Consider the following 57,671-nt stretch of genomic DNA (forward strand, 5'->3'; position numbering starts at 1 on the left):
CTTCTGTCACACATGGCAGAAGTTCGTTTCAGCAAGGGAGAACTCATTATCAGCGAAGGGGAAAGGAACAGCAACTTCTATCTTTTGAAGAAAGGTATCTGGCGCGCCTACTACCTGACAGACGGCACGGAAAACTCCCTTTGGTTCGCCGCACCGGGCGACACAGCTTTCTCATCGTGGGGATATGTGGACAGCGAGGTTTCCCTCATCAACATCGAATCGGTGAATGAAAGCATCGCCTATTGTATCAGTAAGCCTGAGCTGGAAGCCCTTTTTTCGCATTCCATAGACATGGCCAACTTCGGCAGAAGAATCTTTGAGCGGGAAATTCTGTCGGTAGACAGTTCCACAGTAGCCTACGGCACCCCTCCCACTGCCAAAGAAAGGTACATGACGCTGATGGAAGAGAATCCGGAACTGCTGCAGGATGTACCGCTCAAGTATCTGGCTTCTTATCTCTACATCACTCCGCAATCCCTGAGCCGGATACGCGCAGGATTAAAGAAAAAGTAAAAGACCTTTTTATGTCAAGATGCAAAAAAGGCTCTTAGCAGATTATTTCTGTAAGAGCCTTTTTTATTTCAACCTATCTTGTCAGTTCTTCACCAACACCATCACCAGGTTATTGTCAGCATCGTACAGCCCGATGCCTCCGCCTGCCAGCTTGCCAAAAGACTGAACGGAATTCAAGGCTTTCAGCACACGGCCTTCCACCTCCATATCAGGGCATGCCATCATGGTACTGATAACTTGCGGGAAAGAGATTGCCGACGGGTTTTCATCATCAACCTGGAAAGCGCCGTTAATCAGATTGCAACCCGCATTGCCGTGCAAGCGCTTTTCTGCAATATTAAATTCAATGAACGGCTGCTTCTCCATTCCGTCGGGAATAGCCTCGCCCGCAGCCTCACTAATTATCCACTTTCCTTCCAAATCAGACAACTTGGAAACGGATTCTTTCTTCTGCAACACGACTATGGGACGATTGGAAGCACCGCATAAAGCTATATTTTCCTTTCCCAGCTTCTTATACTTTTTCACTTTGTTCAAAGCCGACAATACATTATTTTCCACAGTCATATCCGGACAAGCCATACGGGTACTTGCCAAAGCGCCAAGGTCAATCGTACCGGGTTTGGCATTCACGTCAAACGAACCCATCATACGGTTGCAACCACTGTTGCCAAATACTTTTCCAGTCTTTGTGTCAAAACCGATATAGGGAAATTCCTGACCCGGAGCAGGGACTACGGCAGTACCATTCACTTCAATAATATTCCACTCACCGCTGATGGAAGAAAGAGTTGCAGCATTTTTGGTTGATGCACAAGAAGACAAGCCCATCAACACGCTTGCCATGCATAGGGAAACAAATACTTTTTTCATTGTTATTCGTTGTTTAAGTTAATTTATTCAAGGGGCAAATATATAGAAAATAACCCAAATGCAAGTAATTTGTTTAATATTTGAAGCATTTACCTCAAAGTATTTAGCAGGATTTTAATGTTTATCTAAGAATTAACCCTTATATTTGCTCTCCGTATTTTTTATAAACCTAATATAATAATATAGTACAAAGAAATGGGTAAAGTTCTTATTATCGGTGCAGGCGGTGTAGGTACCGTTGTTGCGCACAAAGTGGCTCAAAATCCTGATGTGTTTACAGAAATCATGATAGCCAGCCGCACCAAGTCCAAATGTGACGCTGTTGTCAAGGCAATCGGTAACCCGAACATCAAAACCGCCCAGGTAGATGCCGACAGCGTGGACGAACTGGTAGCACTCTTCAATAGTTTCAAACCCGAAATCGTCATCAACGTAGCCCTCCCCTACCAAGACCTCACCATCATGGAGGCTTGTCTGCAAAGTGGAGTCAACTATCTGGATACCGCCAATTATGAGCCGAAAGATGTTGCCCACTTTGAATACAGTTGGCAATGGGCCTATAAGAAACGCTTCGAAGATGCCGGACTGACCGCCATCCTCGGTTGCGGTTTCGACCCGGGAGTGAGCGGCATCTATACTGCATACGCCGCCAAACATCATTTTGACGAAATACAATATCTGGACATCGTAGACTGCAATGCCGGAAATCATCATAAAGCATTCGCCACCAACTTCAATCCGGAAATCAATATCCGTGAGATTACACAGAACGGCCGCTATTATGAAAACGGAGAATGGGTGACAACCAAGCCGCTGGAAATCCACAAAGACCTGACTTATCCGAACATCGGTCCGCGCGACTCCTACCTGCTTTATCACGAAGAACTGGAGTCTCTGGTGAAGAATTTCCCCACCATCAAGCGTGCACGCTTCTGGATGACGTTTGGACAAGAGTATCTAACCCACCTGCGCGTTATCCAGAACATCGGCATGGCACGCATAGACGAAGTGGAATATAACGGCATGAAGATTGTTCCGCTGCAATTCCTGAAAGCCGTCCTCCCCAACCCGCAAGACCTGGGCGAAAACTACGAAGGCGAAACATCCATCGGCTGCCGCATTCGCGGACTAAAGGATGGCAAAGAGCGTACCTACTATGTATATAACAACTGCAGCCACCAGGAGGCCTACAAGGAAACCGGCATGCAGGGCGTAAGCTATACCACCGGTGTGCCCGCCATGATTGGTGCCATGATGTTCCTCAAGGGATTGTGGAAAAAGCCGGGGGTATGGAATGTCGAGGAATTCAATCCGGACCCGTTCATGGAACAGCTCAACAAACAAGGCCTGCCTTGGCATGAGATTATCGACGGAGACTTGGAAGTTTGAAATTAATGATTAAACATTAATCACTAATCATTATCCACTAATCATTAAACATTAACAAAGTGAATATAGGAGATAAAGCACCCGAAATATTGGGTATCAACGAAAAAGGTGAAGAAATCCGCTTGAGTGACTATAAAGGAAAGAAGATTGTACTTTACTTCTACCCCAAAGACATGACATCCGGCTGCACGGCACAAGCCTGCAACCTGCGGGATAATTATGCCGACCTGCGCAAAGCCGGTTATGAAGTCATCGGCGTCAGTGTGGACAGCGAAAAGTCACACCAGAAATTTATTGAGAAAAACAATCTGCCTTTTACCCTGATTGCAGACACCGACAAGAAGCTGGTAGAACAATTCGGAGTATGGGGCGAAAAAAGCATGTATGACCGCAAATATATGGGAACGTTCCGCACAACTTTCATCATTAATGAAGAAGGTATTGTAGAGCGCATCATCACTCCGAAAGAAGTGAAGACCAAAGACCATGCGGCACAAATTTTATAATCATTAAACATTAACAACGTGGCAAAAAAAGACGAACTGAATTTTGAAAATGGCAGCAATCTGGCATCGGGCGAAAAGCTGAAAGCCTTGCAGGCTGCCATGGACAAGATAGAAAAGAGCTTTGGTAAAGGCTCTATCATGAAAATGGGCGACGAAAGCGTCGAACAAGTAGAAGTTATTCCCACAGGTTCCATCGGCCTCAATGTGGCTCTTGGTGTGGGAGGATATCCCCGCGGACGTATCATCGAGATTTACGGCCCGGAATCTTCCGGTAAGACAACCCTTGCCATTCATGCCATCGCTGAAGCGCAAAAGGCAGGAGGCATTGCCGCATTCATTGATGCAGAACATGCTTTCGACCGCTTCTATGCAGCAAAACTGGGTGTGGATGTGGACAATCTGCTGATATCACAGCCGGACAATGGCGAACAAGCACTGGAAATCGCAGAGCAACTGATCCGTTCCTCCGCTATTGACATCATTGTAGTGGACTCTGTGGCTGCCTTAACCCCGAAAGCTGAAATTGAAGGCGATATGGGTGACAACAAAGTAGGTCTGCAAGCCCGGCTCATGTCACAAGCCTTGCGTAAACTGACGGCAGCTGTCAGCAAAACACGCACCACTTGTATCTTCATCAACCAGTTGCGCGAAAAAATCGGTGTCATGTTCGGCAATCCCGAAACAACTACCGGCGGTAATGCACTGAAGTTCTATGCCTCCGTACGTCTTGACATCCGTGGAAGCCAAGCCATCAAGAACGGCGATGAAGTAATCGGCAAGCAGACCAAAGTGAAAGTTGTGAAGAACAAGGTAGCTCCTCCTTTCCGTAGAGCGGAATTCGACATCATGTTCGGTGAAGGCATCTCCCGTGCAGGCGAAATCATTGACTTGGGTGCAGAGCTTGGCATCATCAAGAAAAGCGGTTCATGGTTCAGCTATAACGAGACGAAAATTGCCCAGGGACGCGACGCCGCCAAGCAGGTCATCCTTGACAATCCGGAACTGGCAGAAGAGCTGGAAGGGCTTATCTTTGCAGAATTGAGAAAAGACAAATAACAAAAAAACTTGCCAATAGAAAAACAAAACATTCTATTGGCAAGTTTCCCTAAAAAGGTTACCGCTTCCTATTCCATTTTTTCCAAACGTTCTTCCAAAGCCTCCATGCTTTTTTCAAAACGTTTCCATGTATCGGTATCCATTTGTTCTTTCAGATACTTGTTGTCTTTCAGTTTAGCTACATTTTCCAGCCCTTTCAATGCCAGTTCTTGCGAATGCTTCAATTCTCCAAGCCAATCGCGGTTCTTCAGCTTCTCTATCTCAGCCCAGTTTATATCCGGAAGCTGTATATTCACATTGTTACCATTCCAGCTGGTATTCTGATACATCATGATATTCTGTATATCCTTCAAAGTCATATCACCTTCCAGATAAACAAATTTCAAAGTGGCTGCACCATCTACAATCATAATCAGCTCCTTCACCTTTTCCCCTTTACGGCTCATGTAGAATTCAGAACTGGAGACTGTTCCCTTCTGCTTCATCAGCAATTCATATCTGGAAGACTGCACCAAAGAACGAAGATCCTTACGCATTTCTTTCTTTACATTATTATCCATTGTAGAAAGTACCTGCACAGAGTTCAACTGTCCGGACACTTTCCCAATATAAACATCTTTAGTAAACAAGTTGGGATTCGTTTCTATCATTGCCTTGGATATGTAGACGGACGACACGCCTTTCATATCTCCATACTTGTTGAATAGGTTCTTCTGTGCCTGGCAAAGCAAAGGCAACATCAGCAGTACACCTGCCAAAATCATTTTCATTGTTTTCATATCAGATTATTGTTGAATTTCTTTTCTTACTTCCTGGTTCACCTTCGTTACGTCTATCCGCGTTTCCTCTATCTGTTCAATTCCCTTGTTCAGATTCGCAGACACCTCGATTAAAGTGGCCTGCAATGCCTTATAAGCAGCTTCCGGATCAGAGAAAGTGTCCTGAGGTGTAGGAGGACGCATATCCTCTCCCATGTTCGTAATGCCATAACCTACACCTACAAGAACCAGAATGGTGGCAGCAATACCTCCTATCCAGCGCCAATTACGTTTGGCCTTGTTCCGGTGGAAAAAACGTTGTTCCTCTTCAGCCTTTTCATCAATCATCCGGCTCAGTTTATCCTCCAATCCGGCGGGAACATTATCCACCACTTCCCCGGGAAAAAAGCTGAGAAAGAGTTTCTTGTCCTTCTGCAAGTGCTCGGGCACTTCTTCGGTTCTGAAAGCTTCCTTCAACAACTCTTCTTCCTGCTCGTTGGTATTCCCTTCATAAAATTCGGCGAGCAGCCTTTCAATTTCCTCGACTTTCATAGTTACTCCATTTATTAAATTCCTCACGTATCTTTTTTCTTGCCCGGGACAACAGTACACGGACATTGGTAGCATTCAATCCCGTGACCTGCTCTATCTCTTCATAAGAACATCCCTTGACATCACGCAACGTTACTATTTTCTGCTGTTGCACCGGCAGACGGGCAATGATGTGCCTTACCTGCTGCGCTTCGTCCCGCACTTCAAAGTTATCTGCTTGAGACACATTATGCACTTCGGCCAACTCCACGCTCTGTCTGCTCAAAGTATACTTTCCTGAACGAAGCAAATCAAAGCACATATTTTTCACCAGAGTAACGCTGAATGCTTCTGGATTACTGATAATGGCCAGTCCTTCCCGCTTGTCCCACAACTTCAGATAAGCTTCCTGCACCAAATCTTCAGCATCGGCAGCATTCTCCAATAGCCTATAAGCTATGCAGTACAACTTGCGATGATATGGCAGAAACTCTTTTTTAAAACTTTCAGCGTCCATGGGCTATTTATCAATAGTAGATTTCTGTTTATACCCTTCAGACGTAGGGGGAAAGGATTTTGTTACACGACTAGGAAGAAAAAATGGGAAAAAATGAAAACACCAATAGCACCAGCCCAAGAGTGCGTTTATTTCAAGACATCAGCAATCCGCTTTTTAAGATTCAATTTCGCAATGTCTTCAGGCTTCAGCTCAAGCTCCACCAACACCTTCGCTGTGGAGAGCCTGTATTCCTGCTCTAACGTATCATAATTTATCTGTTCCTTATGAATGGAATACAACAAAGCAAAATCGTAGTTCAAGGCACGTGAGACATTATACAACGTATCCGTATCAATACTTTTTCTCGTAAGCATATAGTCTACACTTTGAGGCTTAACTTTCAGTCTTCGTGCAAGTTCCGCCTTGGTAACTTGCTGTTCAAGCATCACGTTCTTGATTATCTCTCCGATGTATATATTACTTTTTTCCATTTATATGAAGGTACAAATTAATCATTCATATTATAAGGAACACCAATACCAATTTGTCTGTATGTATCGTTCTTTTTATTCATAATTCGTTTGTTTTATCAAATATTTTATGATACTTTTGCAGCATATTCATATAAACAAACAAATAATATCTGCTATCATGAATTTACTGACATGTATTCTCATAGCCATCCCTATCGGCATTATTTTTATTATGCTATGGATATACAATGACTACCGGAAATATAAGAAGAAAAATAAGCTTGTCATTTTGCTGTTTCTCCTATTTCCAACCACTTTATCTGCACAATACGTTGATGCGGGATGCCAAGTATCCTTTAAATGGCTGGAGAACCAAAAAGGGAAATTAGAGTATACAAAAGATGGGGTTACTTATAAGTTTATTCCAAACGACTCCCAATGGGAAATTATAATTCGCAACAACTCTTCAGAAGATATCCGAATAAACTGGGAAAATATGCAATTCATTGTGGACGGAAGAACCTCAGAAGTCAAATACCCCATACTGGCAGAAGCGGAAACTCCCTTTGCAATAATAAAAAGCCAGGCAGAAACAAGCCAAAAGATTGGCGTGACAACTTATACGGCAAATAAAGCAAACTCTCGAATATACAACAAGAAAGAGATTCGGAAAGGAAGGAATTCCTCCATTACTATTATCCTTCCCATATCTATCGGTAAGCACCCTCAATTCTTCACCTCTTTCGACTTTATCATCAAAAAAGTAAACTAACTATGACTTCTCAAGATATAAAAAAACAGCTGAAAGAACCACATTTCTGGAACATTGTATTAACCGGTCAGCACACCGAACCGAGGACAAAAGCAATGCTGGAAGCAAAAGGTATCATAACCTGGCTTCCACTTGCTCCGGTCCGGCGTCAATGGGGAAGGATATTAAAAGAAATACACACCCCGGTCATCCCGAGATGTGTATTCGTCTATATATCCAATGAGGAAAGAAATACATTACAAAAATCCTACCGTCTTCTTCAACCGGAAGTTATACTTCAAGAACTGCCGGACCGATGTAATCAGAACAAGTAGATATATGCCAACGTGCTCACACTAATCACTATCCACAACAAGGTGCCTTGTATCAAGGGCTTGATGCCTACTGCCTTCAGTACATCACGTGACAGAGAGGCACCGATAAAGAACAGAGTGATAGTCAGCGTCTTGCGAGCCAAAGAATTGATTCCCTCCCCAATCATGGCACCCGTTTCGGTAGTGCCCAGCACATAAGTATTGAAAATCATAGCCAGCACAAAGAAGAAGATGAACCAGGGAATACTGATTTTCTGTCCCTTGCTCTTAAAGATGAACGAAGTTACCAAAGCCAAAGGAATAATCCATAAGGCACGTGTCAGCTTTATAGTCGTTGCCACCTTCAGGGCCTCCTCGCCATATGCGGCACCTGCTCCCACTACCGAACTCGTATCATGTATGGCAATGGCCGCCCATGTGCCGAACTCATGCTGGCTCATGTTCAAAGCGTGGCCTATCATCGGAAAAACAAACAATGCAATGGCATTCAATATAAAGATGGTGCCCAATGCCACAGACATCTCGCTATCCTTTGCCTTCAATACCGGACCCACAGCCGCAATGGCACTGCCTCCGCAGATAGCCGTACCGGAGCTGATAAGATAAGAAGTGTCACGGTCCACTTTCAGGAACTTACGTCCTATGAGCCAGCCTATGAGCAATGTCCCCACTACAGAAATAATCGTGAACTCCATTCCCTCCTTGCCCGAAGCCAGGGAAGCCTGCAGATTCATTCCAAATCCTAACCCTACAACAGAGTATTGCAATAGATACTTTGAAGTCTTCTTATTGAACTTCGGATGTGCCTGCCCACACAGCAACGCAAAGGCCAACCCCAAGAACAACGCCAACGGCGGAGTGACCCACGCCGAATAGGCATGCATACCGGGCACATAATCCAGCAGCAGAAAGAAGGAGAGGACAACCAGAAGAGATACATAAATAAATTTATTATTACTTTGAAGAAAAGGCATATTAATGCTTTTAGCCAAAACTCGATTTGAAGCCATACTGTTTACTTTACTATTATTACTAATGTTTATTCCTTAATTTTCCGGGTGCAAAGGTAGTTCTATTTTAGCACACCCGCCAATCGTTTCTACTTATAGACTATAACTTATTGTTATCGGGACATAAACATATAGTTCATAAAGGCTTGCGACAATCCTCCTTCCTGCCCTTGCAACTGGACAAAGCAGAAGTCGCGAAGCATGGGCATATCCTTTATCTCGACCACGCGGAAAGTGCCTGCCGCCAGTTCCTTGCAGATGGAACGGATAGACACGATTCCCATGCAATCGGAGTTTTCAAGAAAGAGCTTGATGCTTTCGGTACTACCCAGATACATCAGTACATGGAGTGAGGCAAGCTTGACGCCGTGCTTCTGGAGTGAGCGTTCTATCACGTCCAGCGTACCCGAACCGCGCTCACGGAGCACTAAAGGAATAGCGGGCAAATCCTGGGGAGTAATCTCTTCGGGCAACTGCAAACGGCTTTTGGAATGGACTACCGCTACCAGTTCATCCTCAAGAAAAGTAGTGTACTTCAGATTGGGAAGGCGGAAAACCCCTTCCACCAATCCCAAGTCAATGCGGTGTTCCTGCAAAGCGGCTTCTATTTCCCGGGAATTTCCATTGAGCAAGGACAAGTTAACCTGCGGAAACTTGCCGATAAAACTGCCCAGCAACGGAGGAAGCACATACTGCGCAATGGTAGTGCTGGCTCCCAACTTGAGTTCGCCAATATATTCGTTATGCAACAAGTGCATTTCATATTCCAGCCGTTTATAGTCCTCCAATATCCGTTCGCAATGCTCCAAAAGCAGCCGGCCTGACTCGGTCAAACTGATTTTACTTCCCTGCCGGTCGAAAAGCCTCGTCTGATAAGTGGCCTCCAGTTCCTGGATATGCTTGGTTATAGCCGGCTGACTTACAAACAACTCTTGCGAAGCCTTTGTAAAACTCAAGTTCTTAGCAACAGACTGAAACACTTTTAAACGGAAATCACTCATATACTTCTTATATCTTATAACTCGTCAGACTTGATGCCGAAAGCATGCGCCAAAGAATAAAACACCGGCTCCAGGCGGCAATACACCGGGCTCAGAGGTTCCTCCGTAATGAAGTACACAGCTTTGCCCCGTTCTTCCTCATTCTTGTCTTTGAAGAAACCCGCCAGCTTCTCCTCCACTCCATTACCATATACCTGATGGAAAGGCAACAACATCAAACACTTCACATCTGCAGAATCAAGCGCCAGGTTCATCAGGTCAAGAAACAGCTCTTCGGTAGAGACTAAACCGGAAGAGGTGACGGAAGAAAATGCAAATTCGCCCAACGGCGTACGGCATGCCTGGTGATTCAGTTTATTCACATCGGATGGTTCACAACACTTCAGCACGTCCGCTGCCGGAGTATGCACCAGCAACACTTCCACCTCATTTTCTTGTTCTCTCAAGCCGGCGTCCAATGCCAGATAGCTCAACCATGCCGGCAGGTCAACATCGGGTAGCTTCCGTCCCAACTTACCTTCCAAAAAGTTCTTTGCACCATATACCACTTCATTCAGAAATGCAACATCTATCAATATCACATTTGCCGGAAACTTTATCTTATCCTCCATTATCTTCTATTTTAATACGTAATTATACATAATGCTCCTCTGCAAGCGGAGCTCCAAAAACCTACCACACAGAAAGCACAAAACTTTGAAGCAGTAAAAGTACGACAAATTTATCAATAACTTGTATCATCCCAAACAATTAATCTATATCTCCGAAGCGGAAAGAGAATATCCTTCCTCCGCAACACGGGAACCTTGGAGCTGGAACACGAAGACTTAGCTACTAAAACATATAGGCCCTCACTACATGAGATGTGCATCTCGTACTACATGAGATGTACACCTCGTACTACATGAGATGCACATCTCATGCATGACATCCTTATTTGCCCTTCTCTTTAACCAATAGAGTTTAATACGAAAAGGAACTTTGCTCCAACTTCTTATCTAAAGAAGTAGAAAGAAACAAAACGACTGATTTACAGACAATTTGTCATTTTACATATTTTATATGCAGACAATTTGTCCGAAATGTGCCAATGGCAAATCTTTTGCGCCTTCCCAAGTGTTATGAAACTGATAAAATAGAAAGGAGAACAAAATATGAACTTTAACAACTTTACCATTAAAGCGCAAGAAGCAGTGCAGGAGGCTGTGAACCTGGTACAAAGCCGTGGACAGCAAGCCATCGAGCCCGTGCATGTGCTTCAAAGCGTGATGAAAGTAGGTGAAAATGTCACCAACTTCATCTTCCAGAAGCTGGGCATGAACGGTCAGCAGATAGCACTTGTACTGGACAAGCAAATTGATTCTCTGCCCAAGGTATCCGGCGGAGAGCCATACCTGAGCCGTGAAACGAACGAAGTGTTCCAGAAGGCCACCCAATATTCCAAGGAAATGGGTGATGAATTCGTCTCCCTGGAACCGGTACTGCTGGCTTTGCTGAATGTGAAAAGCACTGCATCCACCATTCTGAAAGATGCCGGGATGACGGAACGCGAACTGCGGGAAGCCATCAACGAACTGCGAAAAGGAGAAAAAGTAACTTCACAATCCAGCGAAGACACTTACCAGTCATTGGAAAAGTATGCCATCAATCTGAACGAAGCAGCCCGCAGCGGCAAACTGGATCCCGTCATCGGCCGTGACGAAGAGATACGGCGTGTCCTGCAGATTCTGAGTCGGCGTACCAAGAACAACCCGATTCTTATCGGTGAACCGGGTACCGGTAAAACGGCCATCGTAGAGGGACTTGCCCACCGTATCTTGCGTGGAGACGTCCCCGAGAACTTGAAGAACAAACAAGTCTACTCCCTGGATATGGGTGCACTGGTGGCGGGCGCCAAATACAAAGGCGAATTTGAAGAACGCCTGAAGGCCGTTATCAACGAAGTGAAGAAGTCGGAAGGAGACATCATCCTCTTCATTGATGAAATTCATACCCTGGTGGGTGCCGGCAAGGGCGAAGGCGCCATGGATGCCGCCAACATCTTGAAACCCGCCCTGGCACGCGGTGAACTGAGGAGCATCGGGGCCACTACCCTCGATGAATATCAGAAGTATTTCGAAAAAGACAAAGCGTTGGAACGCCGTTTCCAGATTGTCATGGTGAACGAACCGGACACGCTGAGTACCATTTCCATTCTGCGTGGTCTGAAGGAACGTTATGAGAACCATCACCATGTACGGATTAAAGACGATGCCATCATCGCCGCCGTAGAGTTGAGCAACCGCTACATCACCGACCGTTTCTTACCGGACAAGGCTATCGACTTGATGGACGAAGCCGCTGCCAAGCTACGTATGGAAGTCGATTCCGTTCCGGAAGAGCTGGACGAAATCTCGCGTAAGATAAAGCAGCTGGAGATTGAACGCGAGGCCATCAAGCGCGAAAACGACAAGCCCAAGCTGGAACAAATCGGCAAAGAACTTGCCGAGCTGAAGGAGCAGGAAAACTCGTACAAGGCGAAATGGCAAAGTGAAAAGACCCTTGTCAACAAAATCCAGCAGAATAAGGTGGAAATAGAGAACCTGAAGTTCGAGGCCGACAAGGCGGAACGGGAAGGCGACTATGGCCGGGTGGCCGAAATCCGTTACGGCAAATTGCAAGCGCTGAATCAGGAGATTGAAGAAACGCAGCAAAAACTGCACGAAATGCAGGGCGACAAGGCCATGATTAAAGAGGAAGTGGACGCTGAAGACATTGCCGACGTAGTATCCCGCTGGACCGGCATACCGGTAAGCAAGATGCTGCAAAGCGAAAAGGACAAACTGTTGCATCTGGAAGCGGAACTGCACCAGCGGGTTATCGGGCAGGACGAAGCCATCGAGGCCGTATCCGATGCCGTACGCCGCAGCCGTGCCGGACTGCAAGACCCGAAACGTCCTATCGGCTCATTCCTTTTCCTGGGAACCACCGGTGTAGGTAAGACGGAATTGGCAAAGGCACTGGCGGAGTTCCTCTTTGACGACGAGACGATGATGACCCGTATCGACATGAGCGAGTATCAGGAGAAACACAGCGTTTCCCGTCTGGTAGGAGCGCCTCCGGGATATGTGGGCTACGATGAAGGCGGACAACTGACAGAAGCCGTAAGGCGGAAACCGTATTCTGTCGTCCTGTTCGACGAAATCGAAAAAGCGCATCCGGACGTATTCAACATCTTGCTGCAAGTGCTGGATGACGGACGTCTGACAGACAATAAAGGACGTACGGTCAACTTCAAGAATACGATTATCATCATGACCTCCAACATGGGCAGCGGCTATATCCAAAGCCAGATGGAGAAGCTCAACAGTAGCAATAAGGAGCAAATCGTAGAGGAAACCAAGAAGGAAGTGATGAATATGCTGAAAAAGACCATCCGCCCGGAATTCTTGAACCGTATCGACGAAACCATCATGTTCTTGCCACTGACAGAGCCCGAAATCAAACAGATTGTAATGCTCCAAATCAAGAGTGTGCAGAAGATGCTTTCCGGTAACGGCGTGGAACTTGTTCTGACAAATGCCGCCATAGACTTCCTTGCCAATGCAGGGTATGACCCTGAATTCGGCGCCCGTCCGGTGAAACGTGCCATCCAGCACTATTTGCTGAACGACTTGTCGAAGAAGCTGCTGGCTCAGGAAGTAGACCGCAGCAAGCCTATTACAGTGGATGCCAATACCACTGACGACGGACTGGTTTTCAGAAATTAAAAGCAATCCGTATCCCCCAATAAAAGAGGCGATTCCCGACTATTGAGAATCGCCTCTTTTATTTTGTATTTCAATCCTTCTCCGATTACTCGGCCTTGCTTTCCTCCTTCGTTTCTGCCGCAGGAGTTTCTTCAAAATCCGTCATACCGCTTGCCACCAGCAAATTATACCAAACAATCAATTTCTTGATGTCGGACGGATATACGCGGTCGCGATCGAAGGTAGGCAATACCTCTGCCAGGTAAGCACGCAAGTCGTCAGCAGTAGCTTTCTTCAAATCCAGCACTACGGCAGCACCATTTTCCTTTTTCTTCATGGAAAGAAACACTTCCTTCAAAGGAACATCTTCCGTATCTGTATACATGGCGATATCGCCCAAAGAAATAATCTTCTCATTACCATAGGCAGGGAAACGCTTCTTGTCTGCAAGCGACTCTACAATCAACATATTTTTTCCCTGAGAAACAAGCTTATACAATCCCGGTTTACCGGAAATGGACAAAATAGTCTTCAACATAATATATTCTGTTTTGATGATTAGTAGTTATTTTTTTCGGGGGGCAAAGATAATGTAAGCCGAAGACAATACAAAATAAGCTTGCTTATTTTTATTGTTAAGGAGATGCCTATTTGCGTAACAGATAGTGCATTTTTTCAGATAGCGAACCGATTAGCTCTAAAACTTGCGGAATCAATGGGGTTTCGCCATCATTTACAATGACAAAATCTGCATATTTACGCTTTTCTTCGTCATTCATCTGGCTACGGATACGCTTTTCTATCAATTCGCGCGAGGAAGCATCCCGCCGGACGGCACGTAAAATGCGCACCTCTTCGGGCGCATAGACCATAACAATAGCATCCACTTCACCCGCAAACCCCGCTTCGACCAGAATGGCCGATTCTATACCGACAATGGGAAAAGCGGTGCGGCATTGTGTCCACCGCCTGAAATCCTCCTTTACACGAGGATGCACAATACAGTTGATTTCTTTGGCATGCTCCGGACTACCGAAAAGATAAGACGCCAACAAAGGCTTGTTCAGCGTGCCACCGGCATACACTTCCGCACCAAGCAAAGCTGACAATTCCTCGCGGATCAATGAATCGGATGCCATCAGCCTTTTCGTTTCCAAGTCCGAGATATAGACGGGAACACCCAGCACTTCCAACAGCCGGGATACCATACTCTTTCCACTACCGATACCACCGGTTATACCTATCTTAATCGCCATAATCAGGAGAAACTTGCTCTATCAGAAAATCCACTTGTGCCGGATTGAAGCGTACCTGGCTCACCCCTTTCGGCAGATTCTTAATCTTTACCGTATACTTGTCGGAACCCAGACGGAGCAGTTCCTCATAGGACACGTAAATATGAAAATCATCAGCGTTAATCTGCCTGAAATGACTCAGACCAACCTGAAACGTGACCTGCACCTTGGAAGGGAAAGCGCGCAGCACCTTGTCGGCAGGAAAGTTAACGCCACGCAACGGCACCTCCACTGTCTTTTCCGTATAAATATCCACCGGAAGCATCATCTCAATGGAAGAAGGCACAAACTTCACACCTTTCTGGATACGCAGGGGGACTTGCTGCCTCAAGGTATCCGATATATCTTCCAGCTTCACCGGTTGCGTATAGGCAACAGCAATCGTATCCAGCACGCCTTGCGGCGCATACACCAATACGGAATCGGGACTGAATATCGTATCCGAAAGATAATACTCACGTCCGGCACTCAGCGTGCCGCGCAGCTTCACCGGCACCAGTTTGGAGGCTCCCGTCGAATAGATGTACTCCAATGTATCCGGCTTCATGGAAAGCAGGCGGGTAGAGGCATTCAGCTGGTTCAGCACTTTCTTTTCAAACTGCGAGGGATATATCCTTACTTGATTATCCACGCCCTTATAATCGGCATAATCGAGAATAACGGGATAAAAGCTCTTTCCCAACATATAGTTGAGCAGTACCGTTCCCTTATCCTTTACCTTGATACGGAGTTCTGAAGCAGGTTCAGAGGTAATCACCACATTATTGGGCACTCCCTTCAGCCGCACCGGTATAGAAAAGTCCGCCTCATAGTCGTTGTTCAAGGTCTGCAAGAGCCAGAAGCCACCGGCTACAAAGAAAAAAAACAAAAAAATGAAGAACTCCCTGCTTTTATCGCTAAGCAGAAAGTCCTTCACTTCTCTTGATATCTTCAGATATGTACGTTGTATGTTCCTACGTTCAAACATAGGCTCACATTTCTATTATTTAGATGCCTGACTGCTGTTCGCATCAGCAGCTGCAGCAAAAATAGAATTCTTGTCTATACGAATCTTAACGTTAGAAGCGATTTCAAGCACCACATCATTGTCGTTGATTTCCTTGATAACACCATGGATACCACCAGCTGTGATTACTTTCTGATTCACTTGAAGCGACTTACGGAAGTTTGCTATTTCCTTTTGCTTCTTGTTTTGAGGACGAATCATAAAGAAATACATGATAACGAACATGGCTATCAGCATAATCCACATCATGCTACCACCACCGGCAGGGCCTGCAGCAGGAGCCTGCAGGAAGAATACAGTCATTAAGTTCATAAATACTCAGTTTTGGTTTCTATTATTAAACAAAGGTATTAGTTTTTCGTTAACTTACCTTCTTTTTTTAATTGATTAACTATTCCATCCAATGTACCGTTCACGAAGCTGCCACTTTTGGCCGTGCTGTAAACTTTGGCAATATCGACATATTCGTTCAACGAAACACTCACCGGAATGTTCGGGAAACTTAATATTTCGGCCAAGGCACACTGCATGATAACAACGTCCATAAAGGCTACACGGTCCAAGTCCCAATTACGCGTATTCTCGCTGATGAGGTGACGGTAATAGTCACAGTTCAAGATGGCACGGCGGAACAAACGGCGTGCAAATTCCTGGTCTTCCTCATCCTTGAACTCTGGTAGAAGTTCCTGATTGGCACCATTCTTCTCTTCAAAGCGCTTGATGGTTTTCAGTACGAAAGTATCCACAATCTCCTTGTCGTCATTCCAGTAGAGGCTCTGGTCTTCGAGCACATTGTCCAAGGCTTCGTTGTTGAAGACAAAAGTCTTATACAGCTTTCTCCACAATTCACGGTCGTATTCGTAAGAATTGTCCGAAGAAGCCATATATTCCTTATATATATCTGATTCCACAATTTTCTCATACAATCCCTTGACAAAGTCTTCATCATTGGCCCACGTGCGCTTTTGGTTGGCAATGAATTCCGTCAATTGTTTGTTCACTTCCAACTGGGCTATGAACTTGTTTTCCACAAATTTCATGTTGGGATACAGCTCCTCGGCAGTGGGAGCCAGCTTAGCTTTTGCCGCATCAATACGTTTTTGTGCGTAGTTCGTCAAAGCTATCATCAGCATCAGCAGGTAGTTGTAGAGGTCGTATGCCTTTGAAAGGCTAAAGAACAATTCTTTCTCCGCTGAGTCTAAATTTTTACTGCCATTCTGATAATAAGCATATACAATCTGTATAATCTTAAGACGAATAAGAACTCTGTTGATCATAATTCTAAAGTAAATACTAGTGTTTTAACAAGGCGCAAAAGTAGGCATTTTTAATGAGTTTACATAAATAAATCACATTTTTTAATGCAGATATTGATTATCCGGTCTTTTTCTTTTGACAGTTTAAAAAAAATCGTCAATTTTGAGCCCGATAAAGAGCTAAAAGCTACGAGATACAAGTTTTAAGGTGATAATATCAAAATTGAGACCTATTATAATATGGAAGACTTTAAGAAGAAAAACGCAGCGGACATGAACGACAAGGAGATTGTATTCTCCCAATCCATCAAAGCAGGTAAGCGCATCTACTATTTAGACGTCAAGAAAAACAGAAAAGACGAAATGTTTCTCGCCATCACGGAAAGCAAGAAGATTGTGATGGGCGAAGGAGACGACTCGCAGGTAAGTTTCGAAAAGCACAAAATCTTTCTATACAAAGAGGATTTTGAAAAGTTCATGAACGGACTTCAGCAAGCCATCGGCTTCATCCAGGAACAGCAAGGCTGCTATACAAGACATACCACTGACGAAGAGGCTGAAAGTCCCGAAACGGGAAAAGAAGAACTGCCGAAAGAGGAAAAAGCGTCTTCATTGGAAGGAGAAATCAAGATAGACATTGAATTTTAAGTTATAACCTTTTGATAATTCAAAAAGAAGCTGTACTTTTGCACCGCTTTTTTGCAACATCGTGTGGCAAGCCACATCGTGTGATGGTGAATTAAGCAAAAAATTTACTTAATTTAGAGTAACACAAAAATTTTTAAAATGAAATCAATTGAAGTAAAAGGAACTGCAAGAACTATTGCAGAACGTTCTTCGGAACAAGCAAGAGCTTTGAAAGCTATTCGTAAAAACAACGGTGTACCTTGCGTACTTTATGGTGCAGGTGAAAATGTTCACTTCACTGTACCTGCAGAGGGTCTGCGTAACTTGGTTTACACTCCGCACATCTACGTAGTTGACTTGGTGATTGATGGCAAGAAAGTAAACGCTATCATGAAAGATATCCAATTCCACCCCGTAAAGGATACTATCCTGCACGTTGACTTCTATCAAATTGACGAGGCTAAGCCTATCGTTATGGAAGTTCCGGTACAGATGGAAGGTTTGGCAGAAGGTGTTAAGGCCGGTGGTAAGCTGGTACTCCAGATGCGTAAGCTGAAAGTAAGAGCTTTGTATAACGTAATTCCTGAAAGACTGATTATCAACGTTGCCCACTTGGGACTTGGTAAGACTGTTAAAGTTGGCGAATTGCAATACGAAGGATTGGAATTGCTGAATGCCAAAGAAGCTGTTGTATGCGCCGTTAAGCTGACTCGTGCTGCAAGAGGTGCCGCTGCTGCTGCAGGCAACTAATCGATTCTTTTCAAGAAAGACTAAATATTCGGGAACGCGGATTAACGCAGCCAACGCAGATTTCATACTGATTTCCGCGGAAAGTTGCGATAATCCGCGTTCTTTTTACGGCTCACGAGAGTGTATAATTCACCACAGATTACACAGATTAACACAGAATGAATTTAATGTACCGATAATCAAAGATGTCTATCTGTGCAAATCTGTGTAATCTGTGGTGAATACTAGTTTTAACACCCTCATAAACAGGAAGCACAGACTATGAAATATTTAATTGTAGGATTGGGCAATATCGGCCCCGAATATCACGAAACCCGCCATAACATCGGATTCATGGCAGTAGATGCTCTGGCAAAAGCAGCGGGTGCCACTTTTACCGACGGACGTTATGGCTTCACCACAACGCTGTCAGTCAAGGGACGCCAACTGTTACTGCTGAAGCCTTCCACCTTTATGAATCTCAGCGGCAACGCCGTGCGCTACTGGATGCAAAAAGAAAACATTCCATTGGAGAATGTGTTGGTAGTGGTAGATGACCTGGCACTGCCTTTCGGCACACTGCGCTTGAAAGGTAAAGGAAGCGATGCGGGACATAACGGCCTTAAGCATATTGCAGCAACACTGGGCACTCAGAATTATGCACGCCTGCGTTTCGGCATCGGCAATGATTTTCCCCGTGGTGGACAGATTGACTATGTGCTGGGACATTTTACCGATGAAGATTGGAAAACAATGGGCGAGAGATTGGAAACAGCCGGAGAAATCATCAAAAGTTTCTGTCTGGCGGGAATAGATATCACCATGAATCAATATAACAAGAAATGAACGAAGCCAGAATTGACAAATGGATGTGGGCCGTACGCATCTTCAAGACACGTACCATAGCCGCCGAAGCCTGCAAAAAAGGACGCATCAGCATCAATGGCGCACTGGCAAAGGCTGCCCGTACGGTGAAACCGGGAGACGTCATCCAGGTGCGCAAGCCCCCCGTCACCTATTCCTTCAAAGTTCTGCAGCCCATCGAAAAGCGTGTCGGCGCAAAGTTAGTGGCCGAAATGATGGAGAATGTAACGACTCCGGAACAGTATGAACTGCTGGAGATGAGCCGTGTCAGCGGTTTCGTCAACCGTGCCAAAGGTACCGGACGGCCAACGAAAAAAGACCGCCGGAGTCTGGAAGAATTTACAGAACCGGAATTTCTGGATGATTTCGACTTTGAATTCGATTTTGAGGAAGAGTAAAAATAAGGGAAAGATTATGAGCGAGAGAATAATTAAATGGGGATTCATCGGTTGCGGAGAAGTGACCAAATACAAAAGCGGACCGGCATTCCAGAAAATAGAGAACTCCGAAGTAGTGGCCGTCATGAGCCGAAATGGTGACAAGGCCAAGACCTACGCCAAGGAAAGAGGGATTCCTAAATGGTACGACGATGCCCAGGAGCTGATTGACGACGAAGAGGTGAACGCCGTGTACATTGCCACTCCTCCTTCTTCACATGCTACGTACGCCATCATGTCCATGAAGGCAGGTAAACCGGTCTACATAGAGAAGCCGATGGCCGTTACCTACGAAGAGTGCTGCCGCATCAACCGCATTTCCCAAGAAACGGGTGTTCCATGTTTTGTCGCGTATTACCGCCGCTATCTGCCCTACTTCCTGAAGGTAAAGTCACTGGTAGAGGAGGGACATATTGGCAATGTCATCAACATTCAAATCCGCTTCGCCCAGCCTCCCCGCGACCTCGACCATAACAAGGAAAACCTACCGTGGCGCGTGCAACCGGACATTGCCGGCGGAGGATACTTCTATGACCTTGCGCCCCACCAGATAGACTTGCTGCAGGAAATCTTCGGATGCATCCTCGAAGCCAGCGGCTACAAGAGCAACCGTGGCGGACTATATCCTGCCGAGGACACTCTAAGCGCATGTTTCCAGTTTGACAGCGGACTGGTGGGCAGCGGCTCCTGGTGCTTTGTCGCCCACGAATCCGCCCGCGAAGACCGTATAGAAATCATTGGAGACAAAGGCATGATTTGTTTCTCCGTATTCACCTATGACCCCATTGCGCTGCATACGGAAAGAGGACGTGAAGAAATCATCGTCGAAAACCCCACCTACGTCCAGCAACCGCTTATACAGGCAGTGGTAGACCACCTGCTGGGCAAGTCCGTCTGCAGCTGTGACGGCGAAAGCGCCACTCTCACAAACTGGGTGATGGACAAAATACTGAACAAGCTCTGATTAACGACTATGAAGGTGTGCCTAAAAACTATCAAGAAGTAAGATGCCTTTTGTTTTGTCACACCTCCATGTCGAAACCTTCGCCTTTCTGACTGACTAATTCGTACACATCGGCACTCTCGCCTACAACCCATACCACATCGCCTTCTACAAAAGGTTCATGCGGGTCGGGAGCATGCAGGGTCTCCCCTCCCCGCTCCACACCGGCAATCAGGCAGTGATACTTCTCGCGTATCCCTGCTTCCTTCAGGGTCTTGTTCAGGAAAGGAGACTGCCCGTCCACACAGAACTGGCGTAGAATCATCTCACTCTTCTCTATCACATCCGCATTCATGGCAGACACCTTATCCATCTCCTGGCCGAAGATGTTCAATTCCTCATCCGTGGCAATTACTTGTATCTTGTCCTGCGGGAAAAGGCGGACAGACGCTCCGGGAATATTAATCCGTTTCTTGCCCCGAAGGATAGAGACCACATGGATACCGTATTTCTTTCCAAAATTCAGCTCCGCCAATGTCCTGCCCACCCATGCCGACTCGCCGGGGATTTCAAAATCCGTCAGGTGCAGGTCGCGCGACAGCAGACGTCCCGCATACTCCGGTTTCTTCTCTCCCATATACTCGGCACGCATGTCGCGGTACCGCAGATTCTGGAAGAATGTCCTCTCTATCATGATGGACTGCTTCTTCAACTGGCGGGAGAGTATCATCAGGGTCACCAGCAGCACCGCCACTCCAAACACCAGACCGACGGACATCTTGAACAAACCGGCTATAACGAACATGACAAACGAAACACCCAGCAGCAGACGCAGTACAATGGTAGCCACCAACGGCGCCCGGTTTCCACGGTTATCTTTCCATAAAGTCACGAACTCCTCCGAATGATTCTTTTTAATCATGATAGCACGCAGAAACGGAGCTATACACAGAATGATGATAAAGGCAGCCAACAAAGAGCCCCATACCCCGGGCAGACTGTCGTGCACGAAAGGCACCAGAAAACGGAACGCCAAAGCTATCACCGCCACGCAAATGATGGAATACACCACCGTAATCCTGACTAGTGCAAATATCAGTTTCTTCCACAGACTTTCATGGTTCATCGTCTGCGAACCTGAAGCATAACGGGTCAAGAACTTTCTCCATTTTTCCGGCAAATGCGTATCCACAAGATTGGAAGCGGGGTCTGCCAAACGAATCATATAAGGAGTGAGGAAAGTGGTGATGACAGACACCGCCACCACAATAGGATATAAGAAATGGCTGGTGACATGCAGCGACACGCCCAGCGAAGCTATGATAAAGGCAAACTCACCGATTTGCGTCAAGCTGAAACCGCACTGCATGGCTGTCTTTAGCGGTTGCCCCGCCAGCAGCACACCCAGCGTCCCGAAAAGGGATTGCCCGAGGATAACCGCTAAAGTAATCACGACAATAGGTCCCGCATACTCCACAATCATGGCTGGGTCTACCATCATGCCGACCGATACGAAGAAGATGGCGCCAAACAAGTCCTTGACCGGCTTCACCAGCCGTTCTATGCTCTCTGCCTCTACCGTTTCGGCAAGAATGGAACCCATGATGAAGGCACCGAAAGCAGCCGAGAACCCCGTATGTGCAGCCATCACCACCATGCCGAAACAGAGTCCGAGAGAGACTATCAGCAAGGTTTCCTCGCTCATCAGCTTCCGGCACCGCTTCAGCAATCCGGGGATGAGGTAAATACCCACCACGAACCAAAGTATCAGGAAGAACAGCAGTTTGGCAATGCTCCCCAGCATCTCCGTACCCTCGAAGTTATGGCTGACTGCCATCGTGGAGAGCATCACCATCAATACGATGGCAAGAATATCCTCCAGGATAAGCACACTGAGCACCAGCCCCGTGAACTGTTTCTTGCGCATCCCCAAATCATCAAACGCCTTATAGATAATGGTAGTGGACGACATGGCAATCATACCGCCCAGGAAGATACAGTCCATCCGTTGCCAGCCGAACCCGGTACCTACCGCCACTCCCAACAATATCATACAAAAGATGATGGTACACGCAGCAATAATCGCCGCGCCTCCCACCTTCACAATCTTCTTGAAGCTGAATTCCAATCCCAGTGCAAACAGCAGGAAGATAACGCCTATATCCGCCCAGGTCTGTATATTAGCCGTGTCCATCACCGACGGTGTATAGGCCATGTGAGGGCTGGCAAGGAATCCTGCGACTACATATCCTAACACCAGCGGTTGCTTCAATTTCTTAAAAAGCAGGGTCATAATCCCCGCACAAATCAATATCAGAGCTAAATCAGCTATCAAAGGGGCTAAATGTGACATAACACTACTTATCTATTAATCAGAGATATACAACTGCAAAACTCTGCAATACATCTGCAGTAGCTCTGCAATACATCTGCAGTAGCTCTGCAATACATCTGCAGTGGCTCTGCAAAAGCCTTGCAGCGTCACTGCAACTGCTTTGCAGCAGCACTGCAAAAGGTATGCAGTAACTTTGCAGCAGTTGTCTGCACGATTCTACAACACTCCTTTCGAGCTTGGCAGTTCAAAGTGATAAATATCCCTCTTCACCGCCATCTTCAGCGCACGTGCCAACGCCTTGAAGATGCCCTCTATCTTATGATGTTCGTTCTGTCCTTCGGCTTTTACATTAAGATTCATCCGGGCAGCATCGCTCAAGGACTTGAAGAAATGCAGGAACATTTCCGTCGGCATATCTCCTACCTTCTCGCGCTTGAACTCGGCATCCCATACCAGCCACGGACGTCCGCCAAAGTCAAGGCACACTTGGCAAAGACAATCGTCCATAGGAAGGGCATAGCCATAGCGTTCAATGCCCCGCTTGCTTCCTAAGGCCTGATAAAGGCAGTCGCCCAGAGCAAGGGCGGTATCTTCGATGGTGTGATGCTCGTCCACTTCAAGGTCACCTTTCACACGGATGGTGAGGTCCATGCCGCCGTGCTTGCCTATCTGTTCCAACATGTGGTCGAAGAAGCCCAGTCCGGTCGCGATGTCACAATGCCCGTCACCATCCAGATTCAAGGATACGTATATATCTGTCTCCTTGGTAGTGCGACGTACTTCCGCCGTACGCTCACCGGCAAAGAGGAATTCGGCAACCTTATCCCAATCCCTGGTGGCGAGGGCGCAGTAATCTTCAAGTCCGTCACAAGCGGCACCGCCACCTTCGGAAACGGGTTTCAATGACGCCGTGTCATCTTGCAGAAGAATGGCGCGGCAGCCCAGATTCTTTGCCAGTTCCACATCCGTAGGCCGGTCGCCAATGACGAAACTGTGGGACAAATCGTAGTCCGGGTTATCGAGGTATTTGGTAAGCATTCCGGTACGCGGCTTGCGAGTCGGTGCATTGTCGTCGGGCATGCTGCGGTCTATGCAGATGTCGTCGAAGGTGATGCCTTCGCCTTCCAATGTCTTCATCATCAGGTTGTGTGCCGGCCAAAAGGTCTCTTCCGGAAAGGAAGTTGTGCCGAGCCCATCCTGATTGGTCACCATTACAAAATCAAAATCCAGCTTGCTGCGGATGAAGCCAAGATTGCGCATCACTTTCGGATAGAACTCCAGCTTCTCCAGGGAGTCCAGCTGATAATCAATGGGCGGCTCAATGACTAAAGTCCCGTCACGGTCTATAAAAAGTAGTTTCTTCATTTTAAAGGATATTTTTTTGAGGGAATAAAGGGAGTTATCGGGAGTTAGAAGGAGTTAGAGGCCGATAGTTCTTTGCATAAGCATTACTTGTATAAAACAGCAGTATCGGCCTCTAACTCCCTTTAACTCCTTCTACATATATTCCTTCAGCGCTTCAATCAATTTTTCATTCTCCCCTCTCGTTCCTACCGTCACTCGCAGGCAATTTCCGCAGAGTGACACGGAATTACGGTTGCGGACAATGATACCCTTGCCTACCAGATAATTGTAAATCTTCACGGCATCCGTCACACGAGCTAGGAAGAAATTGGCATGGGAAGGGAACATCTTCACCGTACATGGCAGTGCGGCGAACTCGGCTTCCAGATTCTCCCGTTCTTCTTTCAGTGTCTTTACCCAACGTTCTATTTCATAATAGCGGTGAAGCATTTCCACTGCCTGCTTCTGTGTCAGCAGGTTCACGTTATAGGGATATTTTATCTTACTGAGGATGCCGATAATATCCGGTGAGGCAAATGCCATACCCAGACGGATGGCAGCACATCCCCATGCTTTGGAAAAGGTTTGCAGTACAATGAGATTCGGATATTGATTCAAATTTTCAAGGAAGGAAGGTGCCTCGGAGAAGTCATTGTATGCCTCGTCCAGTATCACTAACCCATCAAACCGGCGAATCAGCGTTTCAATTTCGCTACGGAGCAGGTCATTGCCGGTAGGATTGTTGGGAGAGCAGATAAAAATCAGTTTGGTATGCTCATCCGCAGCAGCCAGAAGCTTGTCGGCAGAGAACTGGAAATCCTCATCGAGCAGCACTTTACGGTACTCCACATCATTAACGTCAGCACAGACTTGATACATGCCGTAGGTAGGGTCGATGGCCACTACATTATCCACACGGGGTTCACAAAAAGCACGGAACACCAAATCGATAGCTTCATCACTGCCATTCCCTAAGAAGATGGAATCGGGACTCACCTTTTTAATTTTAGACAATTCTGTCTTTAACTCCCGCTGCATGGGGTCGGGATAACGGTTGTGCGGCATGTTATAAGGATTCTCGTTTGCATCGAGAAAAACGGATGCCGCAGCACCATTATATTCATCACGTGCTGAAGAATAAGGCTTCAGACGCCAGATATTCGGACGGGTAAGTTCTTGTAATGTTTTCACCATGTTATTTATGATTTGACAATTTACGATTAAAATTACTTTAAGCCATCAGCTCTCAATTTTCAACTTTCCATTTCCATTTTCCAACTGCCCCAGTCTCACACTCACAGCATTCTTATGCGCATCCAGCTGTTCATTGGCAGCCATCAGCTCGATGGCAGGGCCGATGATATTTAATCCTTCCGGCTTTATCTCCTGAAAAGTTATCTTGCGGATAAAGCTGTCGAGGCTGACACCGCTGTATGCTTTAGCATAGCCGTTTGTCGGCAGGGTATGGTTTGTGCCCGAAGCATAATCTCCCGCACTCTCCGGAGTAAGAGAACCCAGGAATACGGAACCGGCATTCACGATACGTTCTGCCACGGAAAGATAATCCTCGGTTTCTATGATAAGATGTTCGGGAGCATACGCGTTGGTCAATTCAATGGCTTCTGCCATGCTGTCCACTACAATCAGTTTGCTATTGGCAAGAGACTTTTCGGCAATCTCTTTACGTGGCAGTAAGGCCAGTTGGCGTTCCACTTCCACCTTTACAGCTTGTTGCAATTCGACAGAGGTCGTAATTAATATAGCCTGACTGTCCACTCCGTGTTCTGCCTGGCTCAACAAGTCGGCGGCGACAAAAATCGGATTAGCTGTTTCGTCAGCCAAAACTTCTACTTCCGAAGGTCCTGCCGGCATATCTATCGCCACATCACGCAAGCTCACAAGCTGTTTGGCAGCCGTGACATACTGATTTCCCGGACCGAATATCTTGTAAACCTTAGGCACACTTTCCGTTCCGTATGCCATAGCGGCAATGGCTTGTATGCCGCCAGCTTTGAAAATCCGGTTGACACCTGCCACTTTTGCGGCAAACAGCACAGCGGGATGTACCTTTCCGTCACGTCCCGGAGGGGTGCAGAGAACAATCTCCTTGCATCCGGCAATCCTGGCGGGAACGGCCAGCATCAGTACCGTAGAAAACAGCGGAGCCGTTCCTCCGGGGATATACAATCCCACCTTTTCTATGGCAACCGCTTTCTGCCAGCAGGTCACCCCCGGCTGAGTCTGCACTTTCTTGCCCTCAAAGCGTTGTGCGGCGTGGAAAGTCTCGATGTTCTGCTTTGCCAGGCGAATAGCTGCTTTCAAGTCTTCACTCACCAGGTTTTCCGCTTCCTGCTGTTCCTCTTCCGACACTGCCAGCGAGGCCAACACCACTTTATCAAATTTTTCTTCATAATCCAGCACAGCACGGTCTCCCTCCTCCTTCACACGGTCAATAACACTCCGCACCGTATCAAACAGATTCTCCGTATTCATCACCGGACGTTTCAGAATCTCTTGCCACTGGAATTTATCGGGATTACTAATCAATATCATAATGACATGTTTTTAAAGATTTATGCATAAACCATGATATTATTGGAGGTGTGTCAAAACTCTCTGAAGACTTTCTATTAGGCGCTGATTACGCGGATTTCACGGATTCATTTTACCGATTCCGCGCTATTTCGCGTAATTCGTACCTAATGTCGTAACATAAAGAAAGCGTTTATATACTTTTGACACATCCTCGAGGCTTTAAATTATCATTTTCTCAATCGGCAGCACCAGAATGCCTTCTGCCCCCAGCGCTTTCAGCTTTCCGATAATCTCCCAGAAACACTTCTCGTCGAGCACCGTATGTACCGAGCACCAGCCTTCTTGTGCCAAAGGCATTACCGTGGGGCTCTTCATGCCCGGAAGTACAGAGACAATCTCATCCAGTTTCTCTTTCGGGGCATTCATCAGCACATATTTCTTATCTTCGGCTGTCTTCACGGCATCCATACGGAACAACAGCTCCCTCAATATCTCTTGCTTTTCCTCGCTCATGTTCTTGTTGCCAATCAGTAGCGCTTCGGACTTCATCACAACCTCCACTTCCTTCAAACGGTTGCTCACCAGCGTAGAACCGGAACTTACAATATCGAAAATAGCATCTGCCAGACCGATGCCCGGCGCCACTTCTACCGACCCCGTAATGACGTGTATCTCCGCATTCACCCCATTCTCTTTCAAAAAGCCGGAAAGGATACCCGGATAAGATGTCGCAATCTTCTTTCCGTGAAACCACTTCACCCCCGGATACTCAATATCCTTCGGCATGGCAAGAGACAGACGGCACTTGCTGAATCCCAGACGCTTGATTATCTCCGCATCCTCATTCTTCTCAACAAATTCATTCTCACCCACAATGCCTATATCAGCCACTCCGGTAGCCACAGACTGCGGAATGTCGTCATCCCTCAAAAACAACACTTCAAGAGGAAAGTTTGACGACTGCACCAACAACGAACGCTTCATGGCACTCAACTTAATATCCGATTCTCCCAAAAATGACATGGTCTCGTCATAAAGACGACCTTTAGCTTGTACTGCAATTCTTAACATAAGGTTATTTACTATTTTACGATTTACTATTTACTATTTTGAATGAGATGACAGAAAACAAAACGAGGCTTACCAATATTCGGCAAGCCTCGTCTGTTATGTCATCTGTTGTACATATACACTCATACGCCCACCGAGTTATTCGTTAGGATGATGATGGTGATGATGTGCAACGATATTCTTCATATTTTTTGGATTTTAATGCGACAAAAGTAAACTAAAAGTTTGAAACTCCAAAAGATTTATCACAAAAAGTTTATTTTTTCTTTCAAATTCATCTTAGTTCACCACAGATTACACAGATTTGCACAGATTGGAATAAAAATAATCTGTGCAAATCTGTGTAATCTGTGGTGAAACAATTAAATCAACGGCAATATTTCCTCCTGCTCTACTTCGCAGCTATGGAAATGCATTTCCGCTTCCGCCTTCTCCTTCGGAAAGGTAAAGTAGGTGCAAGTGGCTTCTGTGCAAAGTTCGCCCATGCTATTATATAGGCGTGCTTCTATGATAGCAATATTCCGCTTCTGCTCGCGAAGCGAAGCCCGCAGCACCACATGCGTGTCGTTGGTCGATATGGATTTGCGGAAGCGGGTTTCCATTTTCGATGTCACCCCGCCGGTCTGCAGCTTGCGGAACACGACCCAGCCGCAGATTTCATCCAGCAATACGGACTGGATGCCTCCATGCAACGTATTCAGCCACCCTTGATACTCCGGACGCGGCTTCCAGATGCTCACCACCTCGTCACCGTCCTCATAAAACTCCATTCTCACACCGGCTTCATTGTCGGGAGAGCAACCGAAACAGTTGTAGCCCTCCATATCTTTCCACGGATTGATAATCTTCTTCATATCGTATTCTTCTTTATCTGGTTTTGATTCATAAAGTCTCTCAATAAGACGTTCAATATTAGTCATTCCGATTGAGAACTACAAATTATTGATGCCTTTTTCAGAGAAAAATTAGCGGGATACTGTTCAAAAACCGGTTATTTTATTTAGCTTTGTATAAATGAGAGAGAACAACAAGATGCAAAGAGGGGCCTTTTTCTGCTTATGGATATTATTTACATTCTCATTGTTTGCGCAAAACAAGGAGAACGGTTCTGTCGCATGCGACAGCATCGTATATAAAAATACCTTCAGAAAAGCATTGAAGAAATTCCTCAACTTCAGCGACTTCGACACTACCTATATCAGTCCCAACCGGTACAATTACGCCCTGATGCTCGACCATTTCACCAATTACGAGTATTACTCCGTGGGCAATGACGACCAGCGGCTCCGTTTCTCGCCCAACCCTCACAACAAGATAGGCGCTTACTTCGGATGGCGTTGGATATTCCTGGGATGGGCTGTCGATACGGACTGGCTCTACGGAAAGAAAAGCAAGAAAAAGCGCGGTACGGAGTTTGATCTCAGTCTTTACAGTTCCAAACTGGGAGTCGACATTTTCTATCGCAGCACCGGAAACGACTATAAGATACACAAGGTATCCGGCTTTTCCGACGAGATTCCCTCCAATTATTCCGAAGACTTCAACGGATTGAAAGTAAAGATGAAGGGATTGAATCTGTATTACATTTTCAACAACCGGCGTTTCTCCTATCCGGCCGCCTTCAGCCAGTCCACCAACCAGCGCCGCAATGCAGGTTCTTTCATTGCTGGATTCTCCGTATCCACCCACAATCTGGACTTCGACTATACCAAGCTGCCCCAAATCATTCAGGAAAACATGAATCCGGGCATGAAGGTGAAGCACATCAAATACACGAACATCAGCCTCAACGTCGGCTATGCCTACAATTGGGTGTTTGCCCGCAACTGTCTCGCCTGCCTGTCGTTCAATCCGGCGGTCGCCTACAAGACATCGCGCATAGAGAAGACCGAAGAACGGGAAGCGGACGACTGGTACAAGAACTTCAATATCGACTTCATCCTGCGTGCAGGCGTGGTATACAACAACAGCAAATACTTCGTGGGTACCTCATTCGTAGGCAGGACATACGACTACTACAAGAACAGTTTCTCCCTGAACAACGGGTTCGGCATCCTCCAAGTATACGCCGGATTCAACTTCTATCTGAAAAAGGAACACCGGAAAAGTAAGAAATAGGATAACCGGACTTCACCCCTCTCAGAAGCTGTAAGCACACTCCACCCCTACTATATTCTTCCGCTTATCCTGCTCCCACTGCCTGCAATAAAAGAGGTCCGCCTCCCAGCGCCCGGACAGAGGCAACGTGATTCCCCCGCGATAACGCATCCGTTTCACCCCGAAATGCTCGGTCCTGTTCAGACCATTATACATCTCGACCGAAGCATACGGCTCCAGCTTGCACTTCGGAATGTCATAGGCAAACTTCGCACGCGAACGCAAGCGGAACTCATCCCTATGCCCATCGAACGTATGCTGAAAGCGCTCACGCAAAGACAGTTTCACCCTTTGCACACGGGCAGACAGAGTGCCTTCCAAACGGTAGCGGTGCCGGAACTTCCAGCCATCCGCCCCCCGGTTGCGGTAATGCGTCTCATACCCGGCTCCAAGCTTCAGGAAAGGCAACAGCTTATAGCTTCCCCCCACCTTCAGCCCCCACCGGTCTGTCTTTCCCAAATCATCCTTTGTACGCCACTCCAGCCCACCGGAAACAGTAAATGCCGGCTTCAACTTATATTCGAAACCGACATTCGCCCAAGTGGCAAAATCCTTCTCCTGCGCCCGCAGGGAAAAAGACGAAACACCCAGCAAAGAAATCAGCAAAACGAGTGCTTTCGTGCACGAAGATATATTACTTACCATAAGCCGTTTTTTGTTAAAGCGCCAAAGGTAAGGATAAATTCTGTAACAATTCTGTAATACTACAAATCTTGTCTGCACATTTCCGATACTTCAATAATACTTAAAAACAGAAACCGAGATATAAAGTTTCTCCGTTCATCCATACAAAAGTTCCGGGAATCAGCAAAGCGCATTTTCCCGGAACAACAATACCTATTGAAAACTTTCCGGTCTGTATCCGACAGACCACGAGACTTAGTCTAAGGTTAATCAGTTTCTCTATTCATCCAAAGTCTTCATCCACGACTCTATTTTTTCCACCATCGGAAGTTCATAAAGATACAGCCAATCGCTGTTATTGGTCATTGCAGCAAGATGGCGGTGGTGATTCTGGTCGGCAATATACCCCTCGGGATTGCTCATGAAGCGGGTTTGCGAATATACAGATTCAAGCTCCGCACGCATCTCCTTAAAATAAGAACACACCTTTTTAATCTGCCTCAGACTTGCCGCACGCTCATCCTCTCCGTTCGCTTTATCATAGTTTTCCAAAGCCATCAATAACCGTACCGGATAGTTCAGCAAACGTCCGGTCTGCTCATAAATATCCAATGTATAACGATTGCGCAAAGCATGGGATTCTGCGTCCTGCAATCCTTTGGTTATTCTTTCATAGCGCGCGGCTTCAATACGGGCAGAATCCAATCTATTCTCGTACTTCCTGCTCCACTTTCCCGGCGCCCCGGCATCAGGCAGTTCTATCAAGGTAAAAGCCTCGGTCACTCCCCAAGCCGGATTCCTCGAACCGGAAACAACCAGCGCTCCGTCAAAGAAAAAGGCGGCTTTCTCCATCTCTGCCAGAAAATCCATCTGTTTCCGTTGCAAACCAAACTCACGCCGGGCATGCGCTGTGATGAAATCTTCTATCGTCCTCCCGCCGGGATGCCAGCCATACTCCCCTTGCGCTATGAAACCGCGCATAACAGTTTCCAGATGGGCCGAGCCGTCATCCCATGCCGTGGTCAAAATTCCCTCCAACTGATTTTCGGCAACCAAAGCGCAAAAATCCTTGATATACTGTACCCTGGAATTATTACGCGGTATAAACGGAGTTTCCCCGGTAGACGCGGAAGTAGCTCCCATCACCTTCAGACCTTTCTTATGATACCAATTAAGCAGCATCCGATGTGGCAGAATGGTAGGGTCTTCGTAATGCCAGCGCATGTAGATGCAGTTCTTGGGAAACATATCTATCGCTTTATCCAATTCCGCCGTATTCCAGTTCTTCATGACTTCATCGTCCGGCACATTGCGGTGCAGAAGCCACCACAGATTGGCATATTTCAACGGCATATCGTCCCAGAATATAGGAGTCCGCCCGTGTGCCACCGCAAAATCGCATACCTTTTTAAGCCACTCCATCTGCAACTGAAAAGCCGTTTTGCCGGTTGCCTTACAACGCTCATCAATGCCGATGGCCGATATTTCATCGCCGCCTATATGGAGGTATTTGCTTTGTGGCATCGCTTCCATAGCATCCCGATAGAGGTCGAACAGAACTTCGTATGTGCGGGGATTGGAAGGACAGAATTCCCAATCACTCTTTTCACTCTCGCGCAGCTCCCAGTGGTGCTTCAAGATGAAACTGGCGTGTCCCAACCCTTGCACCAGAGGGCTGATGTTGATGTTCCGTTCTTCGGCATAGCGGCAGATGGCTTGCATTTCCTGCTTGCCGATGGCGTTTGGCGCACCCACTTCGGGACGACGGGTATAGCGCAGCTTGTCCTCCAGCTCCCATATCACGGCATTCACTTTATACCTTGCCAGTTTGTCAATCATGCGATAATAGTATTCCGTCCGGTCCAGATGATGTTTTGTATCCAGATGTACGGCGCGATAGGCTATAGCCGGATAATCCGTAATTTTCATCGCCGGTATCTCCAATGAAAACTGATGGCTGTCTTCCATCAGCTGCTCCAAGGTCTGGCAACCATAAAACAGTCCGGCATGAGAACGGGCACGGATGGCAACCCCTTTGGAAGAGACTTCCAATACATACCCTTCGGGAGATGCGGGCACATCCTTTCCGGTCATTGAGAGTGTCACGCCTTTTACCCCTTTCACCGCATATCGCGGAAGCGCATCCAGCATATTTCTCAGAACCGGGATTTCTCCTTCCCCTTTCATGGTGACAAAAGAGAGTTCACCGGCACTTATGCCTTTCCCTTTCTGAATTTCCATCTGCTGCGGCAGAGGCAGTATCTGAAATCGTTTATCCAGACCGACAGCACTCATCCTTACTGACAATCCCAGCAAAAAGAGCAATACAAATATTTTTTCAAGTTTAATCATAATCATCCTTTTTTAATATTCAGCAGAAATCTTTTTCAACATACCTTGTGCTTCCGTCACTATTTCCCCTGCGAATCTTCCCGAAGTCAACGTAAACTTCTGCACAACGGGATTCATCAGATTGGTGGAGAGGATGCGCATTTTTTCATAATCCTGTATACCTTCGCGAAGCAATTCAAGACGAATGCTCGACAAGGGGACTGAAGACAAAGAGTTGTCACTGCGATAAATCAGGCTGAAATCCCCCGCCGTGTTATTTCCATCCCTCACATCCTGCGGGTCGGCCTTGGTCCAATAATCGTAAGCCCATCTCAAGAATCCGTTCAATCCTTTGGCTTTGGCATACCAAGCCACCCACACCATCTCTGCCGGATTGTTATCCAGACTTACATAGGCATTGGGGATGCTCTGCGCGCAACTGGTATAGAAAGTGGCAACAGCATTCGTCGATGTGCGGTCATATCCCAAAATGGTGCTGTAGTCATAAAAAGCACTCTCCACATCGGAGGAGACGGCACTACCGGCAAGTCCTATTTTCCAATCCGGATTGTGCTGCTTTATGAAAGATACCACCTGCCGCATTTCATCTTCCCTGATTTCGTCCATATAAAGAACAGTCTTTTCAAACCAACCCTTCGTTTTAAGATGACGCTCAAAGGAATCCAGAAACTCATTCCAAACAGTCCGGTATTCGTCACTCCCCACTGTCAGCTTCAACGTCCGGGCTTCGCCCGAAGCATCGGTATATCCGATGGAAGTGTTCCATCCCACCAGAGAAAAACAACTGATTTGTCTGCCAATCCCCCACGACATCATCTGAGCGACAAACTTGTCGAAACCGGTATAGTCGAAGCTCCATTTCCCATCAGCAGCCTCATGCCACTTAACCATGGTTTGACCTTTGTTGAAAGCGCCGTCCTTGATATAGGCAGTGATAACCTTTTGTCCGGCATCAGCCAGCAACTGATAGAATGGTTTCACCAGAGTGAAATACTCACTCGAAAAAGGAGTAACTTTTTGCCCATTATCAGCACACAAGCCGGACAGCTGGAAAGGGAACTGCCATAAATCCAAATGGAAAGCCCATTCGCTCACCGGAGGCAAGGCATGATTGACAACCAGCAACCTTACCGTGAACGTCAGTTGCACCTCACCACCCGATTTTACGGTGACCGTGCCTTCGTACTCTCCAGGCGCGGTGCCCGCAGGAATGTCGGCAGTCAGCCAAAGTTTTACCGGTTCCGAAGCAGTCACTGTTCTGACTGCCTCTTCGGACAACTTATCCGCAATCTGTACCGAAGTATGCGTGCGGTATTCATTGCAAACAAGAGCCTTTTCATCTCCCAACACATAGGATGGAAAACGCAAATGCAGATTGGAAGAAGCAATACGGTTGCCGCCGGACAGCAGGTCACCGATTTCGTACGTCAAGTCATCATATCGTTTTGATTCCGTCCAAAGCACAATCTGCTTATGCACGCGCTCATTCTGCCATACGGTGTCTTTCCATACCGTAGTCACCAGCCTATCATCCTCCTGCCCGATAAATTTCTGTCCTTTAGCATATCTCACAAACTTACTTTCAAACGAGCCTTTCAAAGTCTCCGAAGGGGTAACGGGCGGCTCGGGATTGACCGGCAGTTCCGGTTTTTCAGTGTTTCCGGATGGCGCCTCGTCCGAACAAGCACTCGTTCCAAGGGAGAAAAAGAACAAAGAAGACAATAATAATGTAATTTTTTTCATAAGTGTCATCCGTTTTTCTTGATTGAATAGTCATAATACGGCGGCTGACTCAAATTCAGTGTAATCGTATAATTCCCAGCCGTCCCGATTTCTATGTCCGTACCCTCTTCCGACAGTTTGGAAAGTCCTTCGGACGCTCCATATACAATTATCGGGTCGCCATAACCGACAGCAATGGTGGTAAACTTCAGCGTTCCTGGCGACAAATCCGTATCCAGGCTCCAGAGACGCGTTTCCGAAGAATAGGTCATAGCCTTCAAGGAACTGATGGCAGAGCCTGTAACCGCCCATTGCGTGTGGAGCAGCGTCATCACCTGAGTCGCCGCATCGAAATTAATCTTCCATACGCCCGGAGAAGTAATTTCGGGGGTTCCGTTATTGGAAGTCCAGTTTCCCCAAGGACCATCGCAAGCAAAAACATTTCCACCGGCAGACTCTTTCTTCACCATCTCGAACGAGCAGCTTGAACCGTCGGCTCCACCGGAGAAGTCGTAGTAGGAAGACAAATCCGAAGCAACAAGACCGATATTATCCCAATTCGTTCCGGTCAAATCAATATATCCCTCAAACTTGGTATCATAGTTGATGGAAGCAATCTTTTGCGATTTGTCCGGATTGACATAATATCTTTCTCCTTCCGGTCCATAGTCTCCGGTTTTGACGAAGTACATAAACGGCGGTTCATTGTAGACCATCTCAACAAAATAGCTTCCGGTTTCCATGCCGCGTTTCAAGACAAGCTCCCATCTGTTGCCGGTAAAAGTCACCTCGTCACCTACGGCAACGTTAGCCTCAGCCGAGGCATCTGCAAGAACGATTGATTTCACAACGGCCTTTGTCGAAGCCTTTCTGACCTCAAGGGTCAATACATTATCCAGCGTCTTGTCTTCCTTCAACCTGGGCACCGCCACATAGTCCATACCCTCGACCGACAACACCAGAGAAGATACCGGAGACACTATCGTGGGATTGGCAGGCAGTTCTTCGCTGCTGCAAGACACTCCACCAACCAAAGTACTTAAAAGTACCCAAAACAAAAATATATTCTTTTTCATCTTGTTCGTTTTTTTAAGGTTATTGTCAATATCCGGGGTTCTGCTTTACTCCGGTCATAATCATTAACTGGTCATTCGGTTTCGGCAGCAGATAGTTATGGTCGTCTATCGTTGATTCCGGATACCAAGGAGACAATTTCTCTTTCAACAGATAACGGCGGCAGAGGTCGAACCAGCGGTTACATTCAAACGCCAGCTCCCAATTTCGCTCGTCAAGAACCGCGTCATCAAACTGTTTCGCCGTCAAGCCGGAAAGTTCGGGCAAGCCTGCCCTTCTGCGAACTTCATTCAGTGCATCATAAGCCTTTTGCGAAGGGCTTCCTTCTGCAAGATTGGCAGCCTCGGCATATATAAGCAATATATCAGAATAACGCAACATGCAGTAAAAGCCATCCGCATTCTGCCCGCTCCCGATGGGCGCATTGTAATATCCGCCGCTTGCAGGACCGGCATCGCGCAGTTTCCCTACGTAGGGCTGAGCCGTGTTTGTCTGCTCCCACGGGGTTCCGTCTATCATGGTCAGATAAAAAGTACCTTTCACACGGCTGCCATCTCCTTTAGGAAACATATCAAAGAAGCGGCTGTCGCTTGTCCAGTCGGCCCAACCTCCTTCACCATTGGCATCGGGACGAGTGGCACGGAATTGATAACCGCCCGTCCTGCTGATGGAATTGCCATAAAGGGTGAAAATAAATTCGGAATTAGTCTGTCTGTTATCATACAGCCACAAGTCGAAGAAATGTCTCTCCAACGAATAAACTTTCTCATTGATGACTTCTCCAGCCTTATCACGTGCCAGCGCATAGCATGAAGTGTCGTTCAACGGGAAGCCTGCCATAGTGAGATATACCTTTGCCAGCAAGGACTTTGCCGTCCAGCTTGTGGGACGGGTACGGTCTTCCCGCTTCGAAGGCAGTGTCGTTTCCGCCGACTGCAAATCCACAACAATCTGTTTATAAATATCAGCTATGGCAGCCTGCGGTTCCACCGACGCATTCTTCTGATTGGCCTCCGTCAGCAAAGGAATCTCACCAAACCAGCGAACCAGCTGAAAGTAACCGAAAGCACGGAGGAATTTGGCTTCGCCGTCAATGGGGCTCAACTCCTCTGCCGTGAGATTCGTATTCTGTGCAACCAGTTCTATCGTAGTATTACATGCACTGATGCTCGAATAACAATTGTTCCATAAAATATCCGTCACTTCTTCCGGATTGCCTACTGTGTTAATGTTAACCTGCTCGAATCCTTTCCATCTGACTACCGGGGTACATACATCTTCCGCACCGGCACACGCAACGTAGGGTGCATCTTCTCCATAGAGCTTGACAAGGGGGGTATAAGCTCCGGAAATATAACTGTTGAAATCGACAATTGTCTTAAAGAACTTGTCAGATGTGGGCTGTCCGGTCAAATCTTCCGATAAATCGGCACATCCACAACAGATGGTAACGGCCATCAATCCCACTACCATTCTTTTTATATTCATCTTTATTTTCATAATATATCCTTAATTTATCAGTTAAAATGTAATATCCAAACCCACCAAGAAGCTCTTGGCCGAGGGATAGATGCCACGGTCTACCCCGGCAGCAGTAGCGTCGGTTCCCATACTGGCTTCGGGGTCATATCCGGTATAGTTCGTTATCGTCCAAAGATTGTTGGCACTCACATAAATACGGGCAGCATTGAACCCTGCCTTCGACAATAGTTGCCGGGGCAGACGATAGCCCAAAGTGATATTCTTCAACCGCAGATAAGCGCCTTTTTCAACCCAACGGGAAGAGTTGACGTATTCTGTTCCCGAAAATGACGGAATGTCCGTTTCGTTCTCCGGCGTCCAACGCTCTTTTATAACCGGATTGGTAGGAAAAGCATCCGAAGAATAGACTTCACGACGCACACGGTTCTGATTATAAACATCATTGCCCGCTACTCCCTGCCAAAAGATGTTCAAGTCGAAATTGTAGATGGTAAATGTATTGTTGAAGCCAAAGCTCCATGTGGGCTGCGCATTGCCTATGATGCCGATATCGTCTTTATCTATTTTTCCATCCTTGTTGAGATCTGCATATTTGGCATCTCCCGGCTTAGCACCATACAAGGCAGCAGTAGTCGCTTCATTCTGTTTCCACACTCCGGCAAAGGTGTAGCCCAGGAATGTACCCATCGGCTGTCCTACCATCTGCACGTAAGAGCCTACCAATCCGGGAAAGTCGGCATTGCTGGTGTAAATCATCATATCGGAAAGGCCATCCAGTTCCAGAATTTTGTTCTTATTATAGTTCACCGTATAGTTTATATCCCATTTGAAGTTTTTTGTCGATACGGGAATACCACCGAATGTCAAGTCAAAACCCCGATTGGATACCGCGCCTACATTTGTCAGGATAGATTCTACTCCCAATGCCGTGGGCACCTTCTGCCACATCAACAAATCGGTTGTCTTCTTCTTGTAATACTCGGCAGAAAAACTCAGCCTGCCGCCCCACCAACGGCTGTCGATACCTACATTCAGCTCATTCGTACGTTCCCACTTCAGGTTTTCATTACTCAACTGGGAAATGGCAAGGGTAGGATTGTTGTTGGCATCCAAGCCGGGAGTAAACTTCAACTGGGAGGCAAACGACGGAACAGCCGCATTGCCCACCGTTCCGTAGCTGGCCCTTAACTTGAATTCGGGGACAACATGACGGAATCTCTCCATAAAAGCCTCTTCCATCAAATTCCATCCTACGGAAAAGGCTGTGAAACCGTCGTATTTATGCCCTTCGGCCAATTGGCTGGCACCGTCGTAACGAACGGAAGCCGACAACATATACCGCTTCTGATAACTGTAATTGACGCGTCCCATGAACGACTGCATGGTTGTTTTGGAAGTTTCCGCCCAAGGCTGCTGCAAGATAGAACCAAACTGTATTCCATTGTATCCCAATCCCACGGGGATGCCTTTGGCTGATGCTGTCGTGCCATCATAGCTATCTTTCAGCACTTCGTAAACACCGGTTGCCTGCACATTGTGCTTACCGAAAGATTTGTCGAAAGTAAGGATTGAGGTACTTTGCAATGCAATATAATTAGACTGCGTTTTGCTTCCGCTTACTTCCGTAGTCGGACCGTTGTTCACTACCTGATTGTCGAAATAGCCTGAAGTCCGGCTATTGGTCTTGTATGAAAACAAGGTCGAAAATTTCAGGAAATCCCAAAACTTATATTCACCCGTGACAGCAACATTAAACACGGAAGCAGAGTTATCATTTACAAACTCCTTGGCATATCCTACCGGATTGAACGAAGTAGGCCCTACACCGCCCGGCTGCGTATAGCCGCCTTCGCTTTCGGAATCATAAACCTTCTTGGTGGGCGACCATTGCAATGCCGAACTTATAGCTTGTTCATATTCACCTTTCTGTGATTTGTTATAGGAAGCAAAGGTGTTCAGTATAAAGCTCAAACGCTTGTTGGCTTGTATCTTAAAATTTGAGCGGAAAGTATATTCCCTGAAATCCGTATTCAAGACAACCCCTTGCTTGTCAACATATCCCCCCGCCAGAAAATAAGATATACCTTCCTTTCCACCGCTCACACTGACATTATGCGTATGGGATATGGCTTCTTTGAATATTTCATTCTGCCAATTGGTTCCTTCTCCTAAAGCAGCAATTTCATCCTGCATAAAAATCGGATTCTGCCCGTTTTCAATTCTCGCTTCATTCAGCAAAGTTGCATAGTCTGTCGCATTCAGAGAAGGTAACTTCTTCCTTACCTGGTCAAATGAAACAAATCCATTATAAGAGATGCGTGCTTTGCCGGTTGTACCGTTCTTGGTTGTTACAAGAATGACGCCATTGGCACCTTTAGAACCGTATACAGACAAGGCCGCTGCATCTTTCAGAACCTCTATGGATTGAATCTGGTTAGGATTCAAGCTACCGATGTTTCCATCTTGTACACCATCGATAATCACCAAAGGGTCGTTGCCGTAGGTCAGAGAGTTTGAGCCGCGAATACGGATAGAGACAGCTCCAGCAGGGTCACCACTGGTGTTTTGTACTACAACACCCGATACGCGTCCCTGAAGAGCCTGCGCCGTACTTGTATTGGGAGCAGAGAGCAATTCTTCTGATTTCACGGAAGATACGGAACCGGTTATATCGCTCTTCTTCTGTACTCCATAGCCTACAACCACAACTTCATCAAGCATTTCCGTATCCTCTTTCAAAGTCACTCTTGCCAGCGATTTATCCGTTACCTTAATATCTACGGTCTTATATCCGACATAGGAAATTGAAATCATGGCATCTCCAGGCACATCCATGAGAGAATATGTACCATCCATATCGGTAATTCCTCCATTGGACGTTCCTTTCACCATGACAGTAGCGCCGATAATGGGTTCACCATTGACATCTACAACAATTCCGGTTATTTTCTTTGCAGATGAAGCGTTTTGCGTGGGTTTGCGAATAAGAGCAATTACATTTCCTTCCTCTTGCTTGTACGAAAGAGCCGTTTTTGCCAGAAGCTGCTGCATAGTCTGGTCAATCGTTACATCCTGCACATTCAACGATACTTTCCGGTCCAAATCCGGCAGGCTCTCATTGTAAAAGAACTTATAGACACTCACCTGCTCTATCTGCTTCAGGGCAGACCTCAACGGTTGCTCCTTGAAGCTGATTGTGATTTGGGAATAAGCACTAAAGGAAATACTTAGAAACAATGCCAGACAGACAGTCCGCACTGCGTTCCGATTACCACTTCTCCCGACAAAAAAGCGGAGGAGTCTTAAAAAGGCTAACTTGTGTTTCATACATCAAAACTTTTATAGGTTTGATAAGTATACAGCCACCCCTATGTCTTCGTCCAAGCCGCCTTCCGTTTTTAACTCCCGTTAACCTATTTGCTTTTTATCACGATGACAGAGCCGTCCATTTCGTACGTAAAATCGGCAGTAAGCATCAGCATGTTCAAAGCATTCCGGATGCCATTGCCGGGGATGGTTCCGGTGAAACGTTCGTTCAAAAGCTTATCCGACTCAAAGCGTATCTCTACATTATAAATGCGCGAAAGAGTACTCATGATATTCTTCAACGATTCTTTGTCGAAATACAGATTTCCCTTTATCCACTCAATGTAATCTTCGGAATTCACTTTTGTGGTAGTCAGCTTTTGGGTAAGCTTATTGTATTCCAGCTTGTCGCCGGGAATCATGGTGTGCGACATTCCTTGGGCGTACACCCCTACTTTACCTTCTTGCAACACAACAACGATGTCCTCGTCGTCTTCGTAAGCCGAAACATTAAAAGAAGTTCCCAGAACTTTCACTTCCAGCTCACCGACTTGCACTATGAAAGTACGACTTTCATCATGAGCAACCTTAAAAAAAGCTTCTCCATTGAGTTGCACACACCTGTTTTTTTTACCAAAATCATTCAAATAACTCATTTGAGATGCTGAATTCAGAACAACATTCGTCCCATCCGGCAACTCAATCCTTGCCTTGTCACCCTTATCGGCCTTCACAACGAAAGGCATTCCGGGTGTTTGCGACATGTCTATCAAGTAATAAGTGAAGAAAGCGAGGCAAACGGGCAGACAAATCATGGCAGCCCATCTCAGAATATTCATACGGATAACCCGCGCAGAGCGTGACTTGCCAACCGTCTCTTCCTTGATACGGACAAACATCTTGTTGCGCAATGCAGAATCAATCTCTGCATCCGATTTGGCGAATTCCTCCTCCCACCAGTTTTGCAGGTGGCAGTCGTTCTTCATCCAGTCCATTAGTTTTCTATACTGTGCCTTATCCATCTTTTTGTTATTTAAAAGTATACACTTTCATCCCGCTTATTATCCAAAATCCCTTGTCACATTTACACTTCATTAACAAAGAATACAAATAAAAGGGCAAGAACAGCGTCGTAATTCTGCATTAACTGCGTGCGCATGAATTTTACGGCAAGAGACAACTGTGTAGCAACCGTACTCTCGGATATTCCCAATTGTTCTGCTATCTCCTTATTGGTGTAATGCTGCCTTTTGCTCAGGATGAATATCTTTTTGCGTTGTTCGGGAAGCTTGTCTGCCAATGAGTCTATGTACTCATGCAGAAAGTGCAGGTCGATGCCTTCTTCCGTCTGGAAATCACGGTCTATACCGCTTTTCATCAAGTACTCATTATAAACAAACTCCACCATCTGCCTTTGATACATATTCATCAGCAGATTCTTGGCAATGGTGCAGAGGAAAGATATGAATGATGATTCCGGGTCCACTGTTCCACGAACCTCCCATATACGGATAAAGGTGGACTGCACCACTTCTTCAGCCATATACCGGTTGCCCGCGGAAATACGCATGATGAAGTTATACAGCTTACCGCTATATCTGTGATAGAGCTTCTCGAATGCCTGGAAAGAGCCTGCACCCAATTCGGCCAATAAGCGTTTTTCATCTGTAGAATCGACCATATCCTTAGATTTTTGCAACAAAAGCATATCCTTTACGGACATAAAGAGATGGCAATATTATCAATATTTTCGCAAATAAAGGCAGATAAAAGGAAATATTATGTGAAAAAAGAATTCAAAGTGATTTTGGTGCGGCAGGAACTTCATACTTTTTGAGTGTTTTTAAATGAAAGACAACTCCACATTCTGAAAATCAAAAGGATGTTTGTTTTCCAAAACACATTTGTTATCTAAGTTTGCCCTAAATACACAAACTATGAGAATTATAGCCAGGAGCATTTGGGAAGTACAGCAAATCAAATCCCATAAAAGAGGCATCGCTATGATGCCTCGAATTTTAGTTGCAAACTCCCCTTATTCTATTCATTTGCCGATGTAAGGATAGAATTAAGCTGCTTTGGCAATGTGCTATGCTTCTTCTTCATTCCGCGCATTCCACACAAACAAAGCCAGCAATGTAGATAGCAATGCCGCCCCTATCCAGAACCAGTTGATGTAGGTAAAGTCGTACACCTCCACGCCATCCACCAACTGCTTGTTCCCTTCTATCAGCACGCCGCTCATTACGTCTTGCAATCCTGCACCTATATAGCTGGCTATACCTACAACGCCCAATGCTGCGCCCGAAGCATTGCGCGGAGCAATATCTACAGCCATCAGCCCTCCGAGAAAGCAAATCAGCACACCGATGCCAAGGCCGAAAAGTATCATGGCCAAAGCGTCCACCCAGAAATGAACACCGGGAACCAGCAGGAACAAGCAGAGTGCAACCACATTCATCAGTCCGAAGATAAGGGCGGGCACATTACGGCGGCCGCCGAACAGCTTGTCCGAAATGACACCGGAAAACATCGTACCCACAATGCCACAGACCGAACTGATGGAAATGATGAAACTGGCATCCAGTGTAGAATAGCCCTTCTGCGCTTCCAGATAGAATACGCCCCAACTGTTCACCGCATAACGGCTGATATACATAAAAGCACTACTGAGTGCCAATATCCAGATGGCAGGATTGCGAAGTACGGCTTTCTGCGCACGGCTGAATTCCTCGCTTTCCAACACACTCATTTTTTTCTTCGCCTTAGGCATATTGACAATGGGCAACCCTTTGCTTTGCGGTGTATCGTGGAAGAAACGCCAGGCAATCAATGCACCTGCCAGCCCCACAAGTCCTGCTCCAAAGAAACCATACCGCCAGCCGAAAGCACTGACAATGGAGGCAATGATGATAAATGTCATCGCCTCGCCGATGTTGTGGCTCGCACTCCAGAAGCCGTAGAAAGAACCGCGCTGTTTGTCGGTGAACCAGCGTGACAAGCCTACCACGCAAGAAGCGGCCCCCATCGACTGGAACCAGCCACTGATGCCCCAAAGGATGGCAAACAAGATGAATGAATGGACAAAGCCGAGACAAAGGTTCACCAATGCCGTGACCAAGAGTCCGGTAGTCATGAAACGGTTGATGTTGCTGCGGTCGGCCAGGAAACCGTTTGTAAACTTACCTATGGCATAAGTGAAGAAAAGTACGGAACCGATAATACCCAGTTCTGTTTCGGAGAAAATACCTTCCTCCACTATCGGTTTCTTCACTACATTCAAGCTGAGACGGCATACATAATACATGCCGTAGCCAAGCGTTGCCGCAAGAAAAGTAGACCATTGCAGCCGCTTCAAGCGCCGTTGACAGGCGGACACAGAAAGGTCGGTACAAGGTTTATCGGAAGAAACCTTGTAGAAATTTATAAGATGTTTCAACATTGTATTTTGTTATTGGATTTAAGTTTCGCAAGCTCAATCGCAACCATCCGGCGGATGTATAGCGAGGAAAGGAGATATTCCGTCGCTACACTCCGCTGAATGACAGAGATTACTGAATATAAATTTGTATTATGCCAGAGCCTTTGCAACCAAGCTTGCGGAACTCGAACGGATAGTGAACCAAATTGCTTTATTCGTGCATTTTTTTCGTTCTCAGATACTCCAGCAAATAAGCCGGACGGTCAGTCTGTAGGATGCGGCATCCCAATGTGTCAATCAAATAGCCATAGCCCTCATCGGGGTTTTGCAAAGACATGTCATCGTCGTGTCCGCCTGCCATCGTATCCCACAAAGTGTTGTACCAGATAAAGGAGCGGTCGGCTAAAGTCGTTGCCAGCTTCTTGGGAAGCGGGTTGGAGTCCTTTACATACAGCAGTTCAAAAGCTACGGGAGACATCTCCTTGACAAACGTCTCTATCTGTTCCTCGGCCCCCGGCTTGTCGAGGTCGACAATGGGCATATAGATTACGTCATTCAGATAATCGCCGAATTGTTTCTTGACTTCGGCTGCTGTTTTGCGCCCTTTCATTATAATCTGCTTGGTGGTTCCGGTCTTCTTCATCAGCTCATAAATCTGGTCGAAATAGAGGTCGGCCTGGTCCAGATTTATCATTATCTTGCCTTTGGCATGCAGCAAGGCCTCTTCCAAAGTAGGAACTTTGTGGATGGTACGTATGTTGCAGCCGTTTTTCAACTTCAACCCACGTATGTAGTCGAGAGTGGCTTCCGAAACCAGCCCCTTGCCGGTGGTTGTGCGGTCCAGTGCCCGGTCGTGCATCAGTATCAGTTCACCATCCTTTGTCTTCTTTACATCCAGTTCCACAATATCCACACCCATTCTAACGGCATTGTCTATTGCCTCTAAAGAGTTTTCCGGAAAATTGCGCCAGTCGCCGCGATGGGCTACCACAATTACTGAACTCTGGTCGCGATTCATCAGTTTTTCACGAATCTGCGTCACTCGGTCTTGAGCCGAAAGCTGCAATACTGCCAAAACAGCAAACAGCAATAAATATATCTTTTTCATCATTTCATGGATTATAAATTCAATCATTCCAATGCATAGCCTTCGTTCTGCCAACCGGCTTTGTCATTGACATTCTCTATTTCGGTTTGAGGAACCGGATAGAGCTGCCGGTAAGCATCAATACCGGGAAATATGGCAGCCATTTGTCCGGTGCGAACAATGTCGAACCAACGGTCGCACTCCAGAGCAAGCTCCAAACGGCGTTCCTTATATACTGCCTGGCGGAAGAGTGTTTTTGTGGACAGTTCGGCCAATGTTTTCCCTTCAAGACCTGCATTTGTGCGTACGGCATTCAGAGCATCCAAAGCATCTTGTGTAGGAACAGCGGCAAGCTCATTGGCAGCTTCGGCATACATCAGCATCACTTCGGCACAACGCATTACCGGAAAGTCGGCACTGGTCTCATTGTTCGTTGCCGGAGCATTGAACTTGCCCGGACGCTGTCCGCTGCCCGTAGGTTCTACCAGGGCCTTACGGTTATCCTTGTCGCTTTCAAACTCCGCTTGCTCCAATGAGATGATATTGCCATTGTCATTGTTACGATAGCGGTTGTTCTGATGTACCGACTCGCCTACTCCACCTTTCAGATATTGAACGGCAAAAATAATGTCCTTGCTCGTCTTCAAGTCGTTGGGAAAAGTTTGCGGCATGGGCACCAGCATCAAGTCTTTTCCGGCATGAATGGCTGCTACCACCGGAGCAAGTTCATTGACCACTTCCTGATAGTTCTTCCTATATAAATAAACCTTTGCCAGCAATGCATGCGCCGCATACGAAGTGGCACGGCCTCTTTCCGATTCGGGCCAAACCGCGGGTAAACCTTTGGCTACAGCCAAGTCGCTGATTATCTGCCCATAGACTTCATCAATGGGAGCACGCTTGTTGTTACGCGCTTCGGCCACGGTCTGCGTTTTTGTAATGATGGGCACCTCGCCCCACAAGCGAACCAGGTTAAAGTAACAAAGAGCACGTATAAACGAAGCTTGTCCGGCAATGCGAGAGCGCTGTTCGTCGGACATCGGCACTTCTTCCACATTCTGCAACACCAGGTTGCAACGATAAATAGTCTTGTACAACGAAAGCCATGCCCCCGACAAGTTGGAGTTTGCCGGAGTTTCCGTGAAAACTTCTATCTGATAAGTGATGCCGCCACTGGCACCGGAATTGTCATTCTTCACATTGTCACCACGTACTTCCATCAAAGTCATGAACTTCGCTCCATACTGGTCGCTGGATTGCAACTCATCATAGATACCTATAACGGCTCCTTCCAAACCCTTCACATCCTTATAAAAGGTTTCCTCCGTAGGAAAATCAATAGGTTTCAAGTCTATAAAATCACTACAACTTGAAAGAACCATTGCTGTAAGAACAAACATTATTACTTTTTTCATATTACTGTCTTTTTAAGATTAAAACGTAAGATTAACACCTATCGAAGTGGTTCTTGCCAACGGGTATACACCATAGTCTTCGCCATTGGTAGTAGCGGCACTGCGATTTGAAACTTCCGGATTATAGCCTTCATAGTTGGTAAAGGTAAACGGATTTTGGATGGAACAGTATACGCGCGCCGACTTCAGATACACCTTTTTGAGCCAGTTTTCGGGCAAGGTATATCCCAACGAAATATTCTTGATGCGCAGGTAAGACCCGTCTTCCACGTGCCATGTAGAGGTGGTGCCGTTCTGCCCCTTACTGACGCGGTTGGCACGTACATTCATTCCACTACCAGGATTGTCTTCCGACTTCCAGCGGTTCAAAGCTCCTTTGTAGTTATTCATATTCCCTTCGTGGTTATAGAAATACCGGCGAGACAAGTTCAGGATTTCATTGCCCTGCACACCTTGAAACACAATGCCGAAGTCAATGCCTTTCCAAGCCAGTGTAGCACCGAAGCCATAAGTAAAGTCGGGCATATAGTTGCCCACGATGGCGCGGTCGGTATCCGAAATATCAAGTATCCCGTCTCCATTGACGTCCTTGAACTTGAAGTCGCCCGGCTTCGTGTCGGCCAGTCCGTAGTTGGTGGGAGAATCCTTGTAGTGCAAAGCTGCATCCACTTCGGCCTGATTCTTATAGACACCTTCTACCACTGGAAGATAATAGCTTCCGATGGCCTCACCCACGCGGGTTATGAAATAGGCATTGCTCACCGAACCGGAAGAAATAATATCGGCATTGCCCGGTCCAAGTTCTTTCACTTCGTTGATGTTCTTCGAGATATTGAAGTAAACACTCCAGTTGAAATCGCCCATCTTCTGATTGGTGGCGATATTGAATTCCACACCTTTGTTGTTCACCTTGCCGATGTTCTCGAGGCGAGTGTTGTAACCGGTTGTCATGGGTACGGGGACATTGAGCAACAAGTCATACGTGTTACTGTTATATAAATCCAGCCCCAAAGTCAAACGGTTACTGAACAGCGACGCATCGAAACCTACATTCACCTGCGCTGTCTTTTCCCAATGCAGTTCGGGATTGGGCATGCTCTTGGGGGCCGCACCCTTTATTACTTCGGCATTGCTTCCGCCCAACACATAACTATAATAGGCAACTTCGCCTTGTGCACCATAGTTGGGAATACGGAAGTTACCCGTCAGACCGTAGCTGGCGCGAAGTTTCAAGTCGTCGATGAAAGTCAGCGACTTCATAAATTGCTCTTCCGTCAGACGCCATCCGGCAGATACCGACGGAAACCATCCCCAACGGTTCTGTTTGCCAAAACGGGAAGCACCGTCGGCACGGATTGCTCCTGTAAGCATGTACTTGCCTTTATAGTTATACTGAATTCTGGCAAGTCCTGAAAGCAAGGCCCATTCGGAAGCATGCGAATTGCCGCGGGTAACGGTACCTGCATTGAGAGTGGGCACGCTGTTCGTAATGAATCCGTTGGCAAAAGCATAAGTACTTTCGTCTCGTTGGTATTGCATGGTCCAGCCTACCAGTGCAGAAAGAGAATGCCCGTGGATTTCCTTATTATAGCTCATCGTTTGCTCAAACAGCCAGTTGTACATCTTGGCAGTCTTCGCCGTTGCTTCGGGCACCGACTCCGGATTTCCCTCCGTATTGGAAATGGGGATAGTGGACGGACGGAACGTATCTTGCGAGCTACTGTAAATATCCACACCGAAATTGGCCCGATACTTCAATTCGGGCATAAAAGCCACTTCTCCGTAAATATTGCCAAAAACACGGGATGCCTTCGTTTCGTCCTTCTGCAACATGGCTAATGCTACGGGATTCCATACTTGCGTCTGGCTGTTACCTTTCTTTATGGAACCGTTTTCGAGTACTGTCTGTGTATTGGGACTCCAGGCATTCTGAGAGAAGCAAAATGAACCGTCGGGATTATAAACCGGAAATATAGGAGCACTGTGCAGCGCCGAAGCAATGATACCGCCACCGCCCGAATTGTAAGCGCCGTCAGAATTAACCGCATTCTCTATCGTTACAGACGGATTGAGCGAAAGGCCGAACTTGAAAATACCTTCGGTTACATCGAGGTTGAAGCGCGAGCTGTAGCGCGTAAAGTCACTGTTGATAATGACACCTTCTTGTGACAAATAATCTACAGACGCATAATATCTTATCTTCGGGCTGCCGCCTGAGACAGAAACCGAATGGCTCTGCATGCCTGCCGTACGGAAGATTTCGTCCTGCCAGTCCGTGTCTACCAGTCCTTTTTCACCTCTCAGGTATGGCAAGATTTCAACGGGAACAATTGTATTATAATCATTGCTTGTATTTTGCAGACGGATGGCATTGCTGTCCGAGATGTCAAAAGACAAAGGATTCTTATTCTGCGCTATGAGCTTACGGTTGATGGACTCCATCTTGTCGGTATACGTATTGTTGCGTGCATCGTTCACCAAATCGGCATACTCGTAGGCATTCAGCATGTCTATCTTCTTTGAAACCGTCTGCCAGCCATAGTATCCGTTATAGGAAACTGTAGCACGCCCTTCCTGCCCTCTCTTGGTAGTAATCAGTACCACACCGTTCGAACCACGCGAACCGTAGATGGCAGCCGAAGAAGCATCTTTCAGCACCTCGATGGACTCTACATCGTTCATATTGAACGTATTCAGCTGCTCCTGGGCAAGAGGCACACCGTCCACAACATAGAGCGGAGAGGTTCCTGCCGTAATAGTGCCCGTTCCGCGTACCTTAATCTGCAAGGAAGAGCCCGGAGCACCCGTCGACTGAGACACCTGCACACCCGGCATCTTGCCCACCATCGCCTCGGCCATGGAAGTAACCGGTTGGCCTTTCATATCACTGGCACGAAGGCTGGCAATGGCAGTAGTCACGTCGCGCTTCTTCTGCACACCATATCCCACAACCACTACTTCGTCCAGCAACTCGTTGTCTTCCATCAAGACGATTCTGTCCAGGCCTTTGCCGCCCGCTTTTATCTCTACCGTCTGATAGCCGATATATGAAAAGGCGAGCATCGCATTCCCGGGTACATCGGCCAGGCTATAATTTCCGTCAAGATCGGTAATCACTCCATTGGCAGTGCCCTTTACCAATACACTGGCACCGATAATCGGCTCCCCGTTTGGGTCTACCACTTTTCCGTTGATTGTCTTTGTCCTCACTTTCTCAATAAGCTCTCCACTTTTCTGATTGCCTACGGATATTGTATTGTTGTCCCTATTGAAATATAATTTTGCTTGCGAGGTAATCTGCTCCAAGACCTCTTGCAAAGAAGCGTTGGAAACATGGATGGAGATGCGTGGAGCTGCATTGACTATTTCTTGGTCATAGAAGAATTTCAAACCAGTCTGCACGCCCAGTTGGTTGAACACATTCTCTACCGTTTCATTCTGAACATTCAGTGTAATGCTTCTTGTCTCTTGTGCCCGCACGTATGGGGCTGTAAACAACAAGCATACGAACAGTAAAAAAGCTAAAAATGAATCTACATTTCTACATTTCCTTTCAGTATTAGGAAGATTATTCATAAATTTGTGCGTTTTAGTAATTGAAATAAATTATTAAAAACAAAGATGTGTAATGCGCGATACGTTATTCACACGGGTCGAAACGAATGAATATCCGTCCGGATTACCGGAATAGGGGCTTCTCTTAGAGACAGCTCCTATTTTTTTGTGTAGCTCAAGTTGGTGGTTTCATACTTAATTTTATTAATGATAAAGGTTAACACTCTGGCGATTCGCTTATATATAGTACACAGTCGCCCGAAGAAGCAGGGGTCTCATTAAGATATTTTCACTATTTATGCGAAGCAGTGATTGAATTATATTCATATTTGATAAGAAAGGAACCTAAGTGATTAGCAGTACTATCTCAATTGAGGGTGTGTCGAAATAGAAACTTAGAACACAAATTACGCAAATTATACAAATCATGCTTTTTAATGACTACTGATAATCAGGGATTATCCGAGTCGCTTATTTGCGTAATTTGTGTAATTCGTGTTCCCTTATCACTTCTGACACACCTTCTACCCGTAGGGGGAGGTGGTAGGTAAAACAATAAACACCTATGAATCATAAGAATAAGGTTTTCTTTCCTCACCTACCACCCCGCCCTTTGGGCACCCCTCCTTCTTGAAGGAGGGGAATTGAGATAGTACTTTTAACTCATAAGCGTTTCTGAAACAGTTCATAACTGATAAGAAAGAAATAATCCGTGCTTGAGTAACAAGAGTTTCTTCAACTTGCCCTCACCACCCTCACCGTTTTCCTGAACCTCCCTGTTCATCGGTGTTTCGGAGGTGAGTGAGAGCAATTTCCATGGGTGAGGGCAAGTTTTGCCCTCACCCATGGAAATTGCTCTCACTCACCTTGCCGAGTATCTTTCTGCCCCGTCATTTGTAGGGAAAGCATCGGTGTTTCTTACGAAAAATGCAGTGAATTGATAGTGTGTTCACTATAGTGGTCTGTCTTCTTCACGATAGTGAACAATTCGGGCCATCTTAGTGAACATACTTGTTCACTTAAGTGGAGCGTCAACAAACTCAAAGACTTTTCAGGAGAAACGTATGTGCGAAACACAATGAATGCCTGCACAGTACACTACAAACGCCTTTCAAATACCCTTCAAACGGACAGCACCAAGCCCTTTTTTCTATATTGGCCTGAGTTCGATATAAGGCTTTGCTTATAACTGTATAATAGCGAGTCAAATTCAACTCCTGATTCACACTATTTATAGAGCAATACCTTGTTCCCATCTTTCTTATAATGAATGCCGCTGGTATATTCGATAGACTGCAACACAGCTTCCAGGCTCTTGTTGTCGTGCTCGCCCGAAATCAGATTCTTGAACACCTGCCCTTCGGCAAAAGAGATGGAGCAATTATAAACGCGTTCCAACTCTTTTGCAACATCGTTTATCGGAGTACTGCTGAATCGCAATCCGCCTTTCCGCCATACTGCCACAGTGCGTTTTTCATGCTGCTTGTTGTATTCGCCGGAAATGGTATTGATGTACACCCGCTCCTGGGCGCTTAAGCGCATCATGGCTTCTGGCAAGTCCACTTGCACCTTGCCACTCTCCACATCGACAGAAACAACCTCATCGGACAAATAAGCTTTGATATCAAAGCACGTGCCCAATACACGAACGTCGAAATGATGGGTATTGACAATGAACGGCTGCTTCTCGTTGCGATGAACCCGAAAGTAGCCCTCACCTTCGAGCTCCACCCTGCGTTCGTTGCCCGCAAAGCGGTCGGGATAGCGAATGCGGGAGCAGGAGTTCAAGACCAGTTGCGTGCCGTCAGGAAGCAACACCTGCTTGCATTCGCCATAAGAGGTCGAGGCTTCCAGATAAGAAATCTGCTGTTCGTTGATGTAATCCAGATATCCGACGCCACCCAGCACCAAACAAAGAACCGCAGCTGCAGCGACAGTTGCCATGCGGCGAAACCAGGTCCGTTTTTTGTGCTCGATGCGCTTCAACAATTGGCGCGCCTCTTTCTTCGACTTCTCGCGTTCGAGGTCAGTCAGCGGTTGTTGCGACGCTGATTCGTCCCAAACATCGGCAGCCAGTTCCTCAAGGATGCCTTCCGGTTCCGGCACAGCCAAGTGGTCTGCCAACTTGCTGACATCTTCAACCGTGTACAAGTCATCCAAGTAACGGCGAAGCAAAGTCTTATCTTTCTCGTTATGTTTCATAATCGTTTTTTTGCGGGGAGCTACAAAGATGTTCTTAAACTATCCCTTTTAAAAGAATAGTACACGCAAAAGCGAAGCATCTAGGGTGTATTTAACGTTTTTTATCTCATACGGAAGAAAGATGGGCTTCATTACAAATTCATACAAACAAGAAGCAGCACGAGGTCGGCAGCCGCTACCGAGTTCTTCTGCAAATATCCGCGCAGCGATTTCAATGACAAGGATATAGACTCCTGCACCGTATTGACCGATATACCCAGCGTTTCAGCAATCTCCTTGTGAGACATCTGCTGTTCACGGCTCATTTCAAAGATTTCACGCTGGCGGGGCGTCAATTGCTGCAATGCACGCAAGATTAGTTGCCGCAAGTCATTAGCTAGAATTTCATTCTTCGTTTCATCGGTATAATCCACAGCCTGCGCAAGGACATGCTCCTTGAGTTTGTTCTGGTTATCGAGGTCGCGCAGCTGATTCAGCACACGGTTGCGAACAATTGTATAAAGGTAGGAAGAGAAGGAAGCATCGGGATTGATGAAACGTCGGCTCTGCCAAATCACGGTGAAAGCGTCCTGAAAAACATCCTCGGCATGCTCGCGCGACTTCAGAAAACGCATGGCAAAGTATATCAGGCGGCCCTTATAGGCAGCGTACAGTTCACAAAAAGCATCCTCATCTCCATCTATCAGGCGGAGAACAAGTGCCTTTTCATCAATTAGAGTTTCTGCTGCATACATAGGGCTATCTTTACATTCAAGTACAAAGGTATCGCTAAGATGTTGCAAACGTATGTAAAATTCGGGAAAGAAAAAAGAAAAATGAAAAATAAAGCCGGTTCATCCCTCAAGCAATGACCGGCTTTAACACGCTTCTATCGTCTATAGGCTTTCAGTTTATTCCTATAATAAGCCTCCACATCCTTCCAATGGTAATAAGGAGCCAGTTCGCTTTCTACCGGAAGTTTCATCTCATGCTCGTTGAGCAGCACCTTTACAAGAATGTCATCACTGCCTTTCTTGCGGAAGAAAACGAATTGAACGTTGCCTGCCATCGGGAAAATCTTGTAGTTTCGCCAAGTTTCATCGAGTCTGCTTAAATCGGTAGTCTGATAAGCACAATCACCCAATTCCAGCAGGCATACCAAAGGAAGCAGGCAAGATTCATGGCCGAAACGTAAAGTTGCGCTGTTCTCTTTCTTCACGATGCAAGTGTCGGCCGTATTCAGTATATTTTCCAGCAGATTGGATTCCATATAAGGTATTTCGCTTTTGGTGAGCGGAGACGGGCCATAGGATATATACCAATTCTTGTTGCTGATTTGCCACAAATCATAGCATTCGTCTTTGGTGAAGAGAGAGTAAAGTTCCAGATTCGTGTCGAGACTCTGCATGTTGCTTGCCACATCAAACAACCGGGTCATCAATCTGCCGGCATCCACTTTCCAGTTTACATAATCCTCGTTGTTGAACAAAGCCTTCATCAAGCGTTCCGGATGTACATGCTCCTTCCGGATGGCAGCCTTCGCCTCGACCACTTCATCCGCCTTGCACAATGTCTTGACATAGGGGTCATCGTTATTCATATAGTACATGTCGGCATAGCTGGCATCGTTCTTGAACTGCAACTTCGGATTGAGAGATTGCAGCTTCAAACATTCTGCCGCCATAGAAAGAATGCAGCGGATAACCACCGTGGAGCATGCATCCACCTCGGCTTCTCCTTTAAAGACTTCCGGGAAATTCTTGTACATTCGCTCTGCAATGCCTTTGTGCTGGCGTGCACCCAGCGGAGTCAGTTCGCCATATCTGCTCTTAGCCATGCGCGAGACGCTATCCAAAACACAAAGTGTCTTCTTTCCCAACTCAGTGAGCACACCATTCTCATCAGCCTCACGCATCACTGCCAACGGCTTCTCGTAATCATCCGGATTTATAAGGAACCGTGAACCATGACGGGCATAGTGGCTCAGATAAAAGGGTTTATAACCTGCAGGAGGAGCTGTCTGCTCCACAGTCGGTTCGGGATAGGCATAGTAATTGGCTGCCGAACGATGAACATCTGCAAAGATTTCTTCTTTGGCTGTCTGGGCTCTCATTCCAAGCACCAGGCAACAAAGAACGGTTAGAAAAACGAAACGCTTCATAGATACTACTCTTTTATGATTTATTCATGTGAAATCTCTTTCAGGTATTCTTCTATCTTTCCGAAGAAGGATGCCAAGTGCGAACCATCAACAAAAGAATGATCCACATAGATGGAAAGTGGAAATACCAGACGCCCTTCACGGGTCACCGTTTTTCCGGCAGTCATCAAAGGGTGGCTGCAAGCATTCCCGGCTTCGGCAAGCGTATAAGTGGTAGAGGTGAAATACATCTTAGGGACAGCGCTCAAATGCACTACATCGTAATCGCCTTGCTGCGCGAGATGCTTCTCGGCTCCATAAGGATCGCCATCTTCGGGAATATTGGTAATCAAAGCATAGGCTTCGGCATAAAAGCGGTTGAAATCTTCGTGATAAGGTATGCGTATTGTATAGAAAGTCTTACCGGGAACGGCTATCGGAGAAATGATATCCACCCGATCGTGAAAGACGACCTGTCCATTCTTGTCTTTACGGAAACGAAGTTCATCCACCTCGTTTGCCGAACGGAGCACGGCATAAAGATAGTAAAGGAAAAAAGAGCGTCCCGCTGCTCTGGCAGCCAGACTTGCCTCTGTACAATCAATCTCTGTAGTAATGGAATACCAGGAGCTAACAAAGTTGCGGAAAAAGTTGTAGTTATCCCGGCGTTCCCAAGTTTCAATGTCTATAATCTGTTTCATATACAAAAAAGGGGGTTAGAAAAAAGGATGCCACTTTACGGGCATCCTTTCTATATTCAGTTTATTTTTCTTTCTTATAATTCTCCAATCCAGTCTGCAGGAACTCGATATACTTAGGTATATCCTCGTCGTAGGAGTAAGACTTGTTGAGCGGCTTGCCTTCGTTGTCAATCAGCACATAGAAGGGCTGCGCATTGGCACCAAACTTGACGCGCTGCAGATAACTCCACTTGTCGCCTACGGTACGTAGCGTACGTTCCGTGCCGTTCTCCACAATCTTCACGGGAGAAGGAAGCGGTGTCTTGTTGTCGACGTAAAGCGTGATAAGTACATAGTCGTTGTTGATGATGTCGCTCACCTTCGGGTTGGTCCATACGGCAAGCTCCATCTTACGGCAGTTCACGCAGCCGTAGCCGGTGAAGTCGAGCATCACGGGCTTGCCATGCTGGCGGGCATACTCCATACCGAGGTCGTAATCGTCGAACCTGGCATGCACCTCATTATTGTAAAGGTTGAAATCCTGCGTCTGCATGGGCGGCGCAAAGGCACTGACCGCCTTCAACGGCGCTCCCCACAAACCGGGAACCATATACACCGCAAACGCCAGCGAGGCCAACGCCATGAAGAAACGGGGCACGCTGACCTTCGTATCGTCATCATCGTGCGGGAACTTGATTTTGCCCAGCAGGTAGAAGCCCAGCAGCGCAAAAAGCACAATCCACAAGGCGAGGAACGTCTCACGGTCGAGGATGCGCCAGCCGTAAGCCAAATCGGCCACCGAAAGGAATTTCAGGGCAAAGGCCAGCTCCAGGAAGCCGAGCGTCACCTTGATGATGTTCATCCATCCACCGGACTTGGGCATGGACTTCAGCCAGGACGGGAACAGGGCAAACAGCGTGAAAGGCAATGCCAAAGCTATGGCAAAGCCCAGCATGCCGATGGCGGGAGCCACCACGCTGCCCGTCGTGGAAACCTGCACCAGCAGGAATCCGATAATGGGTCCCGTGCAGGAGAAAGATACCAGCGACAAGGTAAATGCCATCAGGAAGATGCTGAGCAAACCGCTTGTCGCCTCGGCCTTGCTGTCTACAGCCGTACTCCACTTGGAGGGCAACGTTATCTCGAACGCTCCGAAGAAGGAAGCCGCAAACACCACCAGCATCAGGCAGAAAAGGATATTGAATACTGCATTCGTAGAGAGTGCGTTCAGTGCGCTGGCTCCGAAAACAAGCGTGATTGCCAGTCCGAGCGTCACATAAATCACCACGATGGAAGCGCCATACGTCCACGCATCGCGGATGCCCTTCTTCTTGTCCTTGCTGCGTTTCAGGAAGAAGCTGACCGTCATCGGGATGATGGGCCATACACAGGGGGTGAAGAGCGCCAGCAGTCCACCGGCAAATCCCGTAATGAAAATATAAATCCAGGACATGTCTTCCTGCGAAGTGGTTTCGCCCAAAGATTGCAGTTCACTGATGACCGGCTTCCATAGGTCCACCTTGTCCGCCACCTTGATTTCCGTCGGCCCGTCCGCACCGCCGATGGCAGCCACGGGAGCCGTGCCGGAGACAGTCTCCTGCTTTGCGGGCTGTTCTTCGGCTTTCGTTTCAGCGGCAGCGGCGGCAGCTTCTTTGGCAGCCCCTTCTGCCTTGCCGGAGAACTTGAAAGGAACTTGTGTGGGCGGCAGGCAGTTTTCATCGTTGCAAGCGCCATATTCCAGATAGCCTTCTATCTGATAAGCGCCACCCGTCAACTTCAGCTTCTGCACAAATTGCGCCGTATTCTCAAAATAGCGCACCTTCATTTCGAACAACTTATCGAAAGTAGAGATTTCCTTGCCTACGGGCTTCAGTTTACCCACCACTTCCGCTCCGGAGATTTTCTCCACATTGAAAGTCGCCGAGATAGGCCCTCCATCGCCCAAGTCGGTGGAATAGACATGCCAGCCCTTGTCAATAGCAGCCGTAAAAACGACCTCCGCTTCATCGGCAGCCAAAATCTTCAGTTCGGAATTGAACTTGACGGGGTCTTGTATCTGTGCCTGCACCGCCACAGCGAATAGCAACAGAACGAAAGGGAACAGTAATTTCTTCATGTTCTCTGATTTAATTTTTAATTTTCAATTAACTCGTAGTCCACGCAGGCACGGCTCTCTTTCACAGCAGCGATAAGCTTGCCGGCAGCCACATGGTCGGGATGGGCGGCATAGTATTTCACGTCATCCAACGTATCGAACTCACTGTAAAGAGCGATGTTCCAAGCCTCGGCAGGATTGATGTTCAATCCGACTTCAATCTTGCGGATAACGGATATTTTAGCCGGAAGCGCTTCGATAGCTGCCTTGAAACTGTTCATCGCAGCCAACTTTTCGTCAGCCGGTGCCTCATCTTTTAACTTAAATAATACAATGTGCTTTACCATAACTTTGCCATTTAAATGATTTATCACTATATTTGTCAGCCTAAGCGGCTGTTTTAACAACTGCAAAAATACTGGTTTTGTTTCAAATATACACTTAAACGGATGTTAATAATAGGAATTGCAGGCGGAACCGGCTCGGGAAAGACCACCGTCGTACGTAAAATTATC

Annotated in this window: 50 protein-coding genes (2 of these 50 cut by a window edge); 13 read left to right on the plus strand and 37 right to left on the minus strand. The window is 46.7% G+C overall.

What is annotated here, in order from left to right; translation table 11 throughout:
- Positions 1-513: the 3' portion of a Crp/Fnr family transcriptional regulator gene (locus DWZ67_RS00565; protein WP_005831755.1), read on the plus strand. It extends 63 nt beyond the left edge of the window; 513 of the gene's 576 nt are visible here — the last part of the coding sequence; its start codon lies beyond the left edge, outside the window; it ends in the stop codon at positions 511-513.
- Between the two features lie 81 nt (positions 514-594).
- Here the strand turns inward: DWZ67_RS00565 and DWZ67_RS00570 are convergent, their stop codons facing one another.
- Entirely contained in the window at positions 595-1,386 is a 792-nt protein-coding gene (locus tag DWZ67_RS00570) for an META domain-containing protein (protein WP_005831757.1), read from the minus strand.
- 195 nt (positions 1,387-1,581) lie between these two features.
- On the opposite strand from DWZ67_RS00570, the gene DWZ67_RS00575 reads away from it, so the two are divergent.
- Genes DWZ67_RS00575 through recA form a run of 3 tightly spaced genes read left to right on the plus strand, consistent with a single transcriptional unit; the run spans position 1,582 to position 4,337 of the window.
- Positions 1,582-2,775, plus strand: a complete 1,194-nt coding sequence (locus DWZ67_RS00575; RefSeq protein WP_005831761.1) for a saccharopine dehydrogenase family protein — start codon at positions 1,582-1,584, stop codon at positions 2,773-2,775.
- 59 nt (positions 2,776-2,834) lie between these two features.
- Complete coding sequence (gene bcp / locus DWZ67_RS00580; RefSeq protein WP_120137959.1) at positions 2,835-3,281, plus strand: thioredoxin-dependent thiol peroxidase; 447 nt, start codon at positions 2,835-2,837, stop codon at positions 3,279-3,281.
- An 18-nt stretch (positions 3,282-3,299) separates the two neighbouring features.
- The gene (gene recA, locus DWZ67_RS00585) at positions 3,300-4,337 is read left to right on the plus strand and encodes a recombinase RecA (protein ID WP_005831765.1); all 1,038 of its coding nucleotides are present in this window, start codon (positions 3,300-3,302) and stop codon (positions 4,335-4,337) included.
- A 68-nt stretch (positions 4,338-4,405) separates the two neighbouring features.
- On the opposite strand, the gene DWZ67_RS00590 is transcribed toward recA, so the two are convergent.
- The 4 genes from DWZ67_RS00590 to DWZ67_RS00605 all read right to left on the minus strand — a co-directional run bounded on the left by DWZ67_RS00590 (position 4,406) and on the right by DWZ67_RS00605 (position 6,616).
- Positions 4,406-5,116 carry a DUF4252 domain-containing protein gene (locus DWZ67_RS00590; RefSeq protein ID WP_005832692.1) on the minus strand — a complete coding sequence of 237 codons (711 nt, stop codon included), beginning with the start codon at positions 5,114-5,116 and terminating at the stop codon, positions 4,406-4,408.
- Positions 5,117-5,122: 6 nt separating this feature from the next.
- Positions 5,123-5,647: a hypothetical protein gene (locus DWZ67_RS00595; protein ID WP_005832693.1), complete on the minus strand. Its 525-nt coding sequence runs from the start codon at positions 5,645-5,647 to the stop codon at positions 5,123-5,125.
- A complete protein-coding gene (locus DWZ67_RS00600; RefSeq protein WP_055288525.1) occupies positions 5,628-6,143 on the minus strand; it encodes an RNA polymerase sigma factor in 516 nt (171 codons plus the stop codon). The genes DWZ67_RS00595 and DWZ67_RS00600 overlap by 20 nt, the downstream gene beginning before the upstream one ends.
- 128 nt (positions 6,144-6,271) lie before the next feature.
- Positions 6,272-6,616, minus strand: a complete 345-nt coding sequence (locus DWZ67_RS00605) for a helix-turn-helix domain-containing protein (protein WP_005831772.1) — start codon at positions 6,614-6,616, stop codon at positions 6,272-6,274.
- Positions 6,617-6,776: 160 nt separating this feature from the next.
- Between DWZ67_RS00605 and DWZ67_RS00610 the strand changes: the two genes are divergently transcribed.
- Positions 6,777-7,370 carry a hypothetical protein gene (locus DWZ67_RS00610; protein ID WP_087332023.1) on the plus strand — a complete coding sequence of 198 codons (594 nt, stop codon included), beginning with the start codon at positions 6,777-6,779 and terminating at the stop codon, positions 7,368-7,370.
- Between the two features lie 301 nt (positions 7,371-7,671).
- On the opposite strand, the gene DWZ67_RS00620 is transcribed toward DWZ67_RS00610, so the two are convergent.
- The 3 genes from DWZ67_RS00620 to DWZ67_RS00630 form a co-directional block, all read right to left on the minus strand.
- Entirely contained in the window at positions 7,672-8,694 is a 1,023-nt protein-coding gene (locus DWZ67_RS00620; protein WP_009038126.1) for a YeiH family protein, read from the minus strand.
- Between the two features lie 113 nt (positions 8,695-8,807).
- Positions 8,808-9,695 carry a LysR family transcriptional regulator gene (locus tag DWZ67_RS00625; protein WP_044468497.1) on the minus strand — a complete coding sequence of 296 codons (888 nt, stop codon included), beginning with the start codon at positions 9,693-9,695 and terminating at the stop codon, positions 8,808-8,810.
- A gap of 14 nt (positions 9,696-9,709) precedes the next feature.
- On the minus strand, positions 9,710-10,306 hold the full coding sequence (locus DWZ67_RS00630) for a DUF6621 family protein (RefSeq protein ID WP_025836268.1): 597 nt from the start codon (positions 10,304-10,306) through the stop codon (positions 9,710-9,712).
- A 543-nt stretch (positions 10,307-10,849) separates the two neighbouring features.
- On the opposite strand from DWZ67_RS00630, the gene clpB reads away from it, so the two are divergent.
- Positions 10,850-13,444, plus strand: coding sequence for an ATP-dependent chaperone ClpB (gene clpB / locus DWZ67_RS00635; RefSeq protein ID WP_120137960.1), 2,595 nt, complete (start codon positions 10,850-10,852; stop codon positions 13,442-13,444).
- 85 nt (positions 13,445-13,529) lie between these two features.
- Here the strand turns inward: clpB and DWZ67_RS00640 are convergent, their stop codons facing one another.
- The 5 genes from DWZ67_RS00640 to nusB all read right to left on the minus strand — a co-directional run bounded on the left by DWZ67_RS00640 (position 13,530) and on the right by nusB (position 17,001).
- Positions 13,530-13,961 (minus strand): DUF5606 domain-containing protein, encoded by a 432-nt coding sequence (locus DWZ67_RS00640; protein WP_005832700.1) that lies wholly within the window; start codon positions 13,959-13,961, stop codon positions 13,530-13,532.
- Between the two features lie 109 nt (positions 13,962-14,070).
- A complete protein-coding gene (gene coaE / locus DWZ67_RS00645; protein WP_044469102.1) occupies positions 14,071-14,679 on the minus strand; it encodes a dephospho-CoA kinase in 609 nt (202 codons plus the stop codon).
- On the minus strand, positions 14,669-15,685 hold the full coding sequence (locus DWZ67_RS00650; RefSeq protein WP_005831792.1) for a YbbR-like domain-containing protein: 1,017 nt from the start codon (positions 15,683-15,685) through the stop codon (positions 14,669-14,671). The genes coaE and DWZ67_RS00650 overlap by 11 nt, the downstream gene beginning before the upstream one ends.
- Positions 15,686-15,700: 15 nt before the next feature.
- Complete coding sequence (yajC, locus tag DWZ67_RS00655) at positions 15,701-16,036, minus strand: preprotein translocase subunit YajC (RefSeq protein WP_005831794.1); 336 nt, start codon at positions 16,034-16,036, stop codon at positions 15,701-15,703.
- 38 nt (positions 16,037-16,074) lie between these two features.
- A complete protein-coding gene (gene nusB, locus DWZ67_RS00660) occupies positions 16,075-17,001 on the minus strand; it encodes a transcription antitermination factor NusB (RefSeq protein WP_005831796.1) in 927 nt (308 codons plus the stop codon).
- A gap of 219 nt (positions 17,002-17,220) precedes the next feature.
- On the opposite strand from nusB, the gene DWZ67_RS00665 reads away from it, so the two are divergent.
- The 5 genes from DWZ67_RS00665 to DWZ67_RS00685 all read left to right on the plus strand — a co-directional run bounded on the left by DWZ67_RS00665 (position 17,221) and on the right by DWZ67_RS00685 (position 20,601).
- Entirely contained in the window at positions 17,221-17,628 is a 408-nt protein-coding gene (locus DWZ67_RS00665) for a PUR family DNA/RNA-binding protein (protein WP_005831798.1), read from the plus strand.
- 138 nt (positions 17,629-17,766) lie between these two features.
- Positions 17,767-18,357: a 50S ribosomal protein L25/general stress protein Ctc gene (locus DWZ67_RS00670; protein WP_005831799.1), complete on the plus strand. Its 591-nt coding sequence runs from the start codon at positions 17,767-17,769 to the stop codon at positions 18,355-18,357.
- A gap of 261 nt (positions 18,358-18,618) precedes the next feature.
- Positions 18,619-19,182, plus strand: coding sequence for an aminoacyl-tRNA hydrolase (pth, locus tag DWZ67_RS00675; protein ID WP_022401979.1), 564 nt, complete (start codon positions 18,619-18,621; stop codon positions 19,180-19,182).
- Complete coding sequence (locus DWZ67_RS00680) at positions 19,179-19,598, plus strand: RNA-binding S4 domain-containing protein (RefSeq protein WP_005831803.1); 420 nt, start codon at positions 19,179-19,181, stop codon at positions 19,596-19,598. Before pth ends, DWZ67_RS00680 begins: the two co-directional genes overlap by 4 nt.
- Positions 19,599-19,614: 16 nt before the next feature.
- Positions 19,615-20,601, plus strand: a complete 987-nt coding sequence (locus DWZ67_RS00685) for a Gfo/Idh/MocA family protein (RefSeq protein WP_057089553.1) — start codon at positions 19,615-19,617, stop codon at positions 20,599-20,601.
- Between the two features lie 58 nt (positions 20,602-20,659).
- Here DWZ67_RS00685 and DWZ67_RS00690 read toward each other — a convergent pair whose 3' ends face one another.
- From DWZ67_RS00690 to DWZ67_RS00715, 6 genes are all read right to left on the minus strand, one after another.
- Positions 20,660-22,933, minus strand: coding sequence for a cation:proton antiporter (locus tag DWZ67_RS00690; protein ID WP_057089554.1), 2,274 nt, complete (start codon positions 22,931-22,933; stop codon positions 20,660-20,662).
- A 198-nt stretch (positions 22,934-23,131) separates the two neighbouring features.
- Positions 23,132-24,280, minus strand: coding sequence for a bifunctional histidinol-phosphatase/imidazoleglycerol-phosphate dehydratase HisB (hisB, locus tag DWZ67_RS00695; RefSeq protein ID WP_009038117.1), 1,149 nt, complete (start codon positions 24,278-24,280; stop codon positions 23,132-23,134).
- A gap of 132 nt (positions 24,281-24,412) precedes the next feature.
- The gene (gene hisC / locus DWZ67_RS00700; RefSeq protein ID WP_117887677.1) at positions 24,413-25,453 is read right to left on the minus strand and encodes a histidinol-phosphate transaminase; all 1,041 of its coding nucleotides are present in this window, start codon (positions 25,451-25,453) and stop codon (positions 24,413-24,415) included.
- Positions 25,454-25,498: 45 nt separating this feature from the next.
- Entirely contained in the window at positions 25,499-26,812 is a 1,314-nt protein-coding gene (gene hisD / locus DWZ67_RS00705; RefSeq protein WP_120137961.1) for a histidinol dehydrogenase, read from the minus strand.
- Positions 26,813-27,013: 201 nt separating this feature from the next.
- Positions 27,014-27,865 (minus strand): ATP phosphoribosyltransferase, encoded by an 852-nt coding sequence (gene hisG / locus DWZ67_RS00710; RefSeq protein WP_044467625.1) that lies wholly within the window; start codon positions 27,863-27,865, stop codon positions 27,014-27,016.
- A gap of 362 nt (positions 27,866-28,227) precedes the next feature.
- Positions 28,228-28,719, minus strand: a complete 492-nt coding sequence (locus tag DWZ67_RS00715; protein ID WP_005832726.1) for a PaaI family thioesterase — start codon at positions 28,717-28,719, stop codon at positions 28,228-28,230.
- Between the two features lie 160 nt (positions 28,720-28,879).
- Here DWZ67_RS00715 and DWZ67_RS00720 point away from each other — a divergent pair, with 160 nt between their 5' ends.
- The gene (locus DWZ67_RS00720; protein WP_394810581.1) at positions 28,880-29,983 is read left to right on the plus strand and encodes a DUF4421 domain-containing protein; all 1,104 of its coding nucleotides are present in this window, start codon (positions 28,880-28,882) and stop codon (positions 29,981-29,983) included.
- A 21-nt stretch (positions 29,984-30,004) separates the two neighbouring features.
- Here the strand turns inward: DWZ67_RS00720 and DWZ67_RS00725 are convergent, their stop codons facing one another.
- From DWZ67_RS00725 to DWZ67_RS00810, 18 genes are all read right to left on the minus strand, one after another.
- Positions 30,005-30,667, minus strand: coding sequence for a DUF2490 domain-containing protein (locus DWZ67_RS00725; RefSeq protein WP_005832731.1), 663 nt, complete (start codon positions 30,665-30,667; stop codon positions 30,005-30,007).
- 258 nt (positions 30,668-30,925) lie between these two features.
- Complete coding sequence (locus DWZ67_RS00730; protein ID WP_120129266.1) at positions 30,926-32,998, minus strand: family 20 glycosylhydrolase; 2,073 nt, start codon at positions 32,996-32,998, stop codon at positions 30,926-30,928.
- Positions 32,999-33,010: 12 nt separating this feature from the next.
- On the minus strand, positions 33,011-34,741 hold the full coding sequence (locus DWZ67_RS00735; protein WP_120129484.1) for a DUF4091 domain-containing protein: 1,731 nt from the start codon (positions 34,739-34,741) through the stop codon (positions 33,011-33,013).
- A gap of 5 nt (positions 34,742-34,746) precedes the next feature.
- Positions 34,747-35,796: a hypothetical protein gene (locus DWZ67_RS00740; RefSeq protein WP_057089556.1), complete on the minus strand. Its 1,050-nt coding sequence runs from the start codon at positions 35,794-35,796 to the stop codon at positions 34,747-34,749.
- A 25-nt stretch (positions 35,797-35,821) separates the two neighbouring features.
- A complete protein-coding gene (locus DWZ67_RS00745) occupies positions 35,822-37,282 on the minus strand; it encodes a RagB/SusD family nutrient uptake outer membrane protein (RefSeq protein WP_120137962.1) in 1,461 nt (486 codons plus the stop codon).
- A gap of 33 nt (positions 37,283-37,315) precedes the next feature.
- A complete protein-coding gene (locus tag DWZ67_RS00750; RefSeq protein WP_117887679.1) occupies positions 37,316-40,603 on the minus strand; it encodes a SusC/RagA family TonB-linked outer membrane protein in 3,288 nt (1,095 codons plus the stop codon).
- An 86-nt stretch (positions 40,604-40,689) separates the two neighbouring features.
- Positions 40,690-41,604, minus strand: coding sequence for a FecR family protein (locus tag DWZ67_RS00755; protein ID WP_117887680.1), 915 nt, complete (start codon positions 41,602-41,604; stop codon positions 40,690-40,692).
- A 62-nt stretch (positions 41,605-41,666) separates the two neighbouring features.
- Positions 41,667-42,263, minus strand: a complete 597-nt coding sequence (locus DWZ67_RS00760; protein WP_120138129.1) for an RNA polymerase sigma-70 factor — start codon at positions 42,261-42,263, stop codon at positions 41,667-41,669.
- A gap of 408 nt (positions 42,264-42,671) precedes the next feature.
- A complete protein-coding gene (locus DWZ67_RS00765) occupies positions 42,672-44,024 on the minus strand; it encodes an MFS transporter (RefSeq protein WP_005832748.1) in 1,353 nt (450 codons plus the stop codon).
- 190 nt (positions 44,025-44,214) lie between these two features.
- Positions 44,215-45,111 (minus strand): glycerophosphodiester phosphodiesterase family protein, encoded by an 897-nt coding sequence (locus DWZ67_RS00770; RefSeq protein WP_120138130.1) that lies wholly within the window; start codon positions 45,109-45,111, stop codon positions 44,215-44,217.
- A gap of 23 nt (positions 45,112-45,134) precedes the next feature.
- Positions 45,135-46,505, minus strand: coding sequence for a RagB/SusD family nutrient uptake outer membrane protein (locus tag DWZ67_RS00775; protein ID WP_057089558.1), 1,371 nt, complete (start codon positions 46,503-46,505; stop codon positions 45,135-45,137).
- A gap of 18 nt (positions 46,506-46,523) precedes the next feature.
- Positions 46,524-50,081: a TonB-dependent receptor gene (locus DWZ67_RS00780; protein ID WP_005832753.1), complete on the minus strand. Its 3,558-nt coding sequence runs from the start codon at positions 50,079-50,081 to the stop codon at positions 46,524-46,526.
- Between the two features lie 1,206 nt (positions 50,082-51,287).
- Positions 51,288-52,262 carry a FecR family protein gene (locus DWZ67_RS00785; RefSeq protein WP_057089559.1) on the minus strand — a complete coding sequence of 325 codons (975 nt, stop codon included), beginning with the start codon at positions 52,260-52,262 and terminating at the stop codon, positions 51,288-51,290.
- Positions 52,263-52,393: 131 nt separating this feature from the next.
- The gene (locus tag DWZ67_RS00790; protein ID WP_005832757.1) at positions 52,394-52,996 is read right to left on the minus strand and encodes an RNA polymerase sigma-70 factor; all 603 of its coding nucleotides are present in this window, start codon (positions 52,994-52,996) and stop codon (positions 52,394-52,396) included.
- Positions 52,997-53,130: 134 nt separating this feature from the next.
- Entirely contained in the window at positions 53,131-54,402 is a 1,272-nt protein-coding gene (locus DWZ67_RS00795; protein WP_057089560.1) for a histidine-type phosphatase, read from the minus strand.
- Positions 54,403-54,422: 20 nt separating this feature from the next.
- Positions 54,423-55,082, minus strand: a complete 660-nt coding sequence (locus tag DWZ67_RS00800) for a CatA-like O-acetyltransferase (RefSeq protein ID WP_005832761.1) — start codon at positions 55,080-55,082, stop codon at positions 54,423-54,425.
- Between the two features lie 61 nt (positions 55,083-55,143).
- A complete protein-coding gene (locus DWZ67_RS00805) occupies positions 55,144-57,177 on the minus strand; it encodes a protein-disulfide reductase DsbD family protein (protein ID WP_120137963.1) in 2,034 nt (677 codons plus the stop codon).
- A gap of 17 nt (positions 57,178-57,194) precedes the next feature.
- Entirely contained in the window at positions 57,195-57,503 is a 309-nt protein-coding gene (locus DWZ67_RS00810; RefSeq protein ID WP_120137964.1) for a Dabb family protein, read from the minus strand.
- A gap of 102 nt (positions 57,504-57,605) precedes the next feature.
- Between DWZ67_RS00810 and udk the strand changes: the two genes are divergently transcribed.
- On the plus strand, positions 57,606-57,671 hold the 5' portion of the coding sequence (gene udk / locus DWZ67_RS00815; protein WP_005831829.1) for a uridine kinase. The gene runs 546 nt beyond the window's last position; only the first 66 of its 612 coding nucleotides appear in the window; the start codon lies at positions 57,606-57,608; the stop codon falls past the right edge of the window.

Source organism: Bacteroides sp. AF34-31BH (genome assembly GCF_003602795.1).
In the GTDB taxonomy this organism is placed as follows: domain Bacteria; phylum Bacteroidota; class Bacteroidia; order Bacteroidales; family Bacteroidaceae; genus Bacteroides; species Bacteroides uniformis.

Bases quoted from the DNA above. Each gene is read 5' to 3' on its own strand.
- DWZ67_RS00790 (WP_005832757.1), bottom strand. From the start codon at position 52,996: ATGTATGCAGCAGAAACTCTAATTGATGAAAAGGCACTTGTTCTCCGC.
- DWZ67_RS00715 (WP_005832726.1), bottom strand. From the start codon at position 28,719: ATGAAGAAGATTATCAATCCGTGGAAAGATATGGAGGGCTACAACTGT.
- hisG (WP_044467625.1), bottom strand. From the start codon at position 27,865: ATGTTAAGAATTGCAGTACAAGCTAAAGGTCGTCTTTATGACGAGACC.
- DWZ67_RS00570 (WP_005831757.1), bottom strand. From the start codon at position 1,386: ATGAAAAAAGTATTTGTTTCCCTATGCATGGCAAGCGTGTTGATGGGC.
- DWZ67_RS00605 (WP_005831772.1), bottom strand. From the start codon at position 6,616: ATGGAAAAAAGTAATATATACATCGGAGAGATAATCAAGAACGTGATG.
- DWZ67_RS00610 (WP_087332023.1), top strand. From the start codon at position 6,777: ATGAATTTACTGACATGTATTCTCATAGCCATCCCTATCGGCATTATT.
- DWZ67_RS00740 (WP_057089556.1), bottom strand. From the start codon at position 35,796: ATGAAAAAGAATATATTTTTGTTTTGGGTACTTTTAAGTACTTTGGTT.
- DWZ67_RS00800 (WP_005832761.1), bottom strand. From the start codon at position 55,082: ATGAAACAGATTATAGACATTGAAACTTGGGAACGCCGGGATAACTAC.
- DWZ67_RS00600 (WP_055288525.1), bottom strand. From the start codon at position 6,143: ATGGACGCTGAAAGTTTTAAAAAAGAGTTTCTGCCATATCATCGCAAG.
- hisB (WP_009038117.1), bottom strand. From the start codon at position 24,280: ATGAAGAAACTACTTTTTATAGACCGTGACGGGACTTTAGTCATTGAG.
- DWZ67_RS00650 (WP_005831792.1), bottom strand. From the start codon at position 15,685: ATGTTTGAACGTAGGAACATACAACGTACATATCTGAAGATATCAAGA.
- DWZ67_RS00575 (WP_005831761.1), top strand. From the start codon at position 1,582: ATGGGTAAAGTTCTTATTATCGGTGCAGGCGGTGTAGGTACCGTTGTT.
- DWZ67_RS00625 (WP_044468497.1), bottom strand. From the start codon at position 9,695: ATGAGTGATTTCCGTTTAAAAGTGTTTCAGTCTGTTGCTAAGAACTTG.
- DWZ67_RS00590 (WP_005832692.1), bottom strand. From the start codon at position 5,116: ATGAAAACAATGAAAATGATTTTGGCAGGTGTACTGCTGATGTTGCCT.
- DWZ67_RS00770 (WP_120138130.1), bottom strand. From the start codon at position 45,111: ATGAAAAAGATATATTTATTGCTGTTTGCTGTTTTGGCAGTATTGCAG.
- DWZ67_RS00795 (WP_057089560.1), bottom strand. From the start codon at position 54,402: ATGAAGCGTTTCGTTTTTCTAACCGTTCTTTGTTGCCTGGTGCTTGGA.
- DWZ67_RS00640 (WP_005832700.1), bottom strand. From the start codon at position 13,961: ATGTTGAAGACTATTTTGTCCATTTCCGGTAAACCGGGATTGTATAAG.
- pth (WP_022401979.1), top strand. From the start codon at position 18,619: ATGAAATATTTAATTGTAGGATTGGGCAATATCGGCCCCGAATATCAC.
- nusB (WP_005831796.1), bottom strand. From the start codon at position 17,001: ATGATCAACAGAGTTCTTATTCGTCTTAAGATTATACAGATTGTATAT.
- DWZ67_RS00810 (WP_120137964.1), bottom strand. From the start codon at position 57,503: ATGGTAAAGCACATTGTATTATTTAAGTTAAAAGATGAGGCACCGGCT.
- DWZ67_RS00755 (WP_117887680.1), bottom strand. From the start codon at position 41,604: ATGGATAAGGCACAGTATAGAAAACTAATGGACTGGATGAAGAACGAC.
- DWZ67_RS00685 (WP_057089553.1), top strand. From the start codon at position 19,615: ATGAGCGAGAGAATAATTAAATGGGGATTCATCGGTTGCGGAGAAGTG.
- coaE (WP_044469102.1), bottom strand. From the start codon at position 14,679: ATGGCGATTAAGATAGGTATAACCGGTGGTATCGGTAGTGGAAAGAGT.
- DWZ67_RS00620 (WP_009038126.1), bottom strand. From the start codon at position 8,694: ATGGCTTCAAATCGAGTTTTGGCTAAAAGCATTAATATGCCTTTTCTT.
- clpB (WP_120137960.1), top strand. From the start codon at position 10,850: ATGAACTTTAACAACTTTACCATTAAAGCGCAAGAAGCAGTGCAGGAG.
- DWZ67_RS00805 (WP_120137963.1), bottom strand. From the start codon at position 57,177: ATGAAGAAATTACTGTTCCCTTTCGTTCTGTTGCTATTCGCTGTGGCG.
- DWZ67_RS00730 (WP_120129266.1), bottom strand. From the start codon at position 32,998: ATGATTAAACTTGAAAAAATATTTGTATTGCTCTTTTTGCTGGGATTG.
- DWZ67_RS00760 (WP_120138129.1), bottom strand. From the start codon at position 42,263: ATGGTCGATTCTACAGATGAAAAACGCTTATTGGCCGAATTGGGTGCA.
- DWZ67_RS00680 (WP_005831803.1), top strand. From the start codon at position 19,179: ATGAACGAAGCCAGAATTGACAAATGGATGTGGGCCGTACGCATCTTC.
- DWZ67_RS00780 (WP_005832753.1), bottom strand. From the start codon at position 50,081: ATGAATAATCTTCCTAATACTGAAAGGAAATGTAGAAATGTAGATTCA.
- DWZ67_RS00595 (WP_005832693.1), bottom strand. From the start codon at position 5,647: ATGAAAGTCGAGGAAATTGAAAGGCTGCTCGCCGAATTTTATGAAGGG.
- hisC (WP_117887677.1), bottom strand. From the start codon at position 25,453: ATGGTGAAAACATTACAAGAACTTACCCGTCCGAATATCTGGCGTCTG.
- DWZ67_RS00735 (WP_120129484.1), bottom strand. From the start codon at position 34,741: ATGAAAAAAATTACATTATTATTGTCTTCTTTGTTCTTTTTCTCCCTT.
- yajC (WP_005831794.1), bottom strand. From the start codon at position 16,036: ATGAACTTAATGACTGTATTCTTCCTGCAGGCTCCTGCTGCAGGCCCT.
- DWZ67_RS00785 (WP_057089559.1), bottom strand. From the start codon at position 52,262: ATGAAACATAACGAGAAAGATAAGACTTTGCTTCGCCGTTACTTGGAT.
- DWZ67_RS00725 (WP_005832731.1), bottom strand. From the start codon at position 30,667: ATGGTAAGTAATATATCTTCGTGCACGAAAGCACTCGTTTTGCTGATT.
- DWZ67_RS00670 (WP_005831799.1), top strand. From the start codon at position 17,767: ATGAAATCAATTGAAGTAAAAGGAACTGCAAGAACTATTGCAGAACGT.
- DWZ67_RS00775 (WP_057089558.1), bottom strand. From the start codon at position 46,505: ATGAAAAAAGTAATAATGTTTGTTCTTACAGCAATGGTTCTTTCAAGT.
- DWZ67_RS00665 (WP_005831798.1), top strand. From the start codon at position 17,221: ATGGAAGACTTTAAGAAGAAAAACGCAGCGGACATGAACGACAAGGAG.
- DWZ67_RS00750 (WP_117887679.1), bottom strand. From the start codon at position 40,603: ATGAAACACAAGTTAGCCTTTTTAAGACTCCTCCGCTTTTTTGTCGGG.
- DWZ67_RS00765 (WP_005832748.1), bottom strand. From the start codon at position 44,024: ATGTTGAAACATCTTATAAATTTCTACAAGGTTTCTTCCGATAAACCT.
- DWZ67_RS00720 (WP_394810581.1), top strand. From the start codon at position 28,880: ATGAGAGAGAACAACAAGATGCAAAGAGGGGCCTTTTTCTGCTTATGG.
- DWZ67_RS00690 (WP_057089554.1), bottom strand. From the start codon at position 22,933: ATGTCACATTTAGCCCCTTTGATAGCTGATTTAGCTCTGATATTGATT.
- DWZ67_RS00745 (WP_120137962.1), bottom strand. From the start codon at position 37,282: ATGAATATAAAAAGAATGGTAGTGGGATTGATGGCCGTTACCATCTGT.
- hisD (WP_120137961.1), bottom strand. From the start codon at position 26,812: ATGATATTGATTAGTAATCCCGATAAATTCCAGTGGCAAGAGATTCTG.
- DWZ67_RS00630 (WP_025836268.1), bottom strand. From the start codon at position 10,306: ATGGAGGATAAGATAAAGTTTCCGGCAAATGTGATATTGATAGATGTT.